Consider the following 56225-nt stretch of genomic DNA (forward strand, 5'->3'; position numbering starts at 1 on the left):
TGGTGGTCGGGCCGAGGACTTTCTCGAACAGCTCCAGCGTCGAAGTATGAATATCGCGCGCTTTGGCACCCGCGATGATGCGGGTTTCTGGCGTGACGACCTTACGCAACGCGCGCAGCTGCTGCTCCAGCAGCGCCATGGTTTTTGGCACTTTGATCAGCACCACGCCGGGCGCCTGCGGGTAGTCCGCGGTGCTGTCGAGGAACTTCACGCTGGACTCTTCGATGTCGTTATGGCGAAGGTTTTCACGCGTCGCCAGCTCGCTCAGGTAGGAGTCGCCGATACTGTACGGCGTGTGCTCCGCCAGGGCGCAGCCCAGCGCGCCGAAGGCGTCATTCAGGATCAAAACCGGGCCGCGGATTTCAGTGTCATCCAACTGCTGCAGCAGATATTCATCCGCCGCTTCCCACGCCTGAAGCGGGTTAACGTCGTCCGTCTCCGGGAAACGTTTAAGGTTGAGTGAACGGAAACCGTTGTCTAAGTGGCTCATCGGCCCTCCTGAATGGTAAAATTTGGCGTATCCCTGAAAAGGGTGCGTGAGTATACCCGTTTTATTGTCGATTTGGGGCGTTGATGAACCAACTTACTTATCTCCAGGGCTACCCGGAGCATTTACTGACTCAGGTTCGCAGCCTGATTGCCGAGCAGAAGCTGGGCGCGGTGCTGGAAAAACGCTACCCCGGCACCCACGATTTCGCGACCGATAAGGCCCTCTGGCAGTATACGCAGGATCTGAAAAACCGGTATCTGAAGAGCGCCCCGCCGATCAACAAGGTGATGTACGACAACAAGATCCACGTGCTGAAAAACGCGCTCGGCCTGCACACCGCCGTCTCCCGCGTGCAGGGCGGCAAGCTGAAGGCGAAGGCCGAAATCCGCGTCGCGACGGTTTTCCGCAACGCGCCGGAAGCCTTTCTGCGGATGATCGTCGTCCATGAGCTGGCACACCTGAAAGAGAAAGAGCACGACAAAGCGTTCTATTCCCTGTGCTGCCACATGGAGCCGCAGTACCACCAGCTGGAGTTTGATACCCGTCTGTGGCTTACGCATTTATCGTTAAAAGGTAATGCGGAATAGCGCACGCGAATTGTCATGATGACGTGCTACAGTGGCTAAAGGTTCCCCGCTACGGAGTACGTAAACGTTTATGATACGTTTCGCAGTCATTGGAACGAACTGGATCACGCGCCAGTTCGTCGACGCCGCCCACGAAACCGGCAAACTGAAACTTACCGCAGTCTATTCCCGCAGCCTTGAGCAGGCGCAGAGTTTTGCCAACGACTACCTCGTCGAGCATCTCTTCACCTCGCTTGATGAGATGGCGCAAAGCGACGCCATTGACGCGGTCTATATTGCCAGCCCGAACTCCCTGCACTTCCCGCAAACGAAGCTGTTCCTCAGCCATAAAAAGCATGTGATTTGCGAGAAGCCGCTGGCGTCGAACATCGATGAAGTCGAAGCCGCCATTGCGCTTGCCCGCGAAAACCAGGTGGTGCTGTTCGAAGCCTTCAAAACCGCCAGCCTGCCGAACTTCCTGCTGCTGCAGCAGTCCCTGCCGAAGGTGGGCAAAGTGCGCAAAGCGTTTATCAACTACTGCCAGTACTCGTCGCGCTACCAGCGCTATCTCGACGGCGAGAACCCGAACACCTTTAATCCGGCCTTCTCTAACGGCTCGATTATGGATATCGGTTTCTATTGCCTGGCCTCTGCCGTGGCCCTGTGGGGCGAGCCGCACGGCGTAACGGCCACCGCCAGCCTGCTGGAGAGCGGCGTGGATGCGCACGGTTTAGCGGTGCTGGACTACGGTGATTTCAGCGTCACGCTGCAGCACTCCAAGGTGAGCGACTCTGTCCTGCCGAGCGAAATTCAGGGCGAAGCGGGCTCGCTGGTTATCGAGAAGATCTCCGAGTGCCAGAAGGTGAGCTTTGTGCCGCGCGGCGGCAAAGCTCAGGAGCTGACGCAGCCTCAGCATATAAACACTATGCTCTATGAGGCAGAGGTCTTCGCCCGTCTGGTGGAAGACAACGAAGTGAATCACCCAGGCCTTGCGGTGAGCCGCACCACAGCGAAGCTGCAAACGGAGATCCGCCGTCAGACCGGCGTGGTGTTCCCGGCAGACGGCGTGAGCGCGGAAGCTATCGCGTAAAGCTGTGTAATGAAACGGCGCAGACCATTGACGAAACCAATGGTCTGACATATTTTGTTACCTGCAAAGGGGAGTAACTTCTTCGTCGGTGGATCGTCATTACGATGCGTGCAATACCGCATCCGGTCGCCGGGCAACCCTCGTGGTTGTAAGTGAGACCTTGCCGGAAGGCGAGGTCTATGCATAAAAAGCTAACGGCTATCGTCTTCTGACCATGGCCGTTTTGTTTTTTATGTGTAAGGAAAATAGTATGCATTCTGTCGGCACTCCCATGTTGTGGGGCGGATTCGCGGTTGTCGTGCTCATCATGCTGGCGATCGACCTCTTTTTACAGGGGCGTCGCGGCGCGCACGGCATGACCATGAAACAGGCTGCGGCCTGGTCGCTGGTGTGGGTTACCCTCTCCCTGCTGTTCTGTGCCGCCTTCTGGTGGTATCTGGCCTCGACCGAAGGCCGCGCGGTGGCCGATCCTCAGGCCCTCGCCTTCCTCACTGGCTATCTGATTGAAAAAGCCCTGGCGGTGGATAACGTCTTCGTCTGGCTGATGCTGTTCAGCTATTTCGCCGTGCCTGCGGCCCTGCAGCGCCGCGTGCTGGTCTACGGCGTGCTGGGGGCGATTATCCTGCGTACCATAATGATCTTCGCCGGCAGCTGGCTGATTACCCAGTTCGAATGGCTGCTGTACGTCTTCGGCGCGTTCCTGCTGTTCACCGGGGTCAAAATGGCGCTGGCGAAAGAGGACGGCTCTGCGATTGGCGATCGCCCGCTGGTGAAGTGGATCCGTGGACACCTGCGCATGACCGATAAGATTGAGAGCGAACACTTCTTCGTGCGCAAGAACGGCCTGCTGTTTGCCACCCCGCTGCTGCTGGTGCTGATTCTGGTTGAGCTGAGCGACGTGATTTTCGCCGTGGACAGCATCCCGGCTATCTTCGCGGTGACCACCGACCCGTTCATCGTCCTGACCTCAAACCTGTTCGCCATTCTCGGCCTGCGTGCGATGTACTTCCTGCTGGCGGGCGCGGCGGAGCGCTTCTCGATGCTGAAGTACGGTCTGTCGGTGATCCTGGTGTTTATCGGTATCAAGATGCTGATCGTCGATTTCTACCATATCCCGATCGCCATTTCGCTCGGCGTGGTGTTTGGCATTCTGATCGTGACGCTGATTATCAATACCTGGGTTAACCGCCAGCACGATAAGAAGCAGCAGGTGGAGTAAAACGTTCGGTGCGGACTGATGCCCTCACCCCGGCCCTCTCCCACAGGGAGAGGGTGAACACACATTTGTAACGAAGTAGTTAAAAAACATGACGCACCACGTAAAATCCAGCATTTTACGCTTCCCTCCCAAGACACTTTCCCTATACTCGACCAGGCAAACATTTACTTACATCCGGACATAAATGTGACTAAGAGCACATCCGGGATGGAACGCAATTTCACTTAAGGAACACTCATGACGACATCCTCGTCTGGTCTGTTTGCGCGCCTCTCGCGCGGCAGCCTCGTTAAGCAAATACTGGTTGGCCTTGTGCTCGGCATCGCACTGGCACTGATCTCGAAACCTGCCGCCGAGGCCACCGGCCTGCTCGGCACGCTGTTCGTCGGCGCGCTGAAAGCGGTCGCGCCGATTCTGGTTTTGACCCTGGTGATGGCCTCAATCGCCAATCACCAGCAGGGACAAAAAACCAATATTCGCCCGATTCTGTGGATGTACCTGCTGGGGACTTTCTCTGCGGCCCTGACGGCCGTGGTGGTGAGCTTTATCTTCCCGTCCACGCTGCAGCTGACCACCGGCGCTACCGACATTACCCCACCTGCGGGCATTGTTGAGGTGATGCACGGCCTGCTGATGAGCATTGTCGCCAACCCGATCCATGCGCTGATTAACGCGAACTACATCGGGATCCTGGTATGGGCCGTCGGTCTGGGCTTCGCTCTGCGCCACAGCAACGACACGACCAAAAATCTGGTTAACGACCTTTCTCACGCCGTGACCTTTATCGTGACGGTGGTCATCCGCTTTGCGCCGATTGGTATTTTTGGCCTCGTGGCATCCACCCTGGCAACCACCGGTTTCGGCGCGCTGTGGGGCTATGCGCAGCTGCTGCTGGTGCTGATTGGCTGTATGGCCGTCGTGGCACTGGTGATTAATCCGCTGCTGGTGTTTCTGCAGACCCGTCGTAACCCGTACCCGCTGGTGCTGATGTGCCTGCGCGAAAGCGGCGTGACCGCCTTCTTCACCCGCAGCTCGGCGGCAAACATTCCGGTCAACATGTCCCTGTGTGAGAAGCTGAATCTGGACCGCGATACCTACTCCGTATCCATTCCGCTGGGTGCGACCGTCAATATGGCGGGAGCGGCCATCACCATCACGGTGCTGACGCTGGCGGCGGTCAATACGCTGGGTATTCCGGTGGATCTGCCAACCGCGCTTCTGTTAAGCGTGGTGGCTTCGCTGTGTGCCTGCGGCGCATCCGGCGTGGCGGGCGGTTCCCTGCTGCTGATCCCGCTGGCATGTAATATGTTCGGCATCCCGAATGAGATCGCCATGCAGGTGGTTGCGGTAGGCTTTATCATCGGCGTGCTGCAGGACTCCTGCGAGACGGCGATTAACTCCTCCACCGACGTGATGTTCACCGCCGCCGTGTGCCAGGCGGAAGACGCGCGTTTAGCGAAGAACGCCCTACGAGGTTAACAGCAAAACGGCAACCCTGAGGTTGCCGTTTTTAGTGTTTGTACCCTCTCCCCGTGGGAGAGGGCCAGGGTGAGGGCATCACGCCGCACCGATTAAAGCGTCACACCGCTCTTAAAGATCGCCAGCTCGCGGAAATCGTTCTTCTCGTTGCAGGTCTGCCTGCCGTTGGCAAATTCCACAATCGCGTCCACGAATTCCGTCAGCAGCTGCGGCATCGCCTTGCCGTGGATAAGCTGCCCGGCATCGAAGTCGATCCAGTGCTTTTTCTTCGCCGCCAGCTCGCTGTTAGTGGCGATTTTCACCGTCGGCACAAAACCGCCGTACGGCGTGCCGCGACCGGTGCTGAACAGCACCATATGGCAGCCGGCTCCCGCCAGCGCGCTGGTGGCGACAGCATCGTTACCCGGCGCGCTCAGCAGGTTCAGACCGTGGGTTTTCAGGCGCTCGCCGTAACGCAGAACGTCAACCACCTGGCTCGCGCCCGCTTTCTGGGTGCAGCCGAGGGATTTCTCTTCCAGCGTGGTGATCCCGCCCGCTTTGTTACCCGGAGACGGGTTCTCATAAATGGGCTGATTGTGGGCAATGAAATACTGTTTGAAGTCGTTCACCATGGTGACGGTTTTTTCAAACGTCTCCTCGTCGCGGCAGTGGCTCATCAGAATACGTTCCGCGCCGAACATCTCCGGCACCTCGGTCAACACCGTCGTGCCGCCGTTAGCGATCACATAGTCCGAGAAGCGGCCCAGCATCGGGTTGGCGGTGATACCGGACAGGCCGTCAGACCCGCCGCACTCCAGCCCAAACTTCAGCTCGCTCAGTTTGCCCGGCTCGCGCTTGTCATGGCGCATCACGTTATACAGCTGGTGAAGCTGCTCAACGCCCACCTCCACTTCGTCATCCTGGTGCTGACACACCATAAAATGCACGCGCTCAGGGTCAAACTCGCCCAGCGTGTCGCGGAAGGCATCAACCTGGTTGTTCTCGCAGCCCAGGCCAATCACCAGCACCGCGCCTGCGTTCGGGTGACGCACCATGTTTTGCAGCATGGTGCGGGTGTTAATGTGGTCATCCCCCAACTGAGAGCAGCCGTAGGTGTGGCTGAACAGATGCACGCCGTCGGTGCCTTCGGCATTGTTGGTCTCTTTCAGGAAGCGCGTCTGGATCTGACGCGCAATCCCGTTCACGCAGCCGACGGTCGGGAGGATCCACAGCTCGTTGCGGATCCCCACGTCGCCATTGGCGCGGCGGTAGATCTGCACGTCACGATCCGCCGCCTGCTCTTGTGCCGCAGGTAAATCAGGTTGATAGCTGTACTCGTCCAGATCGCTCAGATTGGTGCGGGTATTATGGGAATGAATATGTTCACCCGGCACGATATCCGCCAGCGCATGCCCAATCGGAAGACCGTACTTAATGACGTTGTCCCCTTTAGCGAGAGGCTTCACGGCAAACTTGTGTCCGCGAGCAATCGCCTGACGCAGGGTGACGCTCTGGTTATCAACGGTCACCACGTCGCCTTCAGCGAGATCCGTCAGCGCGACGGCCACGTTATCCAGCGAATGGATTTTGATGTATTGCATATCAACCTCAAACGGCCTTAGTTCAGTTCAATGGCGAAGTAGTCACGCGCATTGTTAAAGCAGATGTTTCTCACCATGTCGCCCAGCAGCTGGATATCCGCCGGCGCTTCGCCCGCGTGCACCCAGCGGCCAATCATCTGGCACAGAATGCGGCGGAAGTATTCGTGGCGAGTGTAAGAGAGGAAGCTGCGGCTATCGGTTAGCATGCCGACAAAGCGGCTCAGCAGGCCAAGCTGCGCCAGCTGCGTCATCTGACGCTCCATGCCGTCTTTCTGGTCGTTGAACCACCAGCCGGAACCAAACTGCATCTTGCCCGGCATCCCTTCGCCCTGGAAGTTGCCGACCATGGTGCCCAGCACTTCGTTATCGCGCGGGTTCAGGCAGTACAGGATGGTTTTTGGCAGCAGGTTTTGTTCGTTCTGTTTGCTCAGCAGTTTGGACAGCTCTTCCGCCAGCGGACGGTCGTTGATGGAGTCAAAGCCCACGTCCGCGCCGATCAGTTTGAACTGGCGCTGGTTATTATTGCGCAGCGCGCCGATGTGGTACTGCTGTACCCAGCCGCGACGCGCGTATTCCGCGCCGAGGAACACCAGCACCGCCGTTTTGAACTGCGCCACTTCGTGTTCGCTAAGCGATTCACCGGACAGGCGACGCGCCAGAATGCTGTCCAGCTCGGCCTCGTTTGATTCCGCGAACAGCACGACGTCCAGCGCGTGGTCAGAGACTTTACAGCCGTGCGCCGCGAAGTGATCCAGACGTTTGGTCAGCGCGGTTTGCAGATCGGCGAAACGGCGAATGTCGGTATCGGACACTTCCGCCAGCTTCGCCATGTAGTCGTTAAACGTGGCCTGCTCAATGTTGAAGGCTTTGTCCGGGCGCCAGCTTGGCAGCACTTTGATATCAAAAGAAGTGTCTTTGGCGACGACGGCATGATGCTCCAGGGAGTCAATTGGATCGTCGGTGGTGCCCACCATCTTCACGTTCATCTGCTTCATGATGCCGCGCGCGGAGAAGTTATCCTGCGCCAGCAGCGCATTGCAGCGATCCCAGATTTCATCGGCGGTCGTTGGGGAGAGCAGTTTGCCGGTGATGCCAAACGGACGACGCAGCTCAAGGTGCGTCCAGTGATAAAGCGGGTTGCCGATGGTGTGCGGAACGGTCGCCGCCCAGGCGTCAAACTTCTCGCGGTCGGTCGCATCGCCGGTGCACAGGCGCTCAGCGACGCCGTTGGTGCGCATGGCACGCCATTTGTAGTGGTCACCCTTCAGCCAGATGTCATACAGGTTTTTGAAACGGTAATTTTCGGCAACCTGCTGCGGCGGTAAATGGCAGTGGTAGTCGAAAATCGGCTGGTCTTTTGCGTAGTCATGATACAGGCGGCGAGCAAATTCGGTATCCAACAGAAAATCTTCGGTTATAAACGGCGTCATTATCGTCTTCCTCATTACGGGAGCGTCAGAAAGCGTATGTTCATATGCTGCAAAGTTATCACACCAATTTCCACCCACCGAAGCTTTTTTCGTGAGTGAGATCAATAAACGCCAACAAATAAATTACCCTCAATGGCGTAAACCCTTCTGCAGGCCCCGCCATTACTGGCTTTTCGCGCAGCGATTAATGTCCCTACAAAGAATCATACATTTGTGATGTCACTCACCTTTTAAAGTTGTATGACAAGTTATCTTTTCGCCGTCGCAAACGCTAAGCCGACGGAATGCATTACCGGTGTGAGAGGCATCGGATTTAACGGTACGGATACCGACTTATGCACGCTTACTTATGGCAAGGTTCGGGCCGTTCCGGGACATGCTCCCGCTACGCCCCTCCCGTTACACAACTGCTCCCGGAAACGGTTGAGAGGTTGCCGTGCTCTGGCGCGGACATAACATAACGATGAGGTTTTAGATGCGTAAAATTAAAGGGTTACGTTGGTATATGATCGCACTGGTGACGTTAGGCACCGTGCTGGGCTACCTGACGCGTAACACCGTGGCAGCTGCAGCGCCAACGTTGATGGAAGAGCTGCATATCTCCACGCAGCAATACTCCTACATCATTGCTGCCTATTCCGCGGCGTATACCATCATGCAGCCTGTTGCTGGCTATGTGCTGGACATTCTCGGTACCAAAATCGGTTATGCCTTCTTCGCCATCGCCTGGGCGGTGTTCTGCGGTGCCACCGCGCTGGCAGGCAGCTGGGGTGGGCTGGCGCTGGCGCGTGGTGCGGTCGGTGCGGCAGAAGCCGCGATGATCCCGGCAGGCCTGAAGGCCAGCTCCGAGTGGTTCCCGGCAAAAGAGCGCTCCATTGCGGTCGGCTACTTCAACGTGGGCTCGTCCATCGGGGCAATGATTGCACCGCCGCTGGTGGTGTGGGCCATTGTGATGCACAGCTGGCAGATGGCGTTCATCATCTCTGGCGTGCTGAGCTTTGCCTGGGCAATGGCGTGGCTGATTTTCTATAAACACCCGCGCGATCAGAAAAAGCTCTCCGAAGAAGAACGCGAATACATCATTGGTGGTCAGGAAGCACAGCATCAGACCAACAACGGCAAAAAAATGACCGTCTGGCAGATCCTGGGCACCCGTCAGTTCTGGGGTATCGCCCTGCCGCGTTTCCTGGCTGAACCGGCCTGGGGCACCTTTAACGCGTGGATCCCCCTGTTCATGTTTAAAGTCTACGGCTTTAACCTGAAAGAGATCGCGATGTTCGCCTGGATGCCAATGCTGTTCGCTGACCTGGGCTGTATCGTGGGCGGCTACCTGCCACCGCTGTTCCAGCGCTGGTTTGGGGTGAACCTGATTGTTTCCCGTAAGATGGTCGTCACCATGGGCGCGCTGCTGATGATTGGCCCGGGTATGATCGGCCTGTTCACCAGCCCGTACGTCGCCATTGCCCTGCTGTGCATCGGTGGCTTTGCGCACCAGTCCCTGTCCGGCGCGCTGATTACGCTCTCGTCTGACGTTTTCGGCCGCAACGAAGTGGCCACCGCCAACGGCCTGACCGGGATGGCCGCCTGGACCGCGAGTACGATGTTTGCGCTGGTGGTCGGCGCGCTGGCGGATACCATCGGCTTCAGCCCGCTGTTCGCCGTGCTGGCTATTTTCGACCTGCTGGGTGCGGTAGTGATCTGGACGGTGCTGAAAAGCAAATCGGCAGAAGAGCTGGCGAAAGAGTCCCTCGGGAAACCGGCGACGCAGAGTTAGCGAAAATGCGTTTCACCGAAGCCGCCTCCGGGCGGCTTTTTTAATGGCAAAATCTGGAGAGTGGCACGCAAAAGTGGTATAACAAATCATCTGCCGTACCCTGCCTGGAGCGCATATGGAAATCACCGAACCACGTCGTTTATATCAACAACTTGCTGCCGAGCTGAAAGATCGCATCGAGCAAGGGGTCTATCTTGTCGGTGATAAACTTCCCGCCGAGCGCTTTATCGCGGATGAAAAAAGTGTGAGCCGCACCGTGGTGCGTGAAGCGATTATCATGCTGGAAGTGGAAGGCTACGTTGAGGTACGCAAAGGCTCCGGCATTCACGTGATTTCTAATCTGCCGAAACACTCTCCCGTCGCGGACGAAAGTCTGGAATTCGCCAGCTATGGCCCGTTTGAGCTGCTCCAGGCTCGCCAGCTGATCGAAAGCAATATTGCCGAGTTTGCGGCGACGCAGGTGACCAAGCAGGACATCATGAAGTTGATGGAGATCCAGGAGAATGCCCGTAAGGAAAAATGTTTCCGCGATTCAGAGTGGGATCTGCAGTTCCACGTTCAGGTCGCCCTGGCAACCCAAAATACGGCGCTGGCGGCAATCGTAGAAAAAATGTGGACTCAGCGCGTTCACAACCCGTACTGGAAAAAACTGCACGACCATATCGATTCCCGTACCGTCGACAACTGGTGTGACGATCACGATCAAATCCTTAAGGCGCTGATTCGTAAAGACCCGCATGCCGCTAAGCTGGCGATGTGGCAGCACCTGGAAAACACCAAGCAGATGCTGTTCAACGAAACCAGCGATGACTTCGAATTTAACGCTGACCGCTATCTTTTCGCCGATAATCCCGTTGTTCATCTCGATACGGCATCCAGTGCCGCAAAATAGATGACCTTTCTGCTGGTAGGCGCTACGTTGCGCCTTCTGGCTTCAATGGGTAAGCAAAACATATATAGTGTCAGCCTTTGTAAATCCCCTCGCTCACTTCCTGGGCTTACGCCAAAATCAACTCACCCCTGCAAATTCTGTGACGCAGAACGTTGGGCTTTGTTACAATTGGATTCAATTCCTTATTTTGTAAGTTAGTGCTTGCTAACCAGCCAATTAACAGGGAACAGTGTTGGCCACACCGCAATGTGTCCGCGAGCGACCATAATGAAATCACAACAATGTCGCCGTGCTGTTTGTCCCGGATAACAGGCGTGACGTTAACCGATTTCCAGGAACACTGAATGGAACTTTTGACCCAACTACTGCATGCCCTCTGGGCGCAGGATTTTGAAACGCTGGCCAACCCTTCCATGATTGGCATGCTCTATTTCGTCTTGTTTATGATCCTGTTCCTTGAGAACGGTTTGCTGCCTGCTGCCTTCCTGCCCGGTGATAGTTTGCTGGTGCTTGTCGGCGTGCTGTGTGCCAAAGGGGCGATGGCGTTTCCACACACCATTTTATTACTGACCGTCGCGGCCAGCCTCGGCTGCTGGGTGAGCTATATCCAGGGAAGATGGCTGGGCAATACCCGAATCGTCCAGAACTGGCTCTCGCACCTGCCTGCACATTATCACCAGCGGGCGCACCACCTTTTCCATAAGCACGGGCTTTCCGCGCTGCTGATTGGCCGCTTTATTGCCTTTGTTCGCACCCTGTTGCCCACCATTGCCGGGCTGTCGGGGTTGAGCAGCACGCGCTTCCAGTTCTTCAACTGGATGAGTGGTCTGCTATGGGTGCTTATTCTGACGACGCTGGGCTATGCGTTGGGTAAAACGCCTGTCTTTATGAAATATGAAGACCAGCTGATGTCCTGCCTGATGCTGCTGCCTGTGGTTCTGCTGGTCTTCGGCCTGATCGGCTCCCTGGTCGTCCTGTGGAAAAAGAAATACGGAGCCAGAGGCTGACGATGGGTATCTCACCGCTCGCTCTGCGCCGTTTTGCCTTTGCCATGATTACGCTGGTGGTGCTCAGCGCCCTGCTGCTGGCCTGGAGCGCGCTTTCGCATCAGGAATCGACGCTGGCCATCCGCCCGGTAAACCAGGGTGCCAGCGTGCCTGACGGTTTTTCTGTCTGGCATCATCTGGATGCGAACGGGATCCGCTTTAAGAGCATCACCCCGCAGGACGATGTTTTACTGATCAAGTTTGATTCCCGTGCGCAAAGTGCCGCCGCGAAAGTGGTTCTCGACCGTACGCTGCCGCGCGGGTATATCATTGCTCAGCAGGAAGATGACAGCCAGCCTGCTGCCTGGCTCTCATTGATTCGCGATACGTCGCATCGGTTTGGATAACTTCCAGGATTCCGAATCTTTTCACTCACTTTGGTGAATCCCCCGTTTACTTACTATGCTTAAGTACGCGGAGCACCCCTCGATGTACTCCGCATAACTTTGGATAGCGGCTCAAGCCGCAACACAATGGAAGGTTTCGATAATGAAATTCCGCATGACTCTGGCTTTGGCCCTTTTTTCTTTAAGCACAGCATCCTTCGCAAACTCTCTCTGTCAGGAGAAAGAACAGGATATTCAGCGTGAGATCGGTTATGCCGAAAAGCATAACAATCAGCACCGTGTTGATGGTCTTAAAAAAGCGCTGAGCGAAGTGAAAGCGAACTGTTCAGACAGCAAGCTTCGTGCCGACCACCAGAAGAAAATCGCTGAACAGAAGGACGAGATAGCCGAGCGCCGTCGCGACCTGCAGGAAGCGAAAGAGAAAGGGGATGCGGAAAAAATTGCTAAGCGCGAGAAGAAGTTGAAAGAAGCGCAGGACGACCTGAAAGCGCTGGAAGCTCGCGATTATTGAGTTAACGGAAATCTCAACAGGAGAGAGAATCATGTCAAAAGATACGACGTCTGAACATCTGCGCGCTGAACTGAAATCCCTGGCCGATACCCTTGAAGAGGTGCTGAACTCCTCTGCTGACAAGTCAAAAGAAGAGGTCAGCAAGCTGCGCAGCAAGGCGGAGCAAGCGCTGAAGGAGAGCCGTTATCGCCTGGGTGAAACCGGTGATGCACTGGCGAAACAAACCCGTGAAGCGGCTGCCCGCGCGGACGAATATGTGCGTGATAATCCATGGACGGGTGTAGGGATTGGTGCCGCAGTGGGTGTGGTGCTGGGTGTCCTGCTGACGCGTCGTTGATATGGAAGATCCTCGTCACGCACAAGGGCCTGCTAACAACGTCCTCGGCATCGGCCAGCGTATTTTAACGACGCTGGTCGGGATTGCCGAAACGCGCGTCCGGCTGGCAGTGGTCGAGCTGGAAGAGGAGAAAGCGAACCTCTTCCAGATGCTGCTGATGCTCGGGCTGACCATGCTCTTCGCCGCGTTTGGCCTGATGAGCCTGATGGTGTTAATCATCTGGGCCATTGACCCGCAGTATCGTCTTAACGCGATGATTGCCACCACCGTCGTTCTGCTGGTCGCCGCGTTGATCGGCGGTATCTGGACGCTGCGTAAAGCGCGCAAGTCCACATTCCTGCGCCATACGCGTCAGGAGCTGGCGAACGATCGCGCCCTGCTGGAGGATGACTAGCCGTGAGCGGTAAAGCCGAACGTCAAAAGCGAAAAGCGTACCTGCTAAGCCAGATCCAGCAGCAACGGCTGGACCTGTCTGCCAGCCGTCGCGACTGGATTGACGCGACGCGACGGTTTGACCGGGGCTGGAATACCGTCCTGAGCCTGCGTTCATGGGCGCTGGTCGGCAGCAGCGTGATGGCTATCTGGTCCGTTCGTCATCCAAATATGCTGATCCGCTGGGCGCGTCGTGGATTTGGTGCATGGAGCGCCTGGCGTCTGGTGAAAGCAACGTTGCGGCAGCAGCAGCTGCGGTGATAAAAGCAAAACGGTAACCCAGGTTACCGTTTTTTGTTTTTGCACCCTCTCCCTGTGGGAGAGGGTTGGGGTGAGGGCACCAGCGCGCACTTTCCCTTACTCAATATCTTTGAAAAAGATTGACAGTTTTCCTTGCTAACAATTGCCACCCGCCCCGTTTATTATCCTCTCCATCGACAGCAACGACGCGGTATCTACCCGGAATTGCAGACAAATAACGTTCAGCCGCTGATGTGGTTTCCTGGAGAGTAAAATGAAAAAATTAGAAGATGTTGGTGTACTGGTAGCGCGTATTCTGATGCCAATTCTGTTCATCGTGGCAGGTTGGGGAAAAATCACCGGTTATGCGGGTACCCAGCAGTATATGGAAGCCATGGGCGTTCCGGGGTTCCTGTTGCCACTGACCATTCTTCTTGAGTTCGGCGGCGGCCTGGCGGTACTGTTCGGCTTCCTGACCCGCACCACCGCGCTGTTTACCGCAGGCTTCACCGTGCTGACGGCGTTCATCTTCCACAGCAACTTTGCGGAAGGCGTGAACTCTCTGATGTTCATGAAAAACCTGACCATCGCGGGTGGCTTCCTGCTGCTGGCCGTCACTGGCCCGGGCGCATACAGCATCGACCGCGTTCTGAATAAGAAATGGTAAGCACGCTATACTGAATGAACACAAAGCGAGGAGACATCTCCTCGCTTTTGCTATCTGACGGAGGAGAAAAAATGGGACAACTCGTAGACGGCGTCTGGCAGGATGTCTGGTATGACACCAAATCCACCGGAGGTCGCTTTAAGCGCTCTGTTTCGGCCTTCCGTAACTGGCTGACCGCCGATGGTGCACCAGGCCCTAGCGGTGAAGGCGGCTTCGCGGCTGAGAAAGACCGTTATCATCTTTATGTTTCCCTTGCCTGTCCGTGGGCCCACCGCACGCTGATCGTGCGCAAGCTTAAAGGTCTTGAATCCTTCATTCCGGTTTCCGTCGTCAACCCGTTGATGCTGGAAAACGGCTGGACGTTTGACAGTGATTTCCCTGCGGCGACCGGCGACGAACTGTATCACCACGATTTCCTGTACCAGCTCTATCTGCGCGCCGACCCTCATTACACCGGTCGCGTGACCGTGCCGGTGCTGTGGGACAAGAAAAACCAGACGATTGTCAGCAATGAGTCTGCGGAAATCATCCGCATGTTCAATACCGCATTTGATGCCCACGGCGCCCGCGCCGGAGATTACTATCCGGTTGAGCTGCGTGAGAAAATTGATGAGCTGAACAGCTGGATTTACGACAACGTCAACAACGGTGTCTATAAGGCCGGTTTCGCCACCAGCCAGGAAGCGTATGACGAAGCGGTTGGAAAAGTGTTTGAATCGCTTGAACGCCTGGAACAGCTCCTGGGCAAGCATCGCTACCTGACGGGCGATCACCTGACGGAAGCGGACATTCGCCTGTGGACCACGCTGGTTCGCTTTGATCCGGTCTATGTCACCCACTTTAAGTGCGACAAGCACCGCATCAGCGATTACCTGAACCTGTATGGTTTCCTGCGCGACATCTACCAGATGCCGGGCATCGCGGAGACGGTCGACTTCGATCATATTCGCACCCACTATTTCCGCAGCCACAAGACCATCAACCCGACGGGCATTATCTCCATTGGGCCGTGGCAGGATCTGGATGAACCTCACGGGCGCGACGTCCGTTTTGGATAAATATTAAGGGCATCAATAGATGCCCTTTTTTAATTCACAATCTCCATCTATCCTTACCTCGATCGCTTAGAAAACAAGTGATTGACTGACTAATGAGGCAAGGAAAATGGACTGGTATTTAAAAGTACTGCGCAACTACATTGGATTTGGTGGCCGCGCCCGCCGCAAAGAGTACTGGATGTTCGTTCTGGTGAACTTCGTCCTCGTCATGGTGCTGGGCATTGTGGATAAAATTCTTGGCTGGGAGCGGGCTGGCGGTGAAGGCGTGCTGACTACCATTTATGGCCTGTTGGTCCTGCTGCCATCATGGGCGGTGCTGTTCCGTCGACTGCACGACACCGATCGTTCAGCGTGGTGGCTATTGCTGCTGTTGATCCCGATTGTGGGCTGGATCGTGATTTTGATTTTCAACTGCCAGAGCGGGACGCCGGGCGAAAACCGCTTTGGCCCCGATCCTAAGGTCGGCGCGTAAAATAACGCCCGGTGGCGCTTACGCTTACCGGGCCTACTCGTTTATTTATTGTGGTGGGCGAAGAGTTTGGGTATTTCGCGCAGGCACCATGATTTGGCTTCGCCCATGCTGTCGCGACGCCACGCCATAATGATATCCACTTCGCTGGTATACTCCGGGCTCACGACCCGCAGTCGCCCTTCTGCAATATCTTTTTCCACAAACGGGTACGGCATGGTCGCCACGCCCAGACCTGCCAGCAGCGCCTGCCGTTTGTCTTCCAGCGAGGTCACCGTCAGACGAGGCTGCTTATCCAGTAACTGCACCGTCAGCACCGGACGCTCGCGCGCGGTATCCGCGACCGCCACGCCGCGATACTTCACGCGCGTGACTTCAGAGAGCGGCTCCGGCTCCTGGTGAATCGGGTGGTTGGGGGCAGCAACGTAGACGTTCATCACGCTGTAGAGCTTGCGCGAGTTGATTTCTGACGATGAGCGGAAGTGCATGTCCGGCGCAATGACGATATCCGCCCTGCCCGTCTCCAGACGCTCCCACGCCCCTGCCAGCACCTCGGTGATGATCGACAGCTGCGTATTGGCCTTCGCTGCCAGGCGGTCCACCAGCGGAAACAGCGCTTCTGACGGCACCAGCGCTTCGGTAACTAACGTCAGATGGGTTTCCCAGCCGCGCGCCAGCGCTTCGGCGTCCGTCGTGAGCTTGTCCGCCGCTTCCAGCAGCACGCGGCCACGCTCCAGCAGCATCCGCCCGACGTTGGTGAATTTAGTTCGATGACCGGAGCGGTCAAACAGCACCACGTCCAGCTCTTCTTCCAGCTTCTGCATGGTGTAGCTCAGCGCAGACGGAACGCGCCCCAGTTCATCTGCCGCCGCCGCAAAACTGCCGCGCCGATCAATCGCGTCCATGACGCGAAGCGCCTCAAGCGTCAATGCTCTCTCTTTAGCCATCTCGTTCTCATTCAGGAAATTTGAACATACCAGGCAGAATATCTGGCTAACAATGCAGCGTCCATACCTTTACCATTGTTTTAGTGTAAAGAGAGGTCAAGTTTATGATTACGACAAGAACAGCTAAACAGTGCGGACAAGCCGATTTCGGTTGGCTGCAGGCCCGCTACACCTTTTCCTTTGGACACTACTTTGACCCTAAACTCCTCGGTTACGCTTCATTGCGCGTGTTGAACCAGGAAGTGCTCGCCCCGGGCGCCTCCTTCCAGCCGCGTACGTATCCGAAAGTCGATATCCTGAACCTGATCCTGGAAGGCGAGGCAGAATACCGCGATAGCGAGGGCAATCATGTCCAGGCAAAGGCTGGCGAAGCGTTGTTAATTTCCACGCAGCCGGGCATCAGCTACAGCGAGCATAACCTCAGCAAAGACAAAACGCTGACCCGCATGCAGCTGTGGCTGGACGCCTGCCCTGAACGGGAAAATCCGCTGGTACAGAAGTTAGATTTAACGGGCGATAAGCAACAGCTGATTGCATCGCCGGATGGCAGTAAAGGTAGCCTGCAGCTGCGTCAGCAGGTGTGGCTGCACCATATCGAACTGAAGAAAGGTGAACAGGCAAGCTTCCAGCTTCATGGCCCGCGCGCCTATTTGCAGTCTATTCACGGTACGGTGCATGCGGTGACGCATACGGAAGAGAAAGAAGCGCTCACCTGCGGCGACGGGGCGTTTATTCGTGATGAAGCGAATATCACCCTGGTGGCGGATACGCCGCTGCGCGCGCTGCTGATTGATTTGCCGGTTTAAAAATCCCCCTAACCCCAACCCCTCTCCCCTTTGGGGAGAGGGCCAGGATGAGGGGTAACGGGTTGGATTAAATCACGACACCTTACTCGCCATAATCTCAATAATCTGCCGGTCCGTGGCCTGCATCGAGCGGCACGCCAGCGCGCACAGGTTTGCGATTGACTGCTCCACATCGTGCGCCACAATCCCCTCGTTGCCCGTTACGCCCGACTCATCCAGCGCCATCATCACCGCTTTCCAGGCGCTACTGACGCTGGTTGAGACCTTCATGGCGCAGCTGTTTGACGCCCCGTCGCAGATCATCCCGCTGACGTCGCCGATCATGCTTCCAATCGCCATCGCGATGGTCTGGTAACAGCCCCCCATCAGCCACGCCATGCCCGCCGCAGCGCCCATCGCCGCCGTTGTCGCCGCACACAGTGCGGACAGGCGCGGAAGCTGATAATGGATATAGATCGCCGACAGATGCGACAGCATCAGCGCCCGCGCCAGCCTTTCGTCGTCAGCCTGAAGGTGTTCAGCCACAACAACGACGGGCATGGTGGCGGTGATCCCCTGATTACCGGAGCCCGAATTGCTCATTGCCGGCAGCGTCGCGCCGCCCATGCGGGCATCCGAGGCTGCGCTGGTGCGAATAACAATGTCTGAACCCAGATCCTGCGCCAGCCATCCGCGCGCGCGCTGCTTATCAAGCGTTGCGCCAATATGCAGCCCCCACTTCCCGCTGAGCCCTTCGCGGGAGAGCGCATCGTTCAGCCGCCCTGCCTGCAGGATAAAGCAGATCGCCTCAAACGGCACCTGCTCAACAAATTCCAGGATCTGCGACAGTGTAGTAGTTGAAAGCACCGCCAGCGGATAGTCATTCGTCTGGCACCGTTGATCGTCAAGCGTAAAGCGTGTTTCCCCCTGGCAAACCACTTCCACCACCCGCGTATGCCCGCCCGCGATGGTCACCATCGCCGAGTGATCCCCGGCATGAACGCAGGCGCGGGAATAGAGGATCTCATCACAGGGCTCCTGCAGTTTTACCTGCACTTGCCCTGCCTCAAGCAGGGCTTTGGCGCGGACCAGAGCATCGGCGGTGGCATCTTTCAACACCTCCAGTCCGGCGTGCGCGTTACCGCCAATCGCGCCCAGCGCCGCCGCAATCGGTAACCCGACCATACCGGTACCCGGCACCGTCACGCCCAGCCCGTTTTTCATCAGGTTCGGCGAGACCCACGCCTCAATCCGTGTGACCTCCCCCGGCAGAAGGTCTGCGGCCATCGCACAGGCCAATGCCAGAGAGACGGGTTCGGTACACCCAAGGGCAGGCTTCACTTCTTCCTGCACCGCGCGAATAAATTGATTCCATAAAGGATGAGTTTGCTCAGACATCGTTACGACCTTAATTACCCTCAGGAGAATGCGAGGAAAGGAGAAACACAAAGCAGCAGTCCGGTGATGACGATAATCACCAGCGATACGCCTTTATATTTATGCAGGGCTGGCACCTTGTAGACCAGCCATGCAGGTATCAGGCAGCCCACCATGCCGAAGATGGGGCTGCAAATGGAGGTGAAGCTCAGCACCGGCGCGTTCAGGACTATCGCGCTCCAGGCCAGTAGAATGGCGAACAGCATAATCCCGCGCTGGACGGCGTTTTCATTGATTTTCTCAGCCGGCATTCTGCGGCGCAGGATGTTCATGACGATACCCTGCGTCGCCTCGCGAAAGCCGAGATAGACGCCGAAGAACGCGGTCATCACGGCGAAGATATTGAGGATCACGCTGACGATTTTGACCCAGCCCGCGCCGTCGCCGCTGATAAACTGCGCCGCAATCGCCAGAGCCGAAATGTTCTGCTCGTAGGCTTTAACCGCCTCATCGTGCCCCATCGCCAGGGTGAAGGAGACGGCGTAGAAGAAGACCGTCACAAACAGGATGCCAAAGGCAATATTCATCGCCCGCAGCGCCTTATGACGCGCCACCTCCACCGATTTTTCCCGTGAACGGTATGAGATCACCATCGGACTCAGGGTCTGAATAAACAGAATGGAGGTTAAGGTAAAGGGCAGCGTAATGATGGCGTTTTTAATCAACAGTCCCAGCGGCGGCAACATGCCCACGTTGGCTAAATGCCAGAGGCCAATCATTGACAGCCCCAGCGCGGCTACCACGAATAATTTGGTCAGCACCATCAGGCTGGAGACTTTAAACAGCAGCTTTTCTCCGCGCGACGAAATGGCCACCAGAATGCAGATCAGGCATAAACCGTAAAACGGATTATCTGATAACAAACCGTCGGTCACGCCGAAGGTGTGCAAATACGAGGCGCTGTCGTTGGTAATGGCCGTGGAATAGACAAACATCCAGATCACCAGCATCACGAAATAGAGCGCGCCTAATAAGATGCCCCAGTTCTTACCCAAATAACCGCTAATTACGCTCGGGTAATCTTTGCACTCCGGTGATTCCGCCAGCGTATTAATAAACAGACGCTGGAATAAATACATGGCCGGATAGCCGATTATTGATGAGAGCAAAAATACCCACAGCCCCATTAATCCGACCTGCACGGGGAGAAAAACTATCCCCGCGCCGATAGCCATCCCAATACTCATGATGACCCAGCCCGTGTCGGTGCTGTCGAATTTAATCGCCTCTCGCCACTCGCTTTCACTCATTCCCGCCCGCCTTGCCGCGGGGGAATCACTCACAATCATACTGCTGTTTGTTGCCGTATCCATTGGGCACTCGCTTATTTTGTAGGGTAAACAGTTGTTTTTATTAGTTTCCGATCGCCAGCGATTACGATTCAGATGGTTGCAGGTGAGTGTTATTGGTGTGGGAAGATCATATCCGGAGAGCGGGAGAAAAAGGTCACAACATTAATAAGGATATTCTGCTTCTGGAGGAAATTTTGCTTCTGAAGTGGGATATTAAAAGCTAATTTTCTAAAAGTGACGCCGATCAAGAAATAAAAACCCGCGCTATGCGCGGGTAGGAAATCAGTTAGCCAGCGCGTTAGCCATATCCGTTCTAATCTGTTTACGCTGTTCCGGCGTCAAAACCTGGCTGACGTCGAAGTAATATTTCACGCGGTAATAACGGGTCTGCTCTTCAATTTTGCTAAAGGCAGCAAGCTGGCTTTTCACCGTGCTTTCGTCCCATTTGCCCGCCTGGAACATGTCGATCAGCGCGCCGTCCTTCACGCCCGTCATCGGGATCTTGCTGACATTTTGTTCCAGCTGCTTATGCAGACCTTCAATCTTCGTAACCTGCTCATTGCTGAGCTTCAGGTGCTGCACCAGCGGATCCTGCGATGGAGACGGAGCAGCCTCAACGTTCGCGGCCTGTGCCGTAAAACTACACACTGCCAGCGAGGCGGCGACCAGCGCAATACGGGTCATTTTCATCATCTTACTGTCCTTACATGCTGTTATAGGGAAAAGCAGGGGTATTGTTTTTCAAGAGCGGATGAATATGTGTGAGTAATTATATAAACAATTTTGTATGTTTAGCGGACAAAAAAAGGCCCCCTGCATTGAGGGGGCATGAGAGCTCACGTTTAGATAGAGTGGGTAAAGGTTCGCGAAATCACATCCTGCTGCTGCTCGCGCGTCAGCGCATTAAACCGCACCGCATAACCTGAAACGCGGATGGTCAGGTTCGGGTAATTCTCCGGGTGCGCGATGGCATCGAGGAGCATTTCCCGGTTCATGACGTTGACGTTCAGATGCTGCCCTCCCTCAATAGAGCCTTCGTGATGGAAATACCCGTCCAGTAGCCCCACCAGGTTGGTTTTGCGCACCAGCTCGTCCTTGCCAAGCGCCTGCGGCACGATGGAGAAGGTGTAGGAAATCCCGTCTTTCGCGTAGGTGAACGGCAGTTTGGCAACCGACGTTAGCGAGGCCACCGCCCCTTTTCTGTCGCGCCCGTGCATTGGGTTCGCGCCTGGGGCAAACGGCGTGCCGCCGCGTCGTCCGTCCGGCGTGTTCCCGGTCTTCTGACCATAAACCACGTTGGAGGTGATGGTCAGGATCGACTGAGTTGGCACCGCGTTGCGGTAGGTCCGCAGCGCCTGAATTTTCTTCATAAAGCGCTCCACCAGGTCGCAGGCAATGCTGTCCACGCGGTCGTCGTTGTTGCCGTACTGCGGATAATCCCCTTCAATCACGAAATCGACTGCCAGTCCCGTATGGTCGCGCACCGGCTTCACCGTGGCATATTTAATGGCCGACAGGGAATCCGCGGCTACCGACAGCCCGGCAATGCCGCAGGCCATGGTGCGATAGACGTCCCGGTCGTGCAGCGCCATCAGCGAGGCTTCGTAGCTGTACTTATCATGCATGTAGTGAATGAGATTCAGGGCGCTAATGTACTGCACCGCCAGCCAGTCCATAAAGTGATCGAGGCTCGCCATCACGGTGTCGTAATCCAGCACGTCGTCCAGCAGCGGCTCGGTTTTAGGACCGACCTGGATCTTCAGCTTCTCGTCCACCCCGCCGTTGATCGCGTACAGCAGCGTTTTGGCGAGGTTGGCGCGCGCGCCAAAGAACTGCATCTGCTTGCCGATCACCATCGGGCTGACGCAGCAGGCAATGGCGTAGTCGTCGCTGTTGAAGTCCGCGCGCATCAGATCGTCGTTCTCATACTGCAGCGAAGAGGTGACGATCGACACCTGCGCGGCGTATTTCTTGAACGCGATCGGCAGTTGTTCAGACCAGAGGATCGTCAGGTTCGGCTCAGGTGCTGGCCCCATGGTGTGCAGCGTGTGCAGATAGCGGAAGCTGTTCTTGGTCACCAGCGTGCGCCCGTCCAGCCCCATGCCGCCGATCACTTCCGTCGCCCAGATCGGATCGCCGGAGAAGAGCGTGTCGAACTCCGGCGTGCGCAGGAAGCGCACCATGCGGATCTTCATGATGAAGTGGTCGATCAGCTCCTGCGCCTGGACTTCATTCAGCCTTCCTGCCTGCATGTCACGTTCAATGTAGATATCGAGGAACGAGGCCGTGCGCCCCAGCGACATCGCCCCGCCGTTCTGGGATTTCACCGCGGCAAGGTAGGCAAAATAGAGCCACTGCACCGCTTCCTGGGCGTTCATCGCCGGGCGTGCGATATCGAAGCCATAGTTCGCCGCCATCTGCTGGATCTGCAGCAGCGCGCGCTTATGCTCCGCCAGCTCTTCACGCAGGCGGATCGTCGCCTCCAGATCCTCACCGCGCTCCAGCCTGCCCTGCAGATCCGTAAACTGGAGTTCACGCTCGCGCACCAGATAAGCAATCCCGTACAGCGCCACGCGGCGATAGTCGCCAATGATACGTCCGCGCCCGTAGCCGTCTGGCAAGCCGGTCAGCACGCCGGACTTACGGCAGCGCATCATCTCTGGCGAATAGACGTCAAACACGCCCTGGTTGTGGGTTTTGCGCAGGTCGGTAAAGAGATATTCAAACTGCGGATCCATCTCCCGGCCATAGGCTTCGAACGAGCTGCGGATCATGTTGATCCCGCCGTACGGATGGAGCGCACGCTTGAGAGGCTTATCGGTTTGCAGGCCGACGATCGTCTCCAGATCCTGGTCGATATAGCCCGGCCCGTGGGCCGTAATGGTGGTGGCAATGTTGGTGTCAAAATCCACCGGAGCGTGGGTGGCATTCTCCTGGCGAATGCCGACCATCACCTTCTGCCACAGCGCCGTCGTTGCTGGCGTCGCCTGCGCGAGGAAAGCTTCATCGCCTTCATAAGGGGTGTAGTTATGCTGAATAAAATCGCGGACGTTGACGGCGTTTTTCCATTCTTCACCGCGAAACCCGGCCCATGCGTCGCTGTAGGGCGCGACGCCCGTATCGATTGTTACTTTCATGTGTTTCTCGCTTTATCAGGCGTAAGCCGCAGCCGGGGTAACCTTCCCAAGACGGAGGGCGTCCAGCGCGATCATTTTTTCTTCGTTGGTAGGGATCACCGCGCAGGCAACGCGGGACGACTCGGTGGAGATCACGCGCTCACCCGCGCTGCCCGGCAGGGCATTTTTGGCGTCGTCGAGGCGGATGCCGAACACGTTCAGATGTTCCGCCACCAGCGCGCGGACAAGCGTCGAGTTTTCGCCAATACCGCCGGTAAAGACCACCCCATCGAGGCGGTGCAGTGACGCAGCGTGCCCGGCAATGTGTCGCGCTATACGGTGAACGAAGGTCTGGATAGCCAGCTGCGCCCGCTCGTTGCCAGCGTGCCAGGCTTTCTCCAGCGTGCGTAAATCGGAGGAGATGCCGGAAATCCCAAGCAACCCGGACTCTTTGTTGACCACGCGCTCCAGATCCTCGAACGACTGCCCGGTCTGCTGGGCAATCCACGCCATCGCGCCGAAGTCCACATCGCCGCAGCGCGTACCCATTACCAGCCCTTCCAGGGGGGTCATCCCCATGGAAGTATCCACGCTTTCGCCGTTGCGCACCGCGCAGATGGACGCTCCGTTGCCGAGATGGGCAATCACCAGGCCGCTGTCATCGGGGGACAGCCCGAGAAGCGTATGCGCCTGCGCGGCCACGTAGCGGTGAGAGGTGCCGTGGAAGCCGTAGCGGCGCACGCCCAGCTCTTCAAAATAGCGGTACGGCAATCCGTACAGATACGCCTGCGGCGGCAGCGTCTGGTGGAAGCTGGTATCAAATACCGCGACCTGCTGCACGCCCGGGAACAAGCGCTCTGCGGCTTCCACGCCGCTCAGGTTAGCGTAGTTATGCAGCGGCGCCAGCGGAGAGACCTGGCGGATCTGCTCAATCACCGCTTCCGTAATCAGGGTCGACTCGCTGAAGAGGTCGCCGCCGTGCGCAATGCGGTGGCCAATTAAGGCCACGCTGCTCATCAGGTCACGCTTCTCCAGCTCCAGGGCGATGGCAGCCAGCGCCCCTTCGTAGTCCTGGTGAGCCAGTCTGGCTGGCTCACCCCCGTTCACGGAAATAAAGGCCTTCTCGGTGTTGATGCCGTCTGCAATGCCCGTCATCAGGGCGTCGCAGCTGCTGGCGTCGAGCACCGAAAACTTAACAGAGGACGAACCGCAGTTAATTACCAGTACAACCGGAAACTCAATCATCATGTGACTCCGCTCTTCCTGAGCAATGGGTTAGAACAGTTTGTAAACGATATTCAGAATGGTCAGCAGGCCGACCGCGGTAACGAAGATGTTCTCGGTACGCCCTTTGTATTTCGCCAGAGCCGGGGCTTTGCGGATGGCGTACATCGGCAGCAGGCACAGCAGAGAGGCGATGATTGGTGCGCCCATGGCTTCAATAAGGTCGAGAATGTTCGGGTTGGCGTAGGCCACAACCCAGGTGGAGCCCATGATGAACACCATGCTGATGGTGTTCAGTTTGCCAACGGAAACTTTCTTCTTATCGCCCTTGTAGCCGAACTTAAGGATCAGGCCGTTCAGACCTTCCAGCGTGCCCAGGTAGTGCCCGAAGAAGGATTTGAAGATAGCAACCAGCGCGATGATAGACGCGCCGTATTCCAGTACCGTCGCGAACGTCGATTTGGTTCCGGACATTGACGCAAAGTGGTTCGCCAGGTAAGAGAGCACCGGAATGTTCTGCGCCTTGGCGTCCGCCATGTTCTGCGGAGAGAGCGTAAACAGACAGCTAAAGGCGAAGAACATCACCACGGCCACCATCAGCAGGCTGGCGCGACCGATGATTTTGGAACATTTCTGCTCGGTGAACTCTTTACCGAACGTTGGCTCGTACTCTTCGCGCTTGGAGACCACGAACGAGGAGACGATAGGCGAGAAGTTGAAGGAGAAGACCATGATGGAGATACCCAGCCACACGGTGACCAGAATGCCGTCATGACCGGTGAAGGCGATATCGCTCAGGTTGACCTGGTCGATCACCGCCGAGTTCCAGTAAGGGATCAGCGACAGGGAAATCAGCACCAGGCTGGCAATAAACGGGAACACCAGGAAGCTCATGACCTTCACCATCAGATCTTTACCAAACCAGATAACAAAGGCCATCAGCAGCAGCAGGAACAGCGCCACCACGCCGCGGTTCAGCGCTGGCAGCTGGAGCTGGTTTTCCCAGAAGGTCATAAAGGTGTTGGTAATGGTGACGCCGTAAATCCACAGCAGCGGGCAAATGGCGAAGAAGTAGAGGAACGTGATCACCACCCCGCCGGTTTTACCGAAATGCTCTTCCACCGTTTCGGTGATGTTGCCGGAGACGTTGCTGCCGGACAGACACAAACGCGCCAGCGCGCGGTGGCAGTAAAACGCAATCGGGAATGCGAGAACCAGCATCAGCAGGATCGGGATCAATCCGCCAAAGCCTGCGCGAATGGGGAAGAACAGCACGCCTGCGCCAATGGCGGTACCAAACAGGCCAAGCGTCCAGGTGGTATCAGACTTACGCCAGGAGGACGTTTTTGTCTGGCCAACGATAATGCTTTCTGTGTTGCTCATAGGTCACCTTTATGCGTCAACGAAGCCGGTAATTTGGGAAACACGGGAGAGGTCGATATTGCCGCCGGAAATAATGCAGACGGTTTTGCGGCCCTGAATATAGTGGTCAAGTTTGCCGCTTAATAACGCAGCACAAGCCAGTGCGCCAGCGCCTTCCGTCACCACTTTATTTCGCTGAATAAGGGCAACCATGCTGTTGCGAATATCGTCTTCGCTCACCAGCACAATGTCATCGACCAGTTCACGAACGATTTCGAAGGTTAATTTCCCCGGACGAGAGACGTCGCAGCCGTCGGCTAACGTGCCGGTAACGCGATGGTTGGTTATTTCTCCTGCCTGCCAGGAGGCTGCCATTCCGTGCACGTTTTCAGACTGTACGCCGATAATATTAATGGTCGGGTTGATGGATTTAATTGCCGTCGCAATCCCGGCAATTAATCCGCCGCCGCCGATAGGCACAATGACGTTATCCACGTCGTATAAATCTTCGAGAATTTCCAGGCCGATGGTGCCCTGCCCGGCAATCACTTTTGGGTCATCGTAAGGCGGAATAAAAATGCGCCCCTCCGTCTCAACGATTTCGCTCACTTTCGCGATGGTATCGTTGAAGTTCTCGCCGTGCAGGACCACTTCGGCGGAGTAGTCGCGGGTGGCGGCAACCTTGGATTTCGGTGCCCCCTTCGGCATCACCACTTTGCCGTCGATGCCGAGCATGGCGCAGGAGAGGGACACACCCTGCGCGTGGTTTCCCGCGGAGCAGGCGACAACGCCTTTGCGTTTTTCAGCGTCGGTCAGCGAGCTTAACTTGTTAAACGCGCCGCGGATCTTAAACGAGCCGGTACGCTGCATATTCTCAAATTTCAGGAATATTTCGCCCTTACAACGTTCGCTGAGATAATTCGAACGTGGCATACCGGTTTTATATATTTTTCCTGCCAGTCGTTTTCTGGCGTCCTGAATATCTTCAATCGTTACCGGGAGATCGTAGGTAATATGCATAATATCCTCGTTATAATAATTCATTATTTTCAGGCAAAGTCAGGGTATCAGCGCGTTAACACGTTAACGCTCTGGGTGTTTTTTAAAATGGGTACTAATTATTCATCGTCGTCTTTCGATATTCATCGACGAATATTGTTTTGCCAGCTCAACTAATACTGACGCCGATTTTTTAATCCTGTAATTTTTTGACCACACGGCGGCATAACGCGCCACGGGTAATTCATCTTCCACTGGCAGCACAATAAACTGGTCAGAACCGAACGGTGCAATCATGTCGCGGGGAATAACCGTCAGATAATCGGCATTCAGCACAAGGTTATAAATGGTGACGACGGAATCGGTCTGGACGATGTTTTCGATGCTGATGTGATTGTCTTGCAGGGTGGTCAGAAGTTCTTTGTAGTAGCCCATATCGGTTTGCGGCATCACCCACTGCTCGTGCGTGAGCGATGCCAGTGTCGTCGGGCCGGTGCACGTTCGCGTTTTGCTGGCGACCAGCACAAACTCGGACTCAAACAGCGGTTCGACGTGCAGATCCTGCAGCAGCATTTCATCACTCAGCGTGCCGATAGCGAAATCCAGACGACCGTCGCGAATGGCCGGAAGGAAAGAGGAGAGCTGGGCTTCATACATCGAGACGCGTGCTTTCGGGAACACTTCCTTAAATTTTTTGATCATTTCGGACAGGAAGGTGAAGCCGATCAACGACGGGTAACCAAAGGAGACGTCCATAACGGTGCTGAAACTCAGGCTGTTAATCTCACTCACCATGTTTTTCATTTCGCGGGTGATGGACTCTGAGTACGAGAGCAGAACCTGGCCCGCAGCAGTGAGTTTTACGCCGGTGTTTTTACGCACCATCACTTCCACGCCGAAGTAGGACTCAATATCGCTGATGATTTTGCTGACGGCGGGTTGCGTCAGGCCCAGCTGTCTTGCTGCAGAACCTATGGAGCCACTTTTAATGACTTCCTGAAATACCACGAGGTGCTGTGTTTTCGGTAGAATAATAGTGTTCATAATATTCTGCACTTATTTCCCTATGACGGGGTGAATTCTACTCAATAATGTTTGAAGGGGTATGTGCTGTTACTCACAATTTGCTTTCCAGGCCCTTTATCACGCACAGCGAAAAACCATAAAAACGCTTATTTATCAAAGCAATAAATAGAGACAAATATGCTACTACGCTGATATTGATCAACAAAAATAGCGGTAATAAATTTATTTTATGGCGATAACCCGGATAAATTTTACCATCCGGAAAAAATCAATAAAGGCGATATTTCAGGCAATTAAAGACCAATAAATAACCGCTATTTGTTTGAAACATTCTTTCAATTTATCAAATTTTTCCGACGCGAATTTTCAGGCTGGCGGAAAAGAGTGGAATACGTCACATATTCACGGGAGAAATGTATTTGATTTCAATGTATGCATATCAAACGAGAAAAGTTTCGCGATCATTAAGATAACAATCATAACAAATTATCAATACTGAAAATCGCGAGTTTTTTAGCGTGAAATTTTGTGATGACGATCGTCCACAGACACAGGAGCGATACTGAAGGGATAAAAACAGTGAAATGTGCTTAATGTCGCAAATATGAGAATTGATGTCGTTTGTCTGGTGCCGGGTGGCGCTGCGCTTACCCAGTCTACACCCCCTGAAAGCAAAAACCCCGCCGAAGCGGGGTTCTCTAAGAAGTTGAAGCTGACCGATAAGCCGGGTTCTGTCGTTGGACAGTCATTCATCTAGGCCAGCAATCGCTCACTGGCTCAAGCAGCCTACCCGGGTTCAGTACGGGCCGTACCATGTGAACCCCTATTTGGCCTTGCTCCGGGTGGAGTTTACCGTGCCACGGACTGTTACCAGCCGCGCGGTGCGCTCTTACCGCACCCTTTCACCCTTACCTGATCCCGCTTGCGCGGGCCATCGGCGGTTTGCTCTCTGTTGCACTGGTCGTGGGTTTCCCCCCCAGGCGTTACCTGGCACCCTGCCCTATGGAGCCCGGACTTTCCTCCCCTCCGCCCGTCTCCCCCGAAAGGGACGACGACGAAGCGGCGACTGTCTGGTCAGCTTCGGCGCGCAGTATAGAGGGTTTGCGCGCCGCTGTCACCCTCAGGTATGGGCAAGGCGTGATTAACGCGCCACTTCCACCTTCGCCAGTTTTTCGTAGTAGCATGCAATTGCGCTGTGATCGGCCGTGCCCAGGCCATCGGCACGCAGCGCCTGCATCATCTCCATGACCGCCGCGGTCAGCGGCAGCTGCGCCCCCACGCCGTGAGACGTATCCAGCGCGTTGGCCAGATCTTTGATATGCAGGTCGATGCGGAAACCGGGTTTGAAATTACGATCCATGACCATCGGCGCTTTGGCCTCCAGTACGGTACTGCCCGCCAGACCACCGCGAATGGCCTGATAGACCAGGTCCGGGTTGACGCCCGCTTTGGTTGCCAGCGTCAGCGCTTCGGACATGGCGGCAATGTTCAGCGCCACAATCACCTGGTTTGCCAGCTTGGTCACGTTACCCGCCCCGATATCCCCGGTATGCACCACGGAGCCCGCCATCGCTTTCATCAGGTCGTAGTATCTATCGAAAACGGCTTTATCGCCGCCGACCATCACCGACAGCGTGCCGTCTATCGCTTTCGGCTCACCGCCGCTGACCGGCGCGTCCAGCATATCGACGCCCTTTGCTTTTAGCGCCTCGCTGATTTCACGACTTGCGAGCGGCGCAATAGAGCTCATATCAATCAGCACCAGGCCCGGCTTCGCGCCATCGATAATGCCGTTTTCACCCAGCGCGACCTCTTTAACATGCGGTGAGTTTGGCAGCATGGTGATGATGACGTCGCACTGCTCAGCAATCGCTTTGGCTGTGGTGGCCGTTTCTGCGCCCGCCGCCATCACTTCCGCCACGGCCTGTGGATTATGATCGGATACCACCAGCGAGTAACCCGCTTTGATGAGGTTCTTACTCATTGGTTTACCCATGATCCCCAGGCCAATAAAACCCACTTTCAGCGTCATAATCTGTATCCTCAATGATGGTTATTTTTTAAAAGCGTCCGCTAATTTATGCGTGGCCGAGCGGAATACGCCGAGGTCGCTGCCGACGGCAACAAACGTGGCTCCCCACTCCAGATAGCGACGGGCGTCCGCCTCAACCGGCGCCAGAATGCCGCACGGTTTGCCGTGTGCTTTGGCGCGGGCAAAGATATGCTGGATCGCGCGCTGCACGTCAGGGTGGCTGGCGTTGCCCAGATGGCCAAAGGCGGCAGCCAGATCGCTTGGGCCGACGAAGATACCGTCCACGCCGTTTGTGGCGGCAATCGCGTCGACGTTATCAACGCCCTGCTGGCTCTCGATCTGAACCAGAATGGTGATGTTGCTGTTGGACTGCGCGAAATAGTCCGGCACGGTGCCAAACATATTGGCGCGGTGCGAAACGGAGACGCCGCGGATCCCTTCCGGGGGGTAGCGCGTTGAGGCTACGGCCAGCGCCGCTTGTTCTTCCGTCTCCACAAACGGGATCAGAAAGTTGTAGAAGCCGATATCCAGCAGACGCTTGATAATCACCGGCTCGTTGGTGGGTACACGCACCACCGGGGCGCTGTGGCTGCCTTTCAGCGCCATCAGCTGCGGAATAAACGTGCTGATATCGTTCGGCGCATGTTCGCCGTCCAGCACCAGCCAGTCGAAACCGGCCAGGCCCAGCACTTCGGTGCTGATTGGGTTTGCCAGCGCGGACCAACAGCCAATCTGAATCTGGTGCGCCGCGAGGGCCGCTTTAAATTTATTCGGGAAGATATCGTTACTCATCGTATTTACCTTTTTATTCCGCAGCCTTTTTCAGTGTCATTTTATTTATTCATTCAGACACCGTGCCAGCATGATATTTATTATTCTGACGTATTCTGGCGTGATAAAATCGTCATTCAGTATAAGACGCCATCCGCGACCGCACATTGTTTTAATGCTCAGGTATTACGGCATATTTTGATAAAAATTTTTGCATATGCACAAAGCACTGGGCGCTAATGCACAGAATCAAGGATTACGGGTTCGGGAGCGAGCGAGATCACATTTTAATATCCCCTATGCTGACATGCTTTATTTCTGAAAGACGCGTATTTATTTCTACCATTAGAAAATTGGCTGAATTTATTATCAGACACTTTGCTGGAGAATAGTGAACAATGGCCGACATTGAAATTCGACAGGCATCGCCGACGGCGTTTTATATCAAAGTACACGACATCGATAATGTGGCGATTATTGTCAACGACAATGGCTTAAAAGCGGGCACTCGATTCCCGGACGGGCTGGAACTGATTGAGCATATTCCACAGGGACATAAAGTCGCCCTGGTGGATATCCCTGCTAATAGCGAAATCGTACGTTACGGTGAAGTCATCGGCTATGCCGTTCGCGCTATACCACAGGGTAGCTGGGTTGAGGAGTCGCTGGTGGCACTTCCAGAAGCGCCGCCGCTGAACACGCTTCCGCTGGCAACCCGCGTGCCGGAACCGCTTCCTCCGCTGGAGGGCTATACCTTCGAAGGCTACCGCAATGCGGACGGCAGCGTCGGCACCAAGAATCTGCTCGGCATTACCACCAGCGTGCACTGCGTGGCGGGCGTAGTGGATTACGTGGTGAAAATTATCGAACGCGATCTGCTGCCAAAATACCCGAACGTCGACGGCGTGGTGGGCCTGAACCACCTCTACGGCTGCGGCGTGGCGATTAACGCGCCCGCTGCCGTGGTGCCGATCCGGACCATCCACAATATCGCCCTCAACCCGAACTTTGGCGGCGAGGTGATGGTCATCGGCCTCGGCTGTGAAAAATTGCAGCCAGAACGCCTGCTGCAGGGTACCGAGGATGTCAAAGCCATCCCGGCAGACGAGGCCAGTATCGTGCGCCTGCAGGACGAACGCCACGTTGGTTTCCGCTCAATGGTCGATGACATTCTGCAGGTGGCAGAGCGACATCTGGACAAACTCAACCGCCGCCAGCGCGAAACGTGTCCGGCCTCGGAACTGGTCGTGGGCACCCAATGCGGCGGCAGCGATGCCTTCTCCGGCGTGACGGCCAACCCGGCGGTAGGCTATGCGTCCGATCTGCTTGTTCGCTGCGGCGCCACGGTGATGTTCTCCGAGGTGACCGAAGTGCGTGACGCCATCCATCTGCTTACGCCACGCGCCGTTAATGAAGAGGTCGGCAAGCGCCTGCTTGAGGAGATGGCCTGGTACGATAGCTATCTCGATATGGGCAAAACCGACCGCAGCGCCAACCCGTCTCCGGGGAACAAAAAAGGCGGCCTGGCGAACGTGGTGGAAAAAGCCCTCGGCTCCATTGCCAAATCCGGGCAGAGCGCCATTGCAGAGGTGCTCTCTCCGGGACAGCGCCCGACGAAACGCGGACTGATCTACGCGGCAACGCCGGCCAGCGATTTTGTGTGCGGCACGCAGCAGGTCGCATCCGGCATTACGGTGCAGGTCTTTACCACCGGGCGCGGCACGCCGTACGGCCTGATGGCGGTGCCGGTGATTAAAATGGCGACCCGCACCGCGCTGGCGAACCGCTGGTATGACTTAATGGATATCAACGCGGGAACCATCGCCACCGGAGAAGAGAGCATTGAAGACGTGGGCTGGAAGCTGTTCCACTTCATTCTGGATGTCGCCAGCGGGCGGAAGAAAACCTTTTCGGATCAGTGGGGATTACATAATCAGCTGGCGGTGTTTAACCCGGCACCGGTGACGTGACTTCCCCTCACTCTGCCCTCTCCCCCAGGGAGAGGGTAAAATAATTTAAACCAACACCACCTCAATCCCGCTTTTCCGTAATCCTTCAAGACTTTCCGCCGGAATACCTTCATCGACAATAATCATATCAATCCGTTGCGTATCGATGATTTTATGCAGGCTTGAGCGATTAAATTTGCTGGAGTCAGTGACAACGATAATACGCTCCGCCACCTCGCACATTTTGCGATTCAGACGGGCTTCATCTTCGTTATGCGTACTCACGCCACGATCGAGATCAATGGCATCGACGCCCAGGAACAGCAGGTCAAAATGGTAATTCTGTAGCGACTGCTCGGCCTGGTCACCGTAGAAGGATTGCGACTGACGACGCAAATGTCCGCCGGTCATCAGCAACTCCACCCCATCAGCTTCCAGCAGCGCGTTCGCCACGTTCATGCCGTTAGTCATCGCAATCACATCCGTGTGCTGACGCAGCATGCGGGCGATTTCAAACGTCGTGGTGCCGGAGTCCAGAATAATACGGTGCCCGGGTTTGACCAGCGCGGCAGCAGCCTGCGCGATACTGCGCTTCACCGCCGTATTCAGCGAGCTTTTATCCTCCACGGAAGGCTCAGCGCCCGGCATGTTGCCTTCGCAAATCAATGCCCCACCGTAAGCGCGAACGGCAATGCCCTGCTTCTCCAGGAACGCCAGGTCGTTGCGGATTGTTACCGTCGATACGCCGTACAGATGAGACAGATCGTTAACCTGTACGCTTCCCTGCGCCCGCAACCGCTGAATGATCTGCTCCCGCCTTTCACTGGTGCTGGTGATGCGCTTTTCCGCGGATGAATCGGTGCTGCTCATACGAGCTCCTTAATCAAAATTCTTTCGTTTCATTTCGTTTTGCCTATTAAGGCCTTTCCTTTACGGGAATGCAAGCGCTGCATAGTGACGATACGCAAGCTGGCACCGCGCTGAAACCTTTCATTATGTTTCTTTTGTGAAACAGATCGGAAAACTATTATCTTTCGTTTTATTTTTAGATCACCATGATGCAGGATTAAATGAAACAAAACGAAAGATAAATATCATTACCATCCGAAATGGAGAGGAAAGTGAAACATCTGACAGAAATGGTGGAACACCATAAACGGGGGAATTCAAACGGGATTTACGCCGTCTGCTCCGCACATCCGCTGGTACTGGAAGCTGCAATTCGTTACGCGCATTCACATCGATCCCCGCTGTTGATCGAGGCCACCTCCAACCAGGTGGATCAGTTTGGTGGCTATACCGGCATGACGCCCGCTGATTTTCACGGGTTTGTCTGCCAGCTGGCCGAGTCGCTCGGTTTCCCGACGTCACAGCTGATCCTCGGCGGCGATCACCTGGGCCCTAACCGCTGGCAAAACCTGCCTGCGCAACAGGCGATGGCAAATGCCGACGATCTGATCAAAAGCTATGTTTCTGCCGGATTCAAAAAGATCCACCTCGACTGCAGCATGTCCTGCGCGGACGACCCGGTTCCCCTGACCGACGCGATCGTTGCCGGACGCGCCGCACGCCTGGCGAAGATTGCCGAAGCGACCTGTTGCGAGCAGTTTGGTGAATCCGATCTGGTCTACGTTATCGGCACGGAAGTGCCGGTTCCCGGTGGCGCGCACGAGACGCTCACCGAACTTGCCGTCACCACGCCAGACGCGGCCCGCGCCACGCTTGAAGCGCACCGCCACGCGTTCGAAAAGGAAGGCTTAAGCAACATCTGGCCGCGCATTATTGGCCTGGTGGTCCAGCCTGGCGTGGAGTTCGACCATGCGCACGTCTGCGACTATCAGCCGCAGAAAGCCGTTGCCCTGAGCAAAATGGTTGAAGCCTACGACACGCTGGTGTTTGAAGCACACTCCACCGACTACCAGACGCCGCAGGCGCTGCGAAAGCTGGTCAACGATCACTTTGCGATTCTGAAAGTTGGTCCTGCCCTGACCTTCGCCCTGCGCGAAGCGCTGTTCTCGCTGGCCGCCATAGAAGAGGAGCTGCTGCCGGCAAAAGCCAGCTCCGGCCTGCGTCACGTACTGGAAAACGTCATGCTCGACCGCCCGGAATACTGGCAAAGCCATTACCACGGTGACGGCAACGCGCGTCGCCTGGCGCGCGGCTACAGCTACTCTGACCGCGTGCGCTACTACTGGCCGGACGGTCAGATTGACGACGCCTTTGAACGCCTGGTGCGTAACCTGGCAGACGAGCCCATTCCGCTGCCGCTGATCAGCCAGTACCTGCCGCTGCAGTACGGGAAAGTTCGCGAGGGCGCTCTCAAGTCAACGCCACGGGAACTCATCATTGACCACATTCAGGACATACTCCAGCAGTACCACGCCGCCTGCGAAGGCGTAACAACGCAAAACGCATAATAAAAAGAGGAAAGCGCTATGCCAAACATTGTCTTATGCCGCATTGATGAACGCCTGATCCACGGTCAGGTGGGCGTGCAGTGGGTGGGGTTTGCGGGGGCAAACCTGGTACTCGTCGCCAACGATGAGGTGGCTGAAGATCCGGTTCAACAGAACCTGATGGAAATGGTGCTCGCGGAAGGGATCGCCGTGCGCTTCTGGTCGCTGCAAAAAGTGATCGACAACATTCACCGCGCCGCTGACCGCCAGAAAATCCTGCTGGTCTGCAAATCACCCGCCGATTTTCTGAAGCTGGTTGAGGGCGGCGTGCCCATCACCCGTATCAACGTCGGAAACATGCACTACGCCAGTGGCAAACAACAAATTGCCAAAACGGTCTCTGTCGACGCGAACGATATCGCCGCGTTCAACGGCCTGAAAGCGGCCGGTGTGGAATGCTTCGTTCAGGGCGTTCCAACAGAAACTGCTTTGGACCTCTTTAAACTGCTCTGAGGGATTCACAATGGAAATCAGTCTGTTGCAGGCGCTGGGGTTGGGCATACTCGCCTTTATCGCCGGTCTGGATATGTTTAACGGGTTAACACACATGCACCGCCCGGTGGTGCTCGGGCCGCTGGTCGGCCTGATTCTGGGCGACCTGCATACCGGTATTTTGACCGGCGGTACGTTAGAGCTGGTCTGGATGGGGCTGGCCCCGCTCGCCGGTGCCCAGCCGCCGAACGTCATTATCGGCACCATCGTGGGTACCGCATTTGCCATCAGCACCGGGGTGAAGCCAGAAGTTGCCGTTGGCGTCGCCGTCCCGTTTGCCGTTGCGGTTCAAATGGGGATTACGTTCCTCTTCTCGGTGATGTCCGGCGTGATGTCACGCTGCGATCGCATGGCGGCCAATGCTGATACTCACGGTATTGAACGGGTTAACTATCTTGCGCTGCTGGCGCTCGGCATCTTCTATTTTCTGTGCGCGTTCCTGCCGATCTACTTCGGTGCGGAACATGCGAAAACCGCCATTGATGTTCTGCCGGCACGGTTGATTGACGGCCTCGGCGTCGCGGGCGGCATCATGCCAGCCATCGGCTTCGCCGTGCTGCTGAAGATCATGATGAAAAACGTCTACATCCCTTACTTCATTATCGGTTTTGTCGCCGCCGCCTGGCTCAAGCTTCCGGTGCTGGCGATTGCGGCGGCCGCGCTGGCGATGGCGCTGATCGACCTGATGCGTAAATCACCTGAGCCGACGGCTCCAGTAGCCCAGAAAGAGGAATTCGAAGATGGCATCTAACCAAACCACCCTGCCGGACGTGTCTGAACGCGAAGAGACGCTGCTGACCGGCGTGAATGAAAACGTCTACGAAGACCAGAGCATCGGTGCCGAGTTAACTAAAAAGGATATTAACCGCGTGGCCTGGCGTTCCATGCTACTGCAGGCCTCGTTTAACTACGAACGTATGCAGGCCTCCGGCTGGCTGTACGGGTTGCTACCCGCGTTGAAAAAGATCCATACCAACAAGCGGGACCTGGCGCGGGCAATGAAAGGCCATATGGGTTTCTTTAACACCCACCCGTTCCTGGTGACCTTTGTAATCGGCATCATTCTGGCGATGGAGCGCTCCAAGCAGGATGTGAACAGTATCCAGAGCACCAAAATTGCCGTCGGCGCGCCGCTCGGCGGTATTGGCGATGCCATGTTCTGGCTAACCCTGCTGCCCATCTGCGGTGGTATCGGCGCCAGCCTGGCGCTGCAAGGGTCGATTCTGGGGGCCGTGGTCTTTATCGTGCTGTTTAACGTGGTGCACCTCGGCCTGCGTTTTGGCCTGGCGCACTACGCTTACCGGATGGGTGTGGCGGCCATCCCGCTGATTAAAGCCAACACCAAAAAGGTCGGCCACGCGGCGTCTATCGTCGGGATGACGGTGATCGGCGCGCTGGTGGCAACCTACGTCCGCCTCAATACGACGCTTGAAATCAAGGCAGGTGATGCCGTTGTCAAACTGCAGGCCGACGTTATCGACAAGCTGATGCCCGCGTTCCTGCCGCTGGTCTACACCCTGACCATGTTCTGGCTGGTGCGCCGCGGCTGGAGCCCGCTGCGGCTGATTGGTATCACCGTGCTGCTGGGCGTTGTCGGTAAATTCTGTCACTTCCTGTAAAAGCAAAGAGGTTGCGATGTTAGGCATTATTTTGACGGGTCACGGCGGGTTTGCCAGCGGGCTTGAGCAGGCGATGAAGCAGATCCTCGGCGAACAGCCGCAGTTTATCGCCATCGATTTTCCTGAAACGTCCACCACCGCGCGGCTGACCGCTCAGCTTGAGCAGGCGGTGAGCGAACTCGATGCAGAGCACGATATTGTGTTTCTCACCGATTTGCTCGGCGGCACGCCGTTTCGCGTGGCATCGACGCTCGCCATGAAACGGCCGGGCAGTGAAGTGATCACCGGCACCAACCTGCAGCTGCTGCTGGAGATGGTGCTGGAGCGCGACGGATTAAGCAGTGAAGCATTTCGTCTGCAGGCACTGGAGTGCGGGCACCGCGGCCTGACGAGCCTCGTAGACGAGCTGGGACGCTGTCGCGAGGAAGCCCCTGCCGAGGAAGGGATATGAGCCAGCTGCTGCGCGCGAGGCGGGTGCTTACCGAACAGGGCTGGCTGGATGACCACCAGCTACGCATTGAAAACGGCGTGATTGCGGCTATTGAGCCTGTCCCGGCAGGCGTGACGTCGCGCGATGCAGAGCTGCTCTGCCCGGCGTATATCGATACGCACGTCCACGGCGGCGCGGGCGTGGACGTGATGGATGATGCGCCTGACGTGCTGGATATTCTCGCGATGCATAAAGCGCGCGAAGGCGTGGGCGCCTTTTTACCCACAACCGTGACCGCGCCGCTGGAGACTATCCACGGCGCGCTCGCGCGAATCGCCCGGCGCGCTCAGTCGGGCGGCCCCGGGGCGCAGATCCTGGGCAGCTACCTGGAAGGACCGTACTTTACGCCGCAGAACAAAGGGGCGCACCCGCCCGAGTTATTCCGGGAACTGAATATCACGGAGCTGGATGCACTGATCGACGTCTCGCATAACACGTTGCGGGTAGTGGCGCTCGCGCCAGAAAAACCCGGCGCGCTGCAGGCGATCCACCATCTTAAACAGCGCGGTTTACGCGTGATGCTGGGCCACAGCGCTGCCACGTACCGGCAAACACTCGCCGCGTTTGATGCGGGTGCCGACGGGCTGGTTCACTGCTACAACGGCATGACGGGGCTGCACCACAGAGAGCCCGGCATGGTCGGTGCAGGGCTGACGGACAAACGGGCGTGGCTGGAGCTAATTGCCGACGGCCACCACGTCCATCCTGGGGCGATGCGCCTATGCTGTTGCTGCGCGCAGGATCGCGTGGTGCTGATTACCGATGCCATGCAGGCGGCAGGTATGCCGGACGGACGGTACACGCTCTGTGGTGAAGAGGTCTCAATGCAAAACGGCGTGGTTCGAACCGGCTCCGGCGGGCTGGCTGGTAGCACGCTGTCGCTGGATGCCGCGGTCAGGAATATGGTGGAGCACACGGGCGTAACCGCCGAAGACGCTATCCATATGGCCTCGCTACACCCTGCCCGGCTGCTGGGCGTTGACGGTCAGCTCGGATCCTTAGCCCCGGGTAAACACGCCAATATCATTGCGCTGGACGGTGGTTTGCACCTCCAGCAGATCTGGATTCAGGGCCAGGCTCTCCCCCTTTAGCCCTTTCATTGTGTCTCCTGTTGGCCTTACGGCACCCGATCGTAAGGCCTTTCTTTTCCTTTCCTTAAATTTTCCCTTTCCTTTCACGATCACACTTTTCGTTTTATTTCTTTTCTTTCATTGAAGTTTCGATTTATTTTCTATAGATTTTATTTAACTGCTAAAGTGAACAAGTGAAACGAAACGAAAGATAGCGACACGATTGCCAGCGTCTGATGTGGAATTCACACGACTAAGGACTGAGTTATGCCACAAACTACCACCGCCGCAACCGGCACCTGGACCGAGGAAGAGATCCGCCAGCAGCCTGCCAGCTGGATCCGCTCGCTCAACAATATCGATAGACTGCGCTCTTCGATCGACAGCTTCCTGACGCCGCTGCTGCGTAAGGACGACCTGCGGATCGTCCTGACCGGCGCGGGCACGTCCGCGTTTATCGGCGATATCGTTTCTCCCTGGCTCGCGAGCTACACCGGGAAAAACTTCACTGCCGTCCCGACAACCGATCTGGTCACGAACCCGATGGACTACTTCAGCCCTGCGCATCCGCTGCTGCTGGTTTCGTTTGCCCGCTCCGGCAACAGCCCGGAAAGCGTCGCAGCCGTCGAGCTGGCAAACCAGTTCGTGCCGGAGTGCTACCACCTGTCGATTACCTGCAACGAGGCGGGGAGCCTGTACCAGAACGCCGTCGACAGCGATAACGCCTGTGCCCTGCTGATGCCTGCCGAAACGCACGATCGCGGGTTCGCAATGACCAGCAGCATCACCACCATGATGGCGAGCTGTCTGGCCGTATTCGCCCCTGAGACGATCAACAGTAAAACCTTCCGCGACGTCGCCGATCGCTGTCAGGCGATCCTCACCTCGCTCGGCGATTTCAGCCACGGCGTCTTTGGCAATGAAGCGTGGAAACGCGTCGTCTATCTGGGAAGCGGCGGCCTGCAGGGCGCGGCGCGCGAATCGGCGCTGAAGGTGCTGGAGCTGACGGCGGGCAAGCTGGCGGCGTTTTACGATTCTCCGACGGGCTTCCGTCACGGACCGAAGTCTCTGGTCGACAACGAAACGCTGGTGGTGGTGTTCATCTCCAGCCATCCGTATACGCGCCAGTACGATCTGGATCTGCTGGCCGAGCTGCGCCGCGATCGCCAGGCTATGCGCGTCGTCGCCATCGCCGCTGAAAACGATCCGGTCATTGAAGCGGGTCCGCACATTCTGCTGCCGCCTTCACGTCCGTTTATCGATATGGAACAGGCGTTCTGCTTCCTGATCTATGCCCAGGTCTTTGCACTCACCCAGTCGCTCAGCGTAGGCAATACGCCCGATACGCCATCCGCCAGCGGAACGGTCAACCGCGTGGTGCAGGGCGTTGTTATTCATCCGTGGCAGGCTTAAGAGGATCTGATTATGAGTATTATCTCGACGAAATATCTTCTGCTGGACGCGCAGGCAAAAGGCTACGCCGTTCCGGCGTTCAACATCCACAACGCGGAGACGATCCAGGCGATCCTCGAAGTGTGCAGCGAAATGCGATCGCCGGTGATCCTCGCGGGCACGCCGGGCACCTTCAAGCATATTGCGCTGGAAGAGATCTACGCCCTGTGCAGCGCGTACTCCCACACCTACGACATGCCGCTGGCGCTGCACCTCGATCACCACGAATCGCTGGACGATATTCGCCGCAAGGTCAACGTGGGCGTGCGCAGCGCGATGATCGACGGCAGCCACTATCCGTTTGAACAAAACGTGAAGCTGGTGAAGTCGGTGGTCGATTTCTGCCACCTTAACGACTGCAGCGTCGAAGCCGAGCTGGGCCGCCTGGGCGGCGTGGAAGATGACATGAGCGTGGACGCCGAAAGCGCGTTCCTTACCGATCCGCAGGAGGCGAAACGCTTCGTCGAACTGACCGGCGTCGACAGCCTTGCCGTCGCCATCGGCACCGCGCACGGCCTGTATACCAAGCGCCCAAAAATCGACTTCCAGCGGCTGGCAGAAATTCGCGAAGTGGTCACGGTGCCGCTGGTGCTGCACGGCGCGAGCGATGTGCCGGATGAGGATGTGCGTCGCACCATCGAACTGGGCGTGTGCAAAGTCAACGTGGCCACCGAACTGAAAATTGCCTTCTCTGACGCGGTTAAAGCCTGGTTTGCCGAAAACCCGCAGGGTAACGATCCGCGCTTCTATATGCGGGTCGGCATGGACGCCATGAAAGAGGTGGTCAGAAGCAAGATCGCCGTTTGCGGCTCGGCAAACCGATTGCTGCTTCCGGCAGAAGCCTGATTAAAAAGGAGCTTACGCTGATGAAAAAAATCTTCGCACTCTCAGTGCTGGCCCTGTGCGTTTCCCATAGCGCGGCGGCGGCGAACTACGCGCTCAATAACGACAATATTACCCTCTCGTTTGATGACGCAAACTCAACGGTAGTGGTTAAGGACAATAAGGCTAACCATCCGCTCACGCCGCAGGAGCTGTTCTTTCTGACGCTGCCGGATGAGACAAAAATCCACACCGCTGATTTCACCATCAAGCACGTCGAAAAGCAGGACAACGCAATTGTCATCGACTTTACCCATCCGGACTTTAACGTGACGGTGAAGCTAAACCTGGTGAAGGGAAAATACGCCAGCATCGACTACACCATTGCCGCAGTCGGCCAGCCGCGAGACGTGGCGAAAATTACCTTCTTCCCGACCAAAAAACAGTCTCAGGCCCCCTATGTCGACGGAGCGATTAACAGCTCGCCGATCGTTGCTGATTCATTCTTTATTTTGCCGGACAAGCCCATCGTTAACACTTACGCCTATGAAGCGACCACCAATCTCAACGTAGAACTGAAAACGCCGATCCAGCCAGAGTCGCCGGTCAGTTTTACCACCTGGTTCGGCACTTTCCCGGAAATCAGCCAGCTGCGCCGCAGCGTAAACCAGTTTATTGATGCCGTTCGTCCGCGACCGTACAAGCCTTATCTGCACTACAACAGCTGGATGGATATCGGCTTTTTCAATCCCTACACCGAGCAGGATGTGCTGGGGCGGATGGACGAGTGGAATAAGGAGTTTATTACCGGACGCGGCGTGGCGCTGGACGCCTTCCTGCTGGACGACGGATGGGACGACCTTACCGGGCGCTGGCTATTTGGCCCGGCATTCAGCAACGGTTTTGGCAAGGTTCGGGAAAAAGCCGACAGCCTGCACAGCTCGGTTGGACTGTGGCTCTCACCGTGGGGAGGCTACAACAAGCCGCGCGACGTTCGCGTCTCGCATGCAAAAGAGTATGGGTTCGAAACCGTCGACGGGAAGCTGGCGCTGTCAGGGCCGAACTACTTTAAGAACTTCAATGAGCAGATCGTTAAGCTAATCAAAAACGAACACATTACCTCATTCAAGCTGGACGGGATGGGTAATGCCAACGCGCATATCCAGGGCAGCCCGTATGCCTCGGATTTTGACGCCTCCATCGCCCTGCTGCACAACATGCGCAGCGCCAACCCGAATCTGTTTATCAACCTGACGACAGGTACCAACGCCAGCCCGTCCTGGCTGTTCTATGCCGATTCTATCTGGCGCCAGGGCGATGACATCAACCTGTACGGCCCCGGCACGCCGGTGCAGCAGTGGATGACCTACCGCGATGCGGAAACGTACCGCTCCATTGTGCGCAAAGGCCCGCTGTTCCCGCTGAACTCGCTGATGTACCACGGGATCGTCAGCGCGGAAAACGCCTATTACGGGCTGGAGAAAGTGCAAACGGACAGCGATTTTGCCGACCAGGTCTGGAGCTACTTCGCCACCGGCACGCAGTTGCAGGAGCTGTATATCACCCCGTCAATGCTGAACAAGGCGAAGTGGGATACCCTGGCACAGGCGGCGAAGTGGTCGCGGGATAACGCCAGCGTGCTGGTGGATACGCACTGGATTGGTGGTGATCCAACCGCACTGCAGGTTTACGGCTGGGCATCCTGGAGCAAGGACAAAGCGATTCTCGGCTTGCGTAACCCGTCGGATAAGCCGCAAAGCTACTTCCTGGATTTGGCGAAAGATTTCGAAGTCCCGACAGGAAACGCGGCGCAGTTTAGTCTGAAGGCGGTGTATGGCCGTAATTCAACCGTACCGGAGGCGTACAAAAATGCGGTGGTGATTACACTGCAGCCGCTGGAAACGCTGGTGTTTGAGGCGATGCCAGGGAAATAAAGCGAGTTCAGCTGGCAGGTTAAGCCATGACCTGCCAGCTCCCCCCTTTCCTTGCCCCGATGCGTTTTAATTTACCTTTTGTTTGCAAAGAATGGAGATATCGTTCCGCGGTGCGGGAAGTCACGCCCAATACAGAGGCCAACATCACTGCAGTCATTTGTGGTTGAACGGTAAGAAGCTCAAGGATAGCGTTTTCCTTTTCCGACAATTCTTCCGACATTTTTACCGACATGACGGACGGCAAGTTTATGCCTTCCCGCAAAGCGTCGGCCATATTTTGCAGCATAAATTCCACGAATACCGTGCAATCACTGGCCCGATCGCATTGCCCTAAAATCTGGTAATAGCGCGCTTGCTGGAAGTGAATCAGTGTCTCAACGGGCAACCATGCAAGCTCTGCACGCCACTGGCTTAATATCAACGTTTGCCACAGCCGCCCCATGCGGCCATTTCCATCCGAAAAGGGATGAATAAACTCAAACTCGTAATGAAATACCGAGCTGGCAATCAGCGGGTGAAGATCGGTTTGCTTAAGCCAGGAAAGAAGATCGTCGATAAGGCGATTCATCTGCGAGGCTGGCGGAGCCATGTGAACTAACTGGTTTCCACGGTATACCCCTACGTCCCCATTTCTGAGCTTTCCGGGATGATCGACCAGACCCATCATCAATAATCGGTGCGCACTGAGTAAGTCATTGAGCTTCCAGGGCTTCCATTCGGGCAATTTCTCATATGCCAGGATAGCGTTGCGTACTTCCTGAATATCTTTTTCAGGAGCAAGTACGCGTTTGCCATCCATGATTGCCGTCACCTGCCCTGTCGTCAGCGAGTTATGTTCAATGGCTAGCGAGGCCTGAATGGTTCTAATACGATTCTCTTTACGGAGAAGTGGCGAAGTCCTACCAGAATGTGCCGCCCAATGCCCTAATAGCTCACCAATCTCAACCACCTGATTGAGGATAAAGGGTGTGATGGTGAACGGAGGCTGATAGCGGCTCATTTGACTTACTCCCCCTGCTGCTCCAGCGCATGCTTATACAGCGCATTTTTCTTCACGCCGTGAATTTCTGCCGCCAGCGCAGCGGCTTTCTTCAGCGGCAGTTCCGCCTGCAGCAATGCCAGCGTACGCAGCGCGTCGGCAGGAAGCGCGTCTTCTTCCGCCTTGTGCCCTTCGACAATCAGCACCATTTCGCCCTTGCGGCGGTTTTCGTCTTCCTTCACCCACGCCAGTAGTTCACCCACCGGCGCGCCGTGGATAGTCTCCCAGGTTTTGGTCAGCTCGCGCGCCAGCACCACGTAGCGGGCTTCCCCCCAGACGGTCACCATATCTTCCAGGCTCTCCAGCAGGCGGTGCGTGGATTCGTAGAAAATCAGGGTACGCGGTTCCGCTTCCAGGTCTTTTAAGACGTCGCGGCGGCCTTTGGATTTGGCAGGCAGAAAGCCTTCATAGCAGAAACGGTCAGACGGCAGACCTGCGGCGCTCAGCGCAGCAATGGCAGCGCATGGACCCGGCAGGGGCACAACGCGAATACCGGCTTCGCGACAGGTACGCACCAGGTGATAGCCAGGATCGTTAATCAACGGCGTACCGGCGTCGGAGACCAGGGCGATGTTCTGCCCCTCTTTCAGCTTCGCCACCAACGTTTCGGCTTTTTGTTGCTCATTGTGATCGTGCAGAGCAAACAAACGGGCGTTAATCGCGAAATGTTGCAGCAGCAGGCCAGTATGGCGGGTATCTTCAGCAGCAATTAAATCAACATCTTGCAGTACGGTGAGCGCACGTTGGGTAATATCAGACAAATTCCCGATAGGAGTAGGTACAATATAAAGCTGGCCTTGAGAATTATCTGCCGTTTCGTGTTGTTTCATTGTTTCGTCCGTATTGCCGATTTAATATTGAGCATTGCGTAAAAAAAATCACTGGATACAGTATGGTACCGTTAACGTTTCTTCGAAAAAAAGCCACGCGCAGCGTGCCGCTTCTGCTGGCAGCCCTGATCTTTGCAGGCTGTGGCACCCAGGCACCTGACCAGAGCACCGCCCATCTCCAGGGTTCTGCTCAGGCTGATTCTGGCTTTTATCTGCAACAAATGTCGCAGAGTTCAAATGATACCAAGACCAACTGGCAATTACTCGCCATTCGTGCACTGCTGAAAGAGGGTAAAACCCAGCGGGCAGCCGAGCTGTTTAACCAGTTGCCAAAAGATCTTAACGACGCCCAGCGTCGCGAGCAGAGCCTGCTCTCTGCCGAGCTGAAAGTCGCGCTGAAAGATTACGCCGCCGCGAAGAAGATCCTCGGGGATATTGACGTGAGCGCGCTGGATAAAAATCAGCAGGCACGCTTCTGGCAGGCGGGCATTACCGCTGAGCAGGGACGCCCTTCGCTGACCTTGCTCCGCGCGCTCGTCGCGCAAGAGCCACTGCTTGGCGGTGCCGATAAGCAGAAAAATATCGATGCCACCTGGCAAGCGCTGGCGTCGATGACGCAGGAACAGGCGCAGGCGCTGGTCATCAACGCGGATGAAAACGTCCTGCAGGGCTGGCTGGATCTGCAGCAGATGTGGTTTAACAACCGCAGCGATCCTAAGATGTTGAAAGCCGGCATTACGGACTGGCAGACGCGCTACCCGCAAAACCCGGGCGCGAAAATGCTGCCAACCCAGTTGGTGAACGTGCAGAACTTTAAGCCTGCCTCGACCAGCAAAATCGCCCTCCTTCTGCCACTCAACGGCCAGGCGGCGGTGTTTGGACGCACCATTCAGCAGGGCTTTGAAGCGGCGAAAAACGGCACCACCCCGGTAACCGGCAGCGCGGTTCCTGCGCAGGCGGCTCAGGCGGCTAACGTGAATGATGTTGTCAGCCCGTCTGCCGCAGAGACCAGCGACCTGACCACGGCGCAAGCGCCGGCGCAGGGCACGATGCAAAACCCGGTGACGGCTCCGACGACGCCGCCAGCTACAGCGGCACCGGCTACTACAGCACCTGCGACCCAGGCTCCGGCTCCGGCCGAGACGCAAGCGGCACCTGCACCTGTCACAACAGCAGAGCAACCTCAACAGCAGCCTGCGCAACCCGCGGCCCAACCTGCCGCGCAGCCGCAGGCCGTGGCAACCACCAGCGCCAATCCGGGCGCTGAGTTGAAAATCTACGACACCAGTTCGCAGCCGCTTGATCAGGTGCTGGCGCAGGTTCAACAGGACGGGGCGAGCATCGTTGTCGGTCCGCTGCTGAAAAACAACGTGGAAGAGCTGATGAAGAGCAATACCACGCTGAACGTGCTGGCGCTCAACCAGCCGGAGCAGGTTCAGAACCGGGCCAATATTTGCTACTTCGCGCTCTCTCCTGAAGATGAAGCCCGCGATGCGGCGCGTCATATTCACGAGCAGGGTAAGCAGGCTCCGCTGCTGCTCATCCCACGCAGCGCGCTGGGCGATCGCGTGGCCAATGCCTTTGCCGATGAGTGGCAGAAGCTGGGCGGCGGCGTGGTGCTGCAGCAGAAATTCGGTTCCGTCTCTGAACTGCGCGCGGGCGTAAACGGCGGGGCGGGCATCGCGCTTAACGGCAGTCCTGTCACCGCGAGCCTGCCACAGCAGCAGGGCGTGACGATTGGCGGCCTGACGATCCCTGCCCCACCTACCGACGCGCAGATCAGCGGTGGCGGTAAAGTGGATGCGGCCTATATCGTTGCCACGCCGCAGGAGATCGCCTTTATCAAACCGATGATCGCGATGCGTAACGGCAGCCAGAGCGGCGCAACGCTCTACGCCAGCTCCCGCAGCGCGCAGGGCACCGCAGGGCCGGATTTCCGTCTGGAAATGGACGGTCTGCAGTACAGCGAAATCCCGATGCTGGCCGGCAGCAACCCGGCGCTGATGCAGCAGGCGCTGAGTACCGTACGTAACGATTATTCGCTGGCGCGTCTGTATGCGATGGGTGTCGATGCATGGGCGCTGGCGAACCACTTTACCCAGATGCGTCAGGTGCCGGGCTTTGAGCTTAACGGCAACACCGGCGATCTGACCGCGACTCAGGACTGCGTGATCAACAGGAAGTTATCATGGCTCAAATACCAGCAGGGGCAGATCGTCCCGGCCAGTTAAGCCGCAAACAGACCGGCGATGCGTGGGAGTTAAAGGCGCGTCGCTGGCTTGAAGGCAAAGGACTGCGCTTTATTGCCGCCAACGTCCGCGGGCGTGGCGGCGAAATTGATCTGATCATGAAAGACGGTCAGGTCATCGTGTTTGTAGAAGTCCGCTTTCGACAGTCCTCCCGTTTTGGCGGTGCTGCCGCCAGCGTGACGCTCGCCAAACAACATAAATTATTACAGACTGCCCACTTGTGGCTTGCCCGCCATAATGGGAGCTTTGATACTGTGGATTGCCGGTTCGATGTGATAGCCTTCACCGGAAATGAGATCGAATGGCTTAAAAACGCTTTTGGCGAAGACGCATAATTAGGATTTAAAAGGGATAACGTGCTCGAAAGAATTAAAGTGTGCTTCACAGAAAGCATCCAGACTCAGATTGCCGCGGCGGAAGCCCTTCCGGATGCTATCTCGCGTGCCGCAATGACGCTGGTGCAATCCCTGCTTAATGGCAACAAAATCCTCTGTTGTGGCAACGGCACGTCAGCCGCCAACGCACAGCATTTTGCTGCCAGCATGATCAATCGCTTTGAAACAGAACGCCCGAGTTTACCCGCCATTGCACTTAATACCGATAACGTGGTCTTAACGGCGATTGCTAACGATCGTCTGCATGACGAAATTTACGCAAAGCAGGTGCGAGCCCTGGGTCATGCCGGAGATGTGCTGCTGGCCATCTCTACGCGCGGTAATAGCCGGGATATTGTCAAAGCCGTTGAAGCCGCCGTCACCCGCGACATGACCATCGTGGCCTTAACCGGCTATGACGGGGGTGAGCTGGCGGGTCTGCTTGGGCCGCAGGATGTGGAAATCCGCATTCCGTCTCACCGAAGCGCGCGTATTCAGGAAATGCATATGCTCACGGTGAACTGCTTATGTGACTTGATCGATAACACGCTTTTCCCTCACCAGGATGATTAAGGAGTTCTTATGAAGGCTTTATCGACCCTCGCAGTCCTTATGTCTGCATTACTGCTTCAGGGATGTATCGCTGCGGCCGTTGTGGGTACCGCCGCAGTAGGCACCAAAGCGGCAACCGATCCGCGCTCTGTGGGGACACAGGTGGATGACGGTACGCTGGAGCTGCGCGTCAACAGTGCGCTGTCGAAAGACGAACAGATCAAGAAAGAGGCGCGTATTAACGTGACGGCTTACCAGGGCAAAGTGCTGCTGGCAGGCCAGGCGCCGAATATGGAACTCGCCTCTCGTGCGAAACAAATCGCAATGGGTGTTGAAGGAACCACAGAGGTGTTTAACGAAGTGCGTCAGGGCAAGCCAATTGGCCTGGGTGATGCCTCTTCCGATACCTGGATCACCACCAAAGTGCGTTCCCAGCTGCTGGGCTCGGACCAGGTGAAATCCTCCAACGTGAAAGTGACGACGGAAAACGGTGAAGTGTTCCTGCTGGGTCTGGTGACCGACCGTGAAGGGAAAGCGGCGGCCGATATCGCCAGCCGGGTGAGCGGCGTGAAGCACGTCACCACTGCGTTTACTTACATTAAATAAAAAAAATCCCCTCACTTGAGGGGATTTTTTTGTAGGCCCGGTAAGCGTAGCGCCACCGGGCGTTTTTCACAGAAGCGCAATACTTCCCACCATCACCCCGCTCAACGCCACCAGCCCCGCGGTCAGCCAGAGCGCTTTCGCCGGGAATGACTTACGCAGCATAATCAGCGACGGCAGGCTGATCGCCGGCAGCGTAATCAGCAGCGCCAGCGCCGGCGCGGTGCCCATGCCGGCCAGCATCATGGTTTGAACAATGGGAATTTCAGCCGCCGTTGGGATCACAAACAGGCAGCCTGCAACGGCCATCGCAATGACCCACATCAGCGTGTTGTCGATAGCGCCATCCGCATGCGGGAAGAGCCAGACGCGCGCCGCCCCCAGAACCAGTACCGCCAGGATATAGACCGGGATGGTGCTCCAGAAAAGTTGCCATAGCGCCCTGCCCCAGCGCGCAAAGAACCCGCCCTGCGGCTCGCTGACGTCCAGCTCAACGGCTGCGGGTTCTTCGGCAGTATCCTTCACCAGTTTTTGCACCAGCGTCGCCACCACCAGCACGGTCAGCAGCCCGGCGACCAGACGGATGAACGCGAAATGCCAGCCCAGCACAAAACCCATAAACACCAGCGTCGCCGGATTGAGCAGCGGGTTGCCCATCCAGAACGCCAGCGCGCCGCCCATCGACACGCGCTGGCGGCGCATCCCTGCCGCCACAGGCGCGGCACAGCAGGAGCACATCATGCCCGGCAGGGAGAAAATCGTCCCCAGCAGCGTGCCCTGAAAGCGCGGCTGACCGAGGGTTTTCACCAGCCAGTTACGCGGGATAAGCACCTGAATCAGCGACCCCAGAATGACGCCTAAAACGGCGGCTTTCCAGACGGCAAGGAAGTAGACCATGGCATAGTCCCACGCCGCCTGCAGCGGGCTGGACTCAGCCTGAGCGAGAATAGATTTACCGATGCTGTGCGTTTCAGCGGCGGTGAAGGCTTTGCCGTAGTACGGCTGCCATTTCACGTACCAGAGGCCAACAATGACCACGAGAAAGAAGAGTGCGGGCTTCCACCATTGAACAGGTGTTGCCGCCTGAGATGAAGACTGACCAGTCATAGCATTCCCCGGAGAGTATTAGGTTATTAGCCGGGGGAGTTTACGCCTCGCCCTGCGCGATTTCACGCAGTTTTGCCGAAGGGATAATGTTTACGCCCGCTTTCGACGGGGCCAGTCCCTCTTTTAACATCGCCCGCGCGACGTCCCGTGCCTCGATGGCCTTCCAGTTGCCGGGAAGGATGCGAAACAGCGGGGCCAGGATCGACTCGTTAAAGCGGCGTTCGTCCCGGTGGCCGATCAGCATCGAAGGGCGCACAATCGTCAGTTGCTCCCATTTCTGCGCAATCAGCGCATCCTCCATCTTGCCCTTCACCTTGTTGTAGAAGAAAGGCGATCCGGCATTAGCGCCCAGCGCGCTGACCACCAGAAAATGTCTGGCCCCCAGCTTTTTCGCCGTAAGCGCGGTGTCCACCACCAGCGTATAGTCAGCGTGGATAAATGCCTCTTTGCTGCCCGCCTCCCGTCGCGTGGTGCCCAGACAGCAAAAGGCGATATCAATAGGATCCTGGACCTGCGCCAGCGCGTCCGTCAGCTGAGGATCGTGCGGATTAAAGACGCCAGATAAATCTGCCAGCGGTCGACGCGTCGGGGCGGCGATATAGTTCACGCGGCGATCCTGAATCAGCAGCCGCAGCAGATGATCGCCCACTAACCCGGTAGCCCCGGTAATCAATACCTGACTCATCGTATCCCCTTTACAGAATTGTCCGTTTGCGAACTCAGCGTCGTCGACCACACTTAGAAGTCTGTTACAGGTAAGTATTTACCACAAGCGGAGAAAAATCAGTCTGAAGCCAAAACAACGGAGGAAGCATGGGCAAGAAAATCGCAGTCTTGATTACCGACGAGTTTGAAGATTCAGAATTCACCTCGCCTGCAGAGGCGTTCCGCAAGGCAGGACATGAGGTCATCACCATTGAGAAAGAGGCGGGCAAAACGGTGACAGGCCATAAGGGCGAGGCGACCGTAACCATTGATGAGACTATCGATAACGTTAGCCCCTCAGATTTCGACGCCCTGCTGTTACCCGGTGGCCATTCCCCGGATTCCCTGCGCGGGGACGAACGCTTCGTGACCTTTACCCGGGACTTTGTCTCTACCGGCAAACCGGTCTTTGCCATCTGTCACGGTCCGCAGCTCCTTATCAGCGCGGAGGTTGTACGCGGGCGTAAGCTCACGGCGGTGAAACCGATCGTTATCGATCTGAAAAATGCGGGCGCCGAGTTTTACGATCAGGAAGTGGTCAACGACAAAGATCAGCTGATCACCAGCCGTACTCCGGACGATCTCCCGGCGTTTAACCGCGAAGCGCTACGCCTGCTCGGCGCGTAACCAGTGCAGCTTCTTGCCAAAGCCCAGGGTGTTGTCGGTAAATTTCAGCTCATCGAGGCGGATTTCCCACACCGGGGCTTTTAGCGCAGCGGCAACGGGAAAGCGGCGCGTGTAGAGCTTACGGCGCGCGTCGCTCTCTTCGCCATCCAGACGACGGATCTCCCCTTTGAACTGCACGCCGCGGATCAGCGCGACCGTTTTCGGCTGGCCATTCACCGTGCCTGCGACCTTCGCCTGCAGGTCGGTCATCTGCGCATGACGCGTTTTGTCTTCGCTCATGACATAAAACGCGACGCGCTCCGGATCGTAGTAGTAAAACGCGTTAGCGCACCACATCTCCCCCTCGTCATAGACGCACCAGGTGACAACATGCTGCTTCGCCAGCCAGCGGTTAATGGCGGCCAGTGTTTCCATTTTCGTTCTCTCTCATGCTATGGTGCGTTCACCTTAACATACTGAATCTGTTTACCGTGTGCTGGTTTCTCTATCTTGTCCGAACCGCTGATAACGCACTCTACACCGGGATCACCACCGATGTGGCGCGGCGTTTTTTACAACATCAAACGGGAAAAGGGGCAAAGGCGCTGCGGGGGAAAGGGGAATTAAAGCTCGCCTTTTCGGCGCCCGTCGGTGACCGATCGCTGGCGCTCAGGCTGGAATACCGCATCAAACAGCTGACGAAGCGCCAGAAAGAGCGCCTCGTGACCGGAGACGGCTCCTTTGAGGCGCTACGCGAGAGCCTGATTAAAAGCGATTGAAATGGTCGTGGTACTCGACCAGACCATTGACGCCGTTCAGCGCGTCGTCCGCCAGACGGTGCACCTGGAAAGCGGATTCCGTACCCGGCCAGCGGCAGCGCAGATCGTAATGCGCGGCCTGCTCAAAGCCTAAACGGCCATAGAACGCCGGATCGCCCAGCGTGACAACGGCCGCATAACCGAACTCATTGAGCGAATCCAGCCCTTCATAGACCAGCTGGCGTGCCACCCCCTGCCCGCGATAGCTTTCATCTACCGCCAGCGGTGCCATACCTACCCACTGCAGCTCTTCGCCCTGAACGATGACCGGACTGAAGGCAACATAGCCCACCACCTGACCTTCGTCATCGGTGGCAACCAGCCCCAGCGTAATCAGGCCGTCTTCGCGAAGGTCGTGGACCAGTTGGGCTTCGGCATCGCTCGCAAAGGCGCGGCGTAACAACGCATCGATCCCCGGCGCATCAATCCCAATTTCGACTCGAATCAGCATGGCTCACCTACTGAAGTGTGTTTACCGTCCGGCGGGGTTTTCAGCCCGGCCTCAACGAAATCTGCCATTTGCATTAACATCACGCGCAGCGCTTTCGGCATCTGCTCCAGCTCAATGGCATCCATTAAATTCTTCACGTACAGACCGAGCTCCGTGTCGCCTTCAATCACCAGACGGCGCTGGAAGAAGAGCGTATCCGGATCCTGCTTACGCGCGGCGATCATCAGCAGATCGCTGGCGTTGGCGCTAAAGCTCACATCCGCCTCGGCGGTTTCGCGGACGATTAGCTGGTCATTCTCAACGGAGGTAAACCAGCGCAGCCCGATATCACGCACCTCAATGCTCAACCAGCGCCCTTCCAGGAATTCCAGCTCGCCATCCTGCAGCGCCTGGCGGAACTGCCAGCTCAGGACCTGCTCCAGCACCTGACGTTTAAGCGCGAACGGCGCCAGCTTTACCGGCACGCTCAGCATTGATGGACCAAATTGTACGAGACGTGAACGCAGTTTATCCAGCACGAGCTTTACTCCCTGATATCTATAGTCCTGCTATTTTGCCATATCCGAAGCGCAACATAGCGGCGTAAATCAACAAACCGTCGTCCGCCGTACCTCATTATTGGTGTCATCAATACGCCATTAGCTGCCTTAAATCAAAAATTGTCGCCTATGGGTTAATTAAAATCCCAGCTCGTTAACAATTTTGCGATCGACTACATCAGGATAAATTATGGAGCTGCTCTGCCCTGCCGGAAATCTTCCGGCGCTTAAGGCGGCCATCGAAAATGGGGCCGATGCGGTCTATATCGGGCTAAAAGATGACACCAACGCCCGCCATTTTGCTGGCCTCAACTTTACGGAGAAAAAGCTTCAGGAAGCCGTTAACTTCGTTCACCAGCACCGCCGCAAATTGCATATCGCCATCAATACCTTTGCTCATCCTGACGGCTACGCCCGCTGGCAGCGCGCGGTGGATATGGCGGCACAGCTGGGTGCCGATGCGCTGATCCTGGCCGACCTCGCCATGCTTGAGTATGCGGCAGAACGCTATCCCCATATTGAGCGCCACGTCTCTGTTCAGGCATCTGCCACCAACGAAGAAGCTGTGCGTTTTTACCATCAACACTTTGACGTGGCTCGCGTGGTGCTGCCGCGCGTGCTCTCTATTCATCAGGTTAAGCAACTCGCGCGCGTCACGCCAGTGCCGCTGGAAGTTTTTGCCTTTGGCAGCCTGTGCATCATGGCCGAAGGCCGTTGCTATCTTTCCTCTTATTTAACCGGTGAATCGCCGAATACCGTCGGAGCCTGCTCCCCTGCCCGCTTTGTCCGCTGGCAGCAGACCCCTCAGGGGCTGGAATCCCGCCTGAATGAGGTGCTGATTGACCGCTATCAGGACGGTGAAAACGCCGGTTATCCAACCCTGTGTAAAGGCCGCTATCTGGTCGACGGCGAGCGCTACCACGCGCTGGAGGAGCCGACCAGCCTCAACACGCTGGAGCTGCTGCCGGAACTGCTGGCGGCCAATATTGCCTCGGTGAAAATCGAAGGTCGTCAGCGCAGCCCGGCCTATGTGAGCCAGGTGGCGAAAGTGTGGCGTCAGGCCATCGACCGCTGCATGGCGGACCCGCAGAACTATGCTCCGCAGCAGGCCTGGATGGAGACGCTCGGATCGATGTCCGAAGGCACGCAAACCACGCTTGGCGCGTATCACCGTAAATGGCAGTGAGATAACCATGAAATATTCATTAGGACCGGTGCTCTACTACTGGTCAAAAGAGACGCTGGAAGATTTTTACCAACAGGCCGCCACCAGCAGCGCCGATGTGATTTATCTCGGCGAGGCGGTGTGCAGCAAGCGCCGCGCCACCAAAGTGGGCGACTGGCTGGACATGGCGAAAAGCCTGGCCGGCAGCGGCAAGCAGGTGGTGCTCTCGACGCTTGCGCTGGTGCAGGCCTCTTCTGAACTGGGCGAGCTGAAGCGCTATGTCGAAAACGGCGAGTTCCTGCTGGAAGCGAGCGATCTCGGCGTGGTGAACATGTGCGCTGAACGTAAGCTGCCGTTTGTCGCGGGCCATGCTCTGAACTGCTATAACGCCGTGACCCTGCGCCTGCTGCTCAAACAGGGGATGACGCGCTGGTGCATGCCGGTGGAGCTCTCCCGCGACTGGCTGGCTAACCTGCTTAACCAGTGCGACGAGCTGGGCATTCGCAATCAGTTTGAAGTGGAAGTGCTGAGCTATGGGCATCTGCCGCTGGCCTATTCTGCCCGCTGCTTTACCGCGCGCTCGGAAGACCGTCCGAAAGACGAGTGCGAAACCTGCTGCATTAAGTACCCGAACGGGCGCAGCATGCTATCGCAGGAGAATCAGCAGGTGTTTGTCCTCAACGGCATTCAGACCATGAGCGGCTATGTCTATAACCTCGGCAACGAGCTGGCGTCAATGGACGGGCTGGTGGATATGGTGCGCTTGTCGCCGCTGGATACCGGCGTGTTTGCGATGCTGGATGCCTTCCGCGCCAACGAAAACGGCGCCGCTCCGCTGCCGCTGACGGCAAACAGCGACTGCAACGGCTACTGGAAGCGTCTGGCCGGGCTGGAACTGCAGGCCTAAAAAAGGCTCACTTTGTTAACAACGGTTATCATTTTTTAATGCAGTATTAAAGATTGACCGTCGACAAAGTGAGCTGTTATGACTGACAAAACTATTCCGTTTTCGGTGCTGGATCTGGCGCCGATCCCACAAGGCTCCTCGGCAAGAGAAGCCTTTTCGCACTCCCTCGATCTCGCTCAGCTGGCCGAAAAGCGTGGCTATCACCGCTACTGGCTGGCCGAGCACCACAACATGGTGGGCATTGCCAGCGCCGCCACCTCGGTACTGATTGGTTATCTGGCGGCAAATACCACAACTCTGCACCTGGGCTCCGGCGGCGTGATGCTGCCGAACCATGCCCCGCTGGTGATCGCCGAGCAGTTCGGCACGCTGAATACCCTCTATCCGGGCCGTATCGATTTGGGGCTTGGCCGTGCGCCCGGCAGCGACCAGCCAACGATGCGCGCCCTGCGTCGCCATATGAGCGGCGATATCGATAACTTCCCGCGCGACGTGGCAGAGCTGGTGGACTGGTTCGACGCGCGCGATCCGAACCCGCACGTGCGCCCGGTACCGGGCTACGGTGAGAAGATCCCGGTATGGCTGTTGGGATCAAGCCTCTACAGCGCACAGCTGGCCGCACAGCTGGGGCTGCCGTTTGCGTTTGCCTCGCACTTCGCGCCGGATATGCTGCATCAGGCGCTGCATCTTTACCGCACGCACTTCAAACCGTCCGAGCGTCTGGAGAAGCCGTACGCGATGGTGTGCATCAACATCATTGCCGCCGACAGCAATCGCGACGCGGAATTCCTGTTCACCTCTGTGCAGCAGGCGTTTGTGAAGCTGCGCCGCGGTGAGACGGGCCAGCTTCCGCCGCCGGTGGAGAATATGCATCAGCTGTGGTCAGCGTCAGAGCAGTATGGCGTTCAGCAGGCGCTGAGCATGTCGCTGGTAGGCGATAAGGCGAAAGTGCGTCACGGGCTGGAGGCGGTGCTGCGCGAAACGCAGGCGGATGAAATTATGGTTAACGGCCAGATTTTCGATCACCAGGCGCGATTGCATTCGTTTGAGCTGGCGATGCAGGTGAAAGAGGAGCTGGTGGGGTAGTTTTTTGCCGGATGGCGGCTTCGCCTTATCCGGCCTACGCGATCCCTGTAGGCCCGGTAAGCGCAGCGCCACCGGGCTTTCTGTTTATTGATACACAGGCAGCAGGTTAAAACTCGACAGCACGTGGACCAGCGCATTGCCAGCACCGAACACCAGAATCAGCGCAATCATCGGCTTACCGCCCCAGACGCGGAATTTCGGGCTGCCGAAGCGTTTACGTGATTTACGCGCCAGCAGTGCGGGCACTATTGCCGCCCAGATTGTTGCCGCCAGTCCGGCATAGCCGATGGCG

The 56225-nt window shown here is 56.7% G+C and carries 58 protein-coding genes and 1 other RNA gene (2 of these 59 cut by a window edge); 35 read left to right on the forward strand and 24 right to left on the reverse strand.

The features are described 5' to 3' along the window. Positions 1 to 490: the 5' portion of a 23S rRNA (guanine(1835)-N(2))-methyltransferase RlmG gene (gene rlmG / locus ACMGG5_RS02900; RefSeq protein WP_157189765.1), read on the reverse strand. Its footprint begins 647 nt before the window's first position; the window shows 490 of its 1137 coding nt (coding positions 1-490); it begins with the start codon at positions 488 to 490; its stop codon lies off the left edge, out of view. Positions 491 to 573: 83 nt separating this feature from the next. On the opposite strand from rlmG, the gene ACMGG5_RS02905 reads away from it, so the two are divergent. The 4 genes from ACMGG5_RS02905 (at position 574) to sstT (ending at position 4844) form a co-directional block, all read left to right on the forward strand. After that, positions 574 to 1077: a YgjP-like metallopeptidase domain-containing protein gene (locus ACMGG5_RS02905; protein ID WP_024906411.1), complete on the forward strand. Its 504-nt coding sequence runs from the start codon at positions 574 to 576 to the stop codon at positions 1075 to 1077. Positions 1078 to 1147: 70 nt separating this feature from the next. Next, complete coding sequence (locus ACMGG5_RS02910) at positions 1148 to 2146, forward strand: Gfo/Idh/MocA family protein (protein ID WP_420277501.1); 999 nt, start codon at positions 1148 to 1150, stop codon at positions 2144 to 2146. 250 nt (positions 2147 to 2396) lie between these two features. Continuing rightward, complete coding sequence (locus ACMGG5_RS02915) at positions 2397 to 3365, forward strand: TerC family protein (RefSeq protein ID WP_023309283.1); 969 nt, start codon at positions 2397 to 2399, stop codon at positions 3363 to 3365. Between the two features lie 237 nt (positions 3366 to 3602). After that, complete coding sequence (gene sstT, locus ACMGG5_RS02920) at positions 3603 to 4844, forward strand: serine/threonine transporter SstT (protein ID WP_420277502.1); 1242 nt, start codon at positions 3603 to 3605, stop codon at positions 4842 to 4844. A 92-nt stretch (positions 4845 to 4936) separates the two neighbouring features. Here the strand turns inward: sstT and ACMGG5_RS02925 are convergent, their stop codons facing one another. Both ACMGG5_RS02925 and uxaC read right to left on the reverse strand, forming a co-directional pair. Continuing rightward, on the reverse strand, positions 4937 to 6424 hold the full coding sequence (locus ACMGG5_RS02925) for a UxaA family hydrolase (protein WP_420277503.1): 1488 nt from the start codon (positions 6422 to 6424) through the stop codon (positions 4937 to 4939). Between the two features lie 17 nt (positions 6425 to 6441). Further along, positions 6442 to 7854, reverse strand: a complete 1413-nt coding sequence (gene uxaC, locus ACMGG5_RS02930) for a glucuronate isomerase (RefSeq protein WP_420277504.1) — start codon at positions 7852 to 7854, stop codon at positions 6442 to 6444. A gap of 475 nt (positions 7855 to 8329) precedes the next feature. On the opposite strand from uxaC, the gene ACMGG5_RS02935 reads away from it, so the two are divergent. From ACMGG5_RS02935 to ACMGG5_RS02985, 11 genes are all read left to right on the forward strand, one after another. Continuing rightward, positions 8330 to 9628, forward strand: a complete 1299-nt coding sequence (locus ACMGG5_RS02935; protein ID WP_024906406.1) for an MFS transporter — start codon at positions 8330 to 8332, stop codon at positions 9626 to 9628. A 115-nt stretch (positions 9629 to 9743) separates the two neighbouring features. Continuing rightward, positions 9744 to 10520, forward strand: a complete 777-nt coding sequence (gene exuR, locus ACMGG5_RS02940; RefSeq protein WP_023309288.1) for a transcriptional regulator ExuR — start codon at positions 9744 to 9746, stop codon at positions 10518 to 10520. Positions 10521 to 10864: 344 nt separating this feature from the next. After that, positions 10865 to 11527: a DedA family general envelope maintenance protein YqjA gene (gene yqjA, locus ACMGG5_RS02945; RefSeq protein WP_024906405.1), complete on the forward strand. Its 663-nt coding sequence runs from the start codon at positions 10865 to 10867 to the stop codon at positions 11525 to 11527. A 2-nt stretch (positions 11528 to 11529) separates the two neighbouring features. Further along, positions 11530 to 11913, forward strand: a complete 384-nt coding sequence (gene mzrA, locus ACMGG5_RS02950) for an EnvZ/OmpR regulon moderator MzrA (protein WP_024906404.1) — start codon at positions 11530 to 11532, stop codon at positions 11911 to 11913. 142 nt (positions 11914 to 12055) lie between these two features. After that, positions 12056 to 12424 carry a DUF1090 domain-containing protein gene (locus ACMGG5_RS02955; protein WP_008503142.1) on the forward strand — a complete coding sequence of 123 codons (369 nt, stop codon included), beginning with the start codon at positions 12056 to 12058 and terminating at the stop codon, positions 12422 to 12424. A gap of 31 nt (positions 12425 to 12455) precedes the next feature. Beyond that, positions 12456 to 12761 carry a DUF883 family protein gene (locus ACMGG5_RS02960; protein ID WP_008503141.1) on the forward strand — a complete coding sequence of 102 codons (306 nt, stop codon included), beginning with the start codon at positions 12456 to 12458 and terminating at the stop codon, positions 12759 to 12761. Between the two features lies 1 nt (position 12762). Further along, positions 12763 to 13155 carry a phage holin family protein gene (locus ACMGG5_RS02965; RefSeq protein ID WP_023333540.1) on the forward strand — a complete coding sequence of 131 codons (393 nt, stop codon included), beginning with the start codon at positions 12763 to 12765 and terminating at the stop codon, positions 13153 to 13155. A 2-nt stretch (positions 13156 to 13157) separates the two neighbouring features. Next, positions 13158 to 13454: a YqjK-like family protein gene (locus ACMGG5_RS02970; protein WP_024906403.1), complete on the forward strand. Its 297-nt coding sequence runs from the start codon at positions 13158 to 13160 to the stop codon at positions 13452 to 13454. Between the two features lie 253 nt (positions 13455 to 13707). Beyond that, complete coding sequence (locus ACMGG5_RS02975) at positions 13708 to 14100, forward strand: DoxX family protein (RefSeq protein WP_023309292.1); 393 nt, start codon at positions 13708 to 13710, stop codon at positions 14098 to 14100. Between the two features lie 71 nt (positions 14101 to 14171). Next, positions 14172 to 15158: a glutathione S-transferase family protein gene (locus ACMGG5_RS02980; protein ID WP_420277505.1), complete on the forward strand. Its 987-nt coding sequence runs from the start codon at positions 14172 to 14174 to the stop codon at positions 15156 to 15158. Between the two features lie 106 nt (positions 15159 to 15264). Then, the gene (locus ACMGG5_RS02985; RefSeq protein ID WP_420277507.1) at positions 15265 to 15630 is read left to right on the forward strand and encodes a DUF805 domain-containing protein; all 366 of its coding nucleotides are present in this window, start codon (positions 15265 to 15267) and stop codon (positions 15628 to 15630) included. Positions 15631 to 15671: 41 nt separating this feature from the next. Here the strand turns inward: ACMGG5_RS02985 and ACMGG5_RS02990 are convergent, their stop codons facing one another. Beyond that, positions 15672 to 16574, reverse strand: a complete 903-nt coding sequence (locus ACMGG5_RS02990) for a LysR family transcriptional regulator (protein ID WP_032650335.1) — start codon at positions 16572 to 16574, stop codon at positions 15672 to 15674. A gap of 104 nt (positions 16575 to 16678) precedes the next feature. Here ACMGG5_RS02990 and ACMGG5_RS02995 point away from each other — a divergent pair, with 104 nt between their 5' ends. Then, on the forward strand, positions 16679 to 17380 hold the full coding sequence (locus tag ACMGG5_RS02995) for a pirin family protein (RefSeq protein ID WP_023309295.1): 702 nt from the start codon (positions 16679 to 16681) through the stop codon (positions 17378 to 17380). A 72-nt stretch (positions 17381 to 17452) separates the two neighbouring features. Here ACMGG5_RS02995 and ACMGG5_RS03000 read toward each other — a convergent pair whose 3' ends face one another. The 11 genes from ACMGG5_RS03000 to garL form a co-directional block, all read right to left on the reverse strand. Then, on the reverse strand, positions 17453 to 18757 hold the full coding sequence (locus tag ACMGG5_RS03000) for a serine dehydratase subunit alpha family protein (protein WP_420277509.1): 1305 nt from the start codon (positions 18755 to 18757) through the stop codon (positions 17453 to 17455). 20 nt (positions 18758 to 18777) lie between these two features. After that, the gene (locus ACMGG5_RS03005) at positions 18778 to 20109 is read right to left on the reverse strand and encodes an amino acid permease (protein WP_208763284.1); all 1332 of its coding nucleotides are present in this window, start codon (positions 20107 to 20109) and stop codon (positions 18778 to 18780) included. A 261-nt stretch (positions 20110 to 20370) separates the two neighbouring features. Beyond that, positions 20371 to 20781, reverse strand: coding sequence for a Spy/CpxP family protein refolding chaperone (locus ACMGG5_RS03010; protein ID WP_024906397.1), 411 nt, complete (start codon positions 20779 to 20781; stop codon positions 20371 to 20373). Between the two features lie 149 nt (positions 20782 to 20930). Further along, positions 20931 to 23225 (reverse strand): formate C-acetyltransferase, encoded by a 2295-nt coding sequence (gene pflB, locus ACMGG5_RS03015; RefSeq protein WP_420277510.1) that lies wholly within the window; start codon positions 23223 to 23225, stop codon positions 20931 to 20933. Positions 23226 to 23240: 15 nt separating this feature from the next. Further along, complete coding sequence (tdcD, locus tag ACMGG5_RS03020; RefSeq protein ID WP_048992631.1) at positions 23241 to 24449, reverse strand: propionate kinase; 1209 nt, start codon at positions 24447 to 24449, stop codon at positions 23241 to 23243. Positions 24450 to 24479: 30 nt separating this feature from the next. After that, the gene (gene tdcC / locus ACMGG5_RS03025; RefSeq protein WP_024906394.1) at positions 24480 to 25811 is read right to left on the reverse strand and encodes a threonine/serine transporter TdcC; all 1332 of its coding nucleotides are present in this window, start codon (positions 25809 to 25811) and stop codon (positions 24480 to 24482) included. A gap of 9 nt (positions 25812 to 25820) precedes the next feature. Further along, a complete protein-coding gene (gene tdcB / locus ACMGG5_RS03030) occupies positions 25821 to 26810 on the reverse strand; it encodes a bifunctional threonine ammonia-lyase/L-serine ammonia-lyase TdcB (protein WP_024906393.1) in 990 nt (329 codons plus the stop codon). A 102-nt stretch (positions 26811 to 26912) separates the two neighbouring features. Further along, on the reverse strand, positions 26913 to 27833 hold the full coding sequence (gene tdcA / locus ACMGG5_RS03035) for a transcriptional regulator TdcA (protein ID WP_008501504.1): 921 nt from the start codon (positions 27831 to 27833) through the stop codon (positions 26913 to 26915). Between the two features lie 686 nt (positions 27834 to 28519). Beyond that, positions 28520 to 28897: RNase P RNA component class A (rnpB, locus tag ACMGG5_RS03040), an RNA gene on the reverse strand. 59 nt (positions 28898 to 28956) lie between these two features. Further along, positions 28957 to 29847 carry a 2-hydroxy-3-oxopropionate reductase gene (gene garR / locus ACMGG5_RS03045; protein WP_090418824.1) on the reverse strand — a complete coding sequence of 297 codons (891 nt, stop codon included), beginning with the start codon at positions 29845 to 29847 and terminating at the stop codon, positions 28957 to 28959. 21 nt (positions 29848 to 29868) lie between these two features. Then, positions 29869 to 30639 (reverse strand): 2-dehydro-3-deoxyglucarate aldolase, encoded by a 771-nt coding sequence (gene garL, locus ACMGG5_RS03050; protein WP_024906391.1) that lies wholly within the window; start codon positions 30637 to 30639, stop codon positions 29869 to 29871. Positions 30640 to 31016: 377 nt separating this feature from the next. Here garL and garD point away from each other — a divergent pair, with 377 nt between their 5' ends. Then, entirely contained in the window at positions 31017 to 32588 is a 1572-nt protein-coding gene (gene garD, locus ACMGG5_RS03055) for a galactarate dehydratase (RefSeq protein WP_208763286.1), read from the forward strand. Between the two features lie 45 nt (positions 32589 to 32633). Here garD and ACMGG5_RS03060 read toward each other — a convergent pair whose 3' ends face one another. Next, positions 32634 to 33437 carry a DeoR family transcriptional regulator gene (locus tag ACMGG5_RS03060; protein WP_208763287.1) on the reverse strand — a complete coding sequence of 268 codons (804 nt, stop codon included), beginning with the start codon at positions 33435 to 33437 and terminating at the stop codon, positions 32634 to 32636. A gap of 251 nt (positions 33438 to 33688) precedes the next feature. Between ACMGG5_RS03060 and kbaZ the strand changes: the two genes are divergently transcribed. From kbaZ to ACMGG5_RS03105, 9 genes are all read left to right on the forward strand, one after another. Further along, complete coding sequence (gene kbaZ, locus ACMGG5_RS03065; RefSeq protein ID WP_194266163.1) at positions 33689 to 34984, forward strand: tagatose-bisphosphate aldolase subunit KbaZ; 1296 nt, start codon at positions 33689 to 33691, stop codon at positions 34982 to 34984. Between the two features lie 18 nt (positions 34985 to 35002). Next, the gene (gene agaV, locus ACMGG5_RS03070; protein ID WP_023333561.1) at positions 35003 to 35476 is read left to right on the forward strand and encodes a PTS N-acetylgalactosamine transporter subunit IIB; all 474 of its coding nucleotides are present in this window, start codon (positions 35003 to 35005) and stop codon (positions 35474 to 35476) included. A 10-nt stretch (positions 35477 to 35486) separates the two neighbouring features. Then, on the forward strand, positions 35487 to 36266 hold the full coding sequence (gene agaW, locus ACMGG5_RS03075) for a PTS N-acetylgalactosamine transporter subunit IIC (protein WP_061716430.1): 780 nt from the start codon (positions 35487 to 35489) through the stop codon (positions 36264 to 36266). After that, positions 36256 to 37134 (forward strand): PTS N-acetylgalactosamine transporter subunit IID, encoded by an 879-nt coding sequence (agaE, locus tag ACMGG5_RS03080; RefSeq protein ID WP_061716429.1) that lies wholly within the window; start codon positions 36256 to 36258, stop codon positions 37132 to 37134. The genes agaW and agaE overlap by 11 nt, the downstream gene beginning before the upstream one ends. Positions 37135 to 37150: 16 nt before the next feature. Continuing rightward, complete coding sequence (gene agaF, locus ACMGG5_RS03085; protein ID WP_290093984.1) at positions 37151 to 37585, forward strand: PTS galactosamine/N-acetylgalactosamine transporter subunit IIA; 435 nt, start codon at positions 37151 to 37153, stop codon at positions 37583 to 37585. Continuing rightward, the gene (gene nagA, locus ACMGG5_RS03090; protein WP_148770262.1) at positions 37582 to 38715 is read left to right on the forward strand and encodes an N-acetylglucosamine-6-phosphate deacetylase; all 1134 of its coding nucleotides are present in this window, start codon (positions 37582 to 37584) and stop codon (positions 38713 to 38715) included. The genes agaF and nagA overlap by 4 nt, the downstream gene beginning before the upstream one ends. 246 nt (positions 38716 to 38961) lie before the next feature. Then, positions 38962 to 40107: an SIS domain-containing protein gene (locus tag ACMGG5_RS03095; RefSeq protein WP_420277513.1), complete on the forward strand. Its 1146-nt coding sequence runs from the start codon at positions 38962 to 38964 to the stop codon at positions 40105 to 40107. 12 nt (positions 40108 to 40119) lie between these two features. Next, entirely contained in the window at positions 40120 to 40992 is an 873-nt protein-coding gene (gene kbaY / locus ACMGG5_RS03100; protein ID WP_420277514.1) for a tagatose-bisphosphate aldolase subunit KbaY, read from the forward strand. Positions 40993 to 41012: 20 nt separating this feature from the next. Beyond that, positions 41013 to 42902 (forward strand): enterotoxin, encoded by a 1890-nt coding sequence (locus ACMGG5_RS03105; RefSeq protein ID WP_420277515.1) that lies wholly within the window; start codon positions 41013 to 41015, stop codon positions 42900 to 42902. A gap of 19 nt (positions 42903 to 42921) precedes the next feature. On the opposite strand, the gene ACMGG5_RS03110 is transcribed toward ACMGG5_RS03105, so the two are convergent. Both ACMGG5_RS03110 and rsmI read right to left on the reverse strand, forming a co-directional pair. After that, positions 42922 to 43902 (reverse strand): Fic family protein, encoded by a 981-nt coding sequence (locus tag ACMGG5_RS03110; protein ID WP_420277516.1) that lies wholly within the window; start codon positions 43900 to 43902, stop codon positions 42922 to 42924. Positions 43903 to 43907: 5 nt separating this feature from the next. Further along, on the reverse strand, positions 43908 to 44771 hold the full coding sequence (rsmI, locus tag ACMGG5_RS03115; RefSeq protein ID WP_420277518.1) for a 16S rRNA (cytidine(1402)-2'-O)-methyltransferase: 864 nt from the start codon (positions 44769 to 44771) through the stop codon (positions 43908 to 43910). A gap of 62 nt (positions 44772 to 44833) precedes the next feature. On the opposite strand from rsmI, the gene ACMGG5_RS03120 reads away from it, so the two are divergent. From ACMGG5_RS03120 to dolP, 4 genes are read left to right on the forward strand one after another with little or no spacing between them, the layout of a single operon-like run. Then, positions 44834 to 47002 (forward strand): penicillin-binding protein activator, encoded by a 2169-nt coding sequence (locus ACMGG5_RS03120; protein ID WP_407820743.1) that lies wholly within the window; start codon positions 44834 to 44836, stop codon positions 47000 to 47002. Continuing rightward, entirely contained in the window at positions 46960 to 47355 is a 396-nt protein-coding gene (locus ACMGG5_RS03125; protein ID WP_021242244.1) for a YraN family protein, read from the forward strand. Before ACMGG5_RS03120 ends, ACMGG5_RS03125 begins: the two co-directional genes overlap by 43 nt. 21 nt (positions 47356 to 47376) lie before the next feature. Beyond that, entirely contained in the window at positions 47377 to 47967 is a 591-nt protein-coding gene (gene diaA, locus ACMGG5_RS03130; RefSeq protein WP_003861754.1) for a DnaA initiator-associating protein DiaA, read from the forward strand. A gap of 9 nt (positions 47968 to 47976) precedes the next feature. Then, positions 47977 to 48552 (forward strand): division/outer membrane stress-associated lipid-binding lipoprotein, encoded by a 576-nt coding sequence (gene dolP, locus ACMGG5_RS03135; protein ID WP_024906379.1) that lies wholly within the window; start codon positions 47977 to 47979, stop codon positions 48550 to 48552. Between the two features lie 66 nt (positions 48553 to 48618). On the opposite strand, the gene ACMGG5_RS03140 is transcribed toward dolP, so the two are convergent. Together ACMGG5_RS03140 and ACMGG5_RS03145 are read right to left on the reverse strand one after the other, a co-directional pair. Beyond that, positions 48619 to 49656, reverse strand: coding sequence for a permease (locus ACMGG5_RS03140; protein ID WP_032650363.1), 1038 nt, complete (start codon positions 49654 to 49656; stop codon positions 48619 to 48621). A gap of 40 nt (positions 49657 to 49696) precedes the next feature. Then, a complete protein-coding gene (locus ACMGG5_RS03145; protein ID WP_048992072.1) occupies positions 49697 to 50341 on the reverse strand; it encodes an NAD(P)H-binding protein in 645 nt (214 codons plus the stop codon). Positions 50342 to 50469: 128 nt separating this feature from the next. Here ACMGG5_RS03145 and ACMGG5_RS03150 point away from each other — a divergent pair, with 128 nt between their 5' ends. Beyond that, positions 50470 to 50988, forward strand: coding sequence for a type 1 glutamine amidotransferase domain-containing protein (locus ACMGG5_RS03150; RefSeq protein ID WP_023333577.1), 519 nt, complete (start codon positions 50470 to 50472; stop codon positions 50986 to 50988). Here ACMGG5_RS03150 and ACMGG5_RS03155 read toward each other — a convergent pair. Further along, complete coding sequence (locus tag ACMGG5_RS03155; RefSeq protein WP_420277520.1) at positions 50968 to 51402, reverse strand: YhbP family protein; 435 nt, start codon at positions 51400 to 51402, stop codon at positions 50968 to 50970. The genes ACMGG5_RS03150 and ACMGG5_RS03155 overlap by 21 nt on opposite strands. 14 nt (positions 51403 to 51416) lie before the next feature. Between ACMGG5_RS03155 and ACMGG5_RS03160 the strand changes: the two genes are divergently transcribed. Then, positions 51417 to 51746, forward strand: coding sequence for a GIY-YIG nuclease family protein (locus tag ACMGG5_RS03160; protein ID WP_155267914.1), 330 nt, complete (start codon positions 51417 to 51419; stop codon positions 51744 to 51746). Here ACMGG5_RS03160 and ACMGG5_RS03165 read toward each other — a convergent pair. Both ACMGG5_RS03165 and ubiT read right to left on the reverse strand, forming a co-directional pair. Then, positions 51733 to 52236: a GNAT family N-acetyltransferase gene (locus ACMGG5_RS03165; protein ID WP_148770248.1), complete on the reverse strand. Its 504-nt coding sequence runs from the start codon at positions 52234 to 52236 to the stop codon at positions 51733 to 51735. The two genes, ACMGG5_RS03160 and ACMGG5_RS03165, sit on opposite strands and share 14 nt — an antisense overlap. Then, entirely contained in the window at positions 52230 to 52754 is a 525-nt protein-coding gene (gene ubiT / locus ACMGG5_RS03170; protein ID WP_024906374.1) for a ubiquinone anaerobic biosynthesis accessory factor UbiT, read from the reverse strand. Before ubiT ends, ACMGG5_RS03165 begins: the two co-directional genes overlap by 7 nt. A gap of 211 nt (positions 52755 to 52965) precedes the next feature. Between ubiT and ubiU the strand changes: the two genes are divergently transcribed. The 3 genes from ubiU (at position 52966) to ACMGG5_RS03185 (ending at position 55933) form a co-directional block, all read left to right on the forward strand. Further along, positions 52966 to 53961 carry a ubiquinone anaerobic biosynthesis protein UbiU gene (gene ubiU / locus ACMGG5_RS03175; protein WP_023309326.1) on the forward strand — a complete coding sequence of 332 codons (996 nt, stop codon included), beginning with the start codon at positions 52966 to 52968 and terminating at the stop codon, positions 53959 to 53961. A 7-nt stretch (positions 53962 to 53968) separates the two neighbouring features. Further along, entirely contained in the window at positions 53969 to 54847 is an 879-nt protein-coding gene (locus tag ACMGG5_RS03180) for a U32 family peptidase (protein ID WP_208763292.1), read from the forward strand. Between the two features lie 78 nt (positions 54848 to 54925). Further along, positions 54926 to 55933, forward strand: a complete 1008-nt coding sequence (locus ACMGG5_RS03185) for a luciferase-like monooxygenase (protein ID WP_420277521.1) — start codon at positions 54926 to 54928, stop codon at positions 55931 to 55933. Positions 55934 to 56017: 84 nt separating this feature from the next. Here the strand turns inward: ACMGG5_RS03185 and mtr are convergent, their stop codons facing one another. Then, positions 56018 to 56225, reverse strand: the final stretch of a protein-coding gene (gene mtr, locus ACMGG5_RS03190) for a tryptophan permease (RefSeq protein ID WP_267217575.1). It continues 1037 nt past the right edge of the window; only the last 208 of its 1245 coding nucleotides appear in the window; its start codon lies beyond the right edge, outside the window; the stop codon is at positions 56018 to 56020.

The organism is Enterobacter sp. BNK-34 (assembly GCF_048684445.1).
Classification (GTDB): domain Bacteria; phylum Pseudomonadota; class Gammaproteobacteria; order Enterobacterales; family Enterobacteriaceae; genus Enterobacter; species Enterobacter pseudoroggenkampii.

Bases quoted from the DNA above. Each gene is read 5' to 3' on its own strand.
- ACMGG5_RS02905 (WP_024906411.1), top strand. From the start codon at position 574: ATGAACCAACTTACTTATCTCCAGGGCTACCCGGAGCATTTACTGACT.
- ACMGG5_RS02910 (WP_420277501.1), top strand. From the start codon at position 1,148: ATGATACGTTTCGCAGTCATTGGAACGAACTGGATCACGCGCCAGTTC.
- ACMGG5_RS02915 (WP_023309283.1), top strand. From the start codon at position 2,397: ATGCATTCTGTCGGCACTCCCATGTTGTGGGGCGGATTCGCGGTTGTC.
- sstT (WP_420277502.1), top strand. From the start codon at position 3,603: ATGACGACATCCTCGTCTGGTCTGTTTGCGCGCCTCTCGCGCGGCAGC.
- ACMGG5_RS02925 (WP_420277503.1), bottom strand. From the start codon at position 6,424: ATGCAATACATCAAAATCCATTCGCTGGATAACGTGGCCGTCGCGCTG.
- uxaC (WP_420277504.1), bottom strand. From the start codon at position 7,854: ATGACGCCGTTTATAACCGAAGATTTTCTGTTGGATACCGAATTTGCT.
- ACMGG5_RS02935 (WP_024906406.1), top strand. From the start codon at position 8,330: ATGCGTAAAATTAAAGGGTTACGTTGGTATATGATCGCACTGGTGACG.
- exuR (WP_023309288.1), top strand. From the start codon at position 9,744: ATGGAAATCACCGAACCACGTCGTTTATATCAACAACTTGCTGCCGAG.
- yqjA (WP_024906405.1), top strand. From the start codon at position 10,865: ATGGAACTTTTGACCCAACTACTGCATGCCCTCTGGGCGCAGGATTTT.
- mzrA (WP_024906404.1), top strand. From the start codon at position 11,530: ATGGGTATCTCACCGCTCGCTCTGCGCCGTTTTGCCTTTGCCATGATT.
- ACMGG5_RS02955 (WP_008503142.1), top strand. From the start codon at position 12,056: ATGAAATTCCGCATGACTCTGGCTTTGGCCCTTTTTTCTTTAAGCACA.
- ACMGG5_RS02960 (WP_008503141.1), top strand. From the start codon at position 12,456: ATGTCAAAAGATACGACGTCTGAACATCTGCGCGCTGAACTGAAATCC.
- ACMGG5_RS02965 (WP_023333540.1), top strand. From the start codon at position 12,763: ATGGAAGATCCTCGTCACGCACAAGGGCCTGCTAACAACGTCCTCGGC.
- ACMGG5_RS02975 (WP_023309292.1), top strand. From the start codon at position 13,708: ATGAAAAAATTAGAAGATGTTGGTGTACTGGTAGCGCGTATTCTGATG.
- ACMGG5_RS02980 (WP_420277505.1), top strand. From the start codon at position 14,172: ATGGGACAACTCGTAGACGGCGTCTGGCAGGATGTCTGGTATGACACC.
- ACMGG5_RS02985 (WP_420277507.1), top strand. From the start codon at position 15,265: ATGGACTGGTATTTAAAAGTACTGCGCAACTACATTGGATTTGGTGGC.
- ACMGG5_RS02990 (WP_032650335.1), bottom strand. From the start codon at position 16,574: ATGGCTAAAGAGAGAGCATTGACGCTTGAGGCGCTTCGCGTCATGGAC.
- ACMGG5_RS02995 (WP_023309295.1), top strand. From the start codon at position 16,679: ATGATTACGACAAGAACAGCTAAACAGTGCGGACAAGCCGATTTCGGT.
- ACMGG5_RS03000 (WP_420277509.1), bottom strand. From the start codon at position 18,757: ATGTCTGAGCAAACTCATCCTTTATGGAATCAATTTATTCGCGCGGTG.
- ACMGG5_RS03005 (WP_208763284.1), bottom strand. From the start codon at position 20,109: ATGGATACGGCAACAAACAGCAGTATGATTGTGAGTGATTCCCCCGCG.
- ACMGG5_RS03010 (WP_024906397.1), bottom strand. From the start codon at position 20,781: ATGATGAAAATGACCCGTATTGCGCTGGTCGCCGCCTCGCTGGCAGTG.
- pflB (WP_420277510.1), bottom strand. From the start codon at position 23,225: ATGAAAGTAACAATCGATACGGGCGTCGCGCCCTACAGCGACGCATGG.
- tdcD (WP_048992631.1), bottom strand. From the start codon at position 24,449: ATGATTGAGTTTCCGGTTGTACTGGTAATTAACTGCGGTTCGTCCTCT.
- tdcC (WP_024906394.1), bottom strand. From the start codon at position 25,811: ATGAGCAACACAGAAAGCATTATCGTTGGCCAGACAAAAACGTCCTCC.
- tdcB (WP_024906393.1), bottom strand. From the start codon at position 26,810: ATGCATATTACCTACGATCTCCCGGTAACGATTGAAGATATTCAGGAC.
- tdcA (WP_008501504.1), bottom strand. From the start codon at position 27,833: ATGAACACTATTATTCTACCGAAAACACAGCACCTCGTGGTATTTCAG.
- garR (WP_090418824.1), bottom strand. From the start codon at position 29,847: ATGACGCTGAAAGTGGGTTTTATTGGCCTGGGGATCATGGGTAAACCA.
- garL (WP_024906391.1), bottom strand. From the start codon at position 30,639: ATGAGTAACGATATCTTCCCGAATAAATTTAAAGCGGCCCTCGCGGCG.
- garD (WP_208763286.1), top strand. From the start codon at position 31,017: ATGGCCGACATTGAAATTCGACAGGCATCGCCGACGGCGTTTTATATC.
- ACMGG5_RS03060 (WP_208763287.1), bottom strand. From the start codon at position 33,437: ATGAGCAGCACCGATTCATCCGCGGAAAAGCGCATCACCAGCACCAGT.
- agaV (WP_023333561.1), top strand. From the start codon at position 35,003: ATGCCAAACATTGTCTTATGCCGCATTGATGAACGCCTGATCCACGGT.
- agaW (WP_061716430.1), top strand. From the start codon at position 35,487: ATGGAAATCAGTCTGTTGCAGGCGCTGGGGTTGGGCATACTCGCCTTT.
- agaE (WP_061716429.1), top strand. From the start codon at position 36,256: ATGGCATCTAACCAAACCACCCTGCCGGACGTGTCTGAACGCGAAGAG.
- agaF (WP_290093984.1), top strand. From the start codon at position 37,151: ATGTTAGGCATTATTTTGACGGGTCACGGCGGGTTTGCCAGCGGGCTT.
- nagA (WP_148770262.1), top strand. From the start codon at position 37,582: ATGAGCCAGCTGCTGCGCGCGAGGCGGGTGCTTACCGAACAGGGCTGG.
- ACMGG5_RS03095 (WP_420277513.1), top strand. From the start codon at position 38,962: ATGCCACAAACTACCACCGCCGCAACCGGCACCTGGACCGAGGAAGAG.
- kbaY (WP_420277514.1), top strand. From the start codon at position 40,120: ATGAGTATTATCTCGACGAAATATCTTCTGCTGGACGCGCAGGCAAAA.
- ACMGG5_RS03105 (WP_420277515.1), top strand. From the start codon at position 41,013: ATGAAAAAAATCTTCGCACTCTCAGTGCTGGCCCTGTGCGTTTCCCAT.
- ACMGG5_RS03110 (WP_420277516.1), bottom strand. From the start codon at position 43,902: ATGAGCCGCTATCAGCCTCCGTTCACCATCACACCCTTTATCCTCAAT.
- rsmI (WP_420277518.1), bottom strand. From the start codon at position 44,771: ATGAAACAACACGAAACGGCAGATAATTCTCAAGGCCAGCTTTATATT.
- ACMGG5_RS03120 (WP_407820743.1), top strand. From the start codon at position 44,834: ATGGTACCGTTAACGTTTCTTCGAAAAAAAGCCACGCGCAGCGTGCCG.
- ACMGG5_RS03125 (WP_021242244.1), top strand. From the start codon at position 46,960: ATGGCTCAAATACCAGCAGGGGCAGATCGTCCCGGCCAGTTAAGCCGC.
- dolP (WP_024906379.1), top strand. From the start codon at position 47,977: ATGAAGGCTTTATCGACCCTCGCAGTCCTTATGTCTGCATTACTGCTT.
- ACMGG5_RS03140 (WP_032650363.1), bottom strand. From the start codon at position 49,656: ATGACTGGTCAGTCTTCATCTCAGGCGGCAACACCTGTTCAATGGTGG.
- ACMGG5_RS03145 (WP_048992072.1), bottom strand. From the start codon at position 50,341: ATGAGTCAGGTATTGATTACCGGGGCTACCGGGTTAGTGGGCGATCAT.
- ACMGG5_RS03150 (WP_023333577.1), top strand. From the start codon at position 50,470: ATGGGCAAGAAAATCGCAGTCTTGATTACCGACGAGTTTGAAGATTCA.
- ACMGG5_RS03155 (WP_420277520.1), bottom strand. From the start codon at position 51,402: ATGGAAACACTGGCCGCCATTAACCGCTGGCTGGCGAAGCAGCATGTT.
- ACMGG5_RS03160 (WP_155267914.1), top strand. From the start codon at position 51,417: ATGCTATGGTGCGTTCACCTTAACATACTGAATCTGTTTACCGTGTGC.
- ACMGG5_RS03165 (WP_148770248.1), bottom strand. From the start codon at position 52,236: ATGCTGATTCGAGTCGAAATTGGGATTGATGCGCCGGGGATCGATGCG.
- ubiU (WP_023309326.1), top strand. From the start codon at position 52,966: ATGGAGCTGCTCTGCCCTGCCGGAAATCTTCCGGCGCTTAAGGCGGCC.
- ACMGG5_RS03180 (WP_208763292.1), top strand. From the start codon at position 53,969: ATGAAATATTCATTAGGACCGGTGCTCTACTACTGGTCAAAAGAGACG.
- ACMGG5_RS03185 (WP_420277521.1), top strand. From the start codon at position 54,926: ATGACTGACAAAACTATTCCGTTTTCGGTGCTGGATCTGGCGCCGATC.